Raw genomic sequence first — 41,081 nt, forward strand, 5'->3', positions numbered from 1 at the left:
GCTGCCAGGCTGTTCTGCGCTTTCGCGCTTTCCCTTTCCGGCGTTTCCGACTCTATCAGATCCTTTCGGCCCTGATTCCCCGTCAGAGGGGGTTGCCCTCGCGGCCGTTGGGCCGTTCCGACGTTTCAAACTCTAGCGGATTTCCCGGGGGGCTCATAATCGAGTCTTCGAAATGAATTTCGGCATGCCGAAATTCGTCCCGTTCCGGGGAGGCCGTGCTGAGTTTGTTGCCGCGTTCGCGGCGGGAGTGGTCGTCGCAGAACCGTTCCGGCCCGGCGACAACTCGAAGTACCTTACGGATGCGGTGAGGCCGTGTCAACCCCTCCCGGCAGCACCCGTTCCGGCCCGGCTAGTCCAGGTCCGTGAGCCGGCCGCCGGCGTCCGGCTGGGCGTGCTCCACCCGGCGCAGCAGGCGGATCAGCATCTCGCCCAGGGCCCCGCGCTCGTCGCTGGAGAGGTCCTGGAGGAGGTCTTCCTCGAAGTCCGTGGCCATGCGCATCGCCTCGAGCCACTTGGTACGGCCCTCGTCGGTCAGCTCCACGATGACCCGGACCCGGTTGCTCTCGTCCCGGTCGCGGGTGACCAGCCCTTCACCGGCCATGCGGTCGATGCGGTGCGTCATGGCGGCGGGGGTCAGGCCGAGGCGCCTGGCGAGCTCGCCCGGGCCCAGGCGGTAGGGAGCGCCGGCGAGGACGAGGGTCTTCAGGACCTCCCACTCGGCGTTGCTGATGCCGAGCTCGGCGACCTGACGGCCGTACGCCACGTTCATCCGGCGGTTCAGCCGGCCCAGGGCCGAGACCACCTTCTCGACCTGGGGATCGAGGTCGCGGAACTCTCGCTGATAGGCCGCGATCTGCTCGTCGAGGCTCGGCTCCTGCGTGTCGGACATTGCAGGAGTATCCCACGCCCCGGGTTCGCGTTGAAGTCCTTCAGTGTGTACTCTTAAGCATTGAACTTTATAGTTGAAGTCTTCAGACTTCAGTCCTACGACCTCAAAGGCAGGTGAGTGTGACCAAGGCGATGGGTGCTGCGATGCGCCGGATCCAAGCAGGGAACGTGCTGAGCGCGTTCGGTCTCGGGTTCACCGTTCCGTATCTCTATGTGTATGTGGCTCAGGTGCGGGACCTGGGCGCCAGTACGGCGGGTGTCGTGCTGGCGGTCTTCGCGATGGCGGCCCTCCTCGTCCTCCCCTTCACCGGGCGGGCCATCGACCGGCGCGGGCCGCTGCCCGTCCTGGTCGGTTCCGCGCTCCTGGCGGCCGTCGGCGCCGTGGCCATGGGAGTGGCCTCCAGCGTGCCCGCCGCCGTCCTGTCGGCTGCGCTGCTCGGCGCCGGTACGGCTGTGATGCAGCCCGCGCTGGCCACGATGATCGTGTGGTGCTCGACCACGTCCACCCGGACGCGGGCGTTCGCCACCCAGTTCTTCCTGCAGAACCTCGGGCTCGGTATCGGCGGTCTGATCGGCGGCCACATCGTGGACGCCACCCGGCCCGACAGCTTCCTGCTGCTGTTCTCGATCGAGGCGGCGATGTTCCTGGTGCTGGCCGTGATCGCCGCCACCGTCCGGATGCCCCGCACCCCGTCGATCGTGGACGCCCGGCCGGAGAACGCCGAGGCCAAGGCCAAGGGCGGGCTGCGGGCGCTGCTCGGGCACCGGGCGATGGTGCAGCTGTGCGTGCTGGGCTTCGTACTGTTCTTCGCCTGCTACGGGCAGTTCGAGTCGGGTCTGGCCGCCTACGGCACGGAGGCCGCCGGGATCGAGCCGTCGACGCTCGGGGTGGCACTGGCGGCCAACACGGCCGTCATCGTCGCCGCGCAGTTCCTCGTGCTCAGGTTCGTGGAGCGGCGCAGCCGGAGCCGGGTCATCGCGAGCGTGGGTCTGATCTGGACCGTGGCGTGGCTCTTCGCGGGGTACGCCGGGCTGGGGCACGGCAGCCAGGCGATGGCCACGGCGGCGTTCGTCATGACGTACGGGCTGTTCGGGCTGGGTGAGGCGATGCTGTCGCCGACCGTGGCGCCGCTGGTGGCCGATCTGGCCCCGGACTCGATGGTCGGGCAGTACAACTCGGCCTTCGCGCTGGTGAAGCAGTTGGCGCTGGCGGTCGGTCCGGCGGTGGGCGGGCCCATGGGGGCCGCGCTGCACGGACCGTACATCGTGACCTTCATCCTCTTCTCGCTCGGCATCACGGTGCTGGCGCTGCGGCTGGGCGGGCGCCTCACGCCGGCGCAGGACCGGCCGTACCTGGTCGCGAAGTCGCGCGTGGTGGCGCAGCACACGCCCGAGCGGCAGGTCGGGGCGTCGGCCTAGCCGGGCAGCGCGAACTCGCACCAGACCGCCTTGCCGCCTCCCGGCGTGCGGCGGCTCCCCCAGGACGAGGCGATCGTGGCGATGATCGAGATGCCACGACCCGCCTCGTCCTCCGTTTCGGCGCGGCGGCGGCGCGGCAGGTGGTCGTCCCCGTCCGTCACCTCGATGATCAGCCTGCGGTCCGTGCGGCGGAGCCGGAGGCGCATGGGCGGAGTGCCGTGCTGGAGCGAGTTGGCCACCAGCTCACTGGCCGCCAGCACCCCCAGGTCGCGCAGCTCGACCGGGAAACGCCAGCTGGAGAGCACCCCGGAGGCGAAGGCACGCGCGCGTGGCGCCGCCTCCACGCCGCCCAGCAGGTCCAGGGCGGCGTTGTGGAAGAGCTCGGCGTCCGGCCCCCTACGAGCCGGGTGCTGGAGCACCAGGACGGCGACGTCGTCGTCGTGATCGGCGGTGACGCCCAGGGCGCGCAGCAGCCGGTCGCAGACCACCTGCGGGGTGCCGGTGGCACCGGCCAGGGCGCGCTCCAGGGCGGTGACGCCCTCGTCGATGTCCTCCCGGCGCCGTTCCACCAGGCCGTCGGTGTAGAGGACGGCGGTGGAACCGGGCGGCAGGCCGATGCTGCCGGAGGTGTGCAGCCAGCCGCCGGTGCCGAGCGGGGGTCCAGTCGGTTCCTCGGCCCGCCGGACGCTGCCGTCCTCGTCCCTGACGAGGATCGGGAGGTGGCCGGCGGAGGCGTACACCAGGCGGCCCTCGTTGGGGTCGTGGATGGCGTAGACGCAGGTGGCGATCTGGCTGGCGTCGATCTCGGAGGCGAGGCCGTCCAGCAGCTGGAGCACCTCGTGCGGCGGCAGGTCGAGCCGGGCGTAGGCCCGTACGGCTGTGCGGAGCTGGCCCATGACGGCCGCCGCGCGCACGCCCCGGCCCATGACGTCCCCGATGACCAGGGCGGTGCGCCCGGCGCCGAGGGTGATCACGTCGTACCAGTCGCCGCCGACCGCGGCGTCCGTGCCGCCCGGCTGATAGGTGGCGGCCACCCGCAGGTCGTCGGGCTGCTCCAACTCCTGCGGCAGCAGGGAGCGCTGAAGGGTGACGGCGGTCTCGCGGTGGCGGCGCTCGCTGGCGCGCAGCCGTTCGGCGGCCTCGGCGTGGTCGGTGACGTCGGCGGCGTGGACGAGGACGCCACCGCCGGCCCGGCCGGGGGCGTCGACGGGCAGGCAGGTGACCGTGTACGAGCCACCGCCCCGCGTACGGCGGGACTTGACCGTGCGCGGCTTACCGCTGCGCAGTACCTGGTCCATGAGCGGGAGCAGGCCCAGCTCGCCCAACTCGGGGCAGCAGTCCGCGGTCGTGGCCCCGGCCGGGCGCGGGCCGAAGGCGTGGGCGTAGGCGTCGTTGACGTACGCCACGCGGTGCTCGGGGCCGTACACCAGGGCGACGAGGCCGGGGAGGCGGCCGAGGATCTCCCCCACCGAGAAGTCCTCCAGGGCCGGGGCCCCGTCCGGCGGGGGCCCGGGCCGCCGGTCGGGCCCGCCGCGCGCCGCGGGCACGGAGCCGTCCCCCCGCTGCGCCGGCGAGACCCCGGGGTCGGTCCCGCGCGCGGCGGCGCGGCGCTGCGTACCGGGGAGCCTGGCGCTCCAGCGCGTGAAGTTCACGGATCTTCTTGCCTCGTGGTGTCGTTGCCGGGCTGAGTCACTCTGTGCAGGTGTGAGCCCACCTATGGTCACACGTCCAGTGTGACCCACCGCACTGACAAGGGGCGTCAGTCTGACGTGGGGCCGCCGTCCTGGATGCCCCGGGGGATGTCATTCGAGCCCCTGGTGTCCCTCGGCTCCCCGGAGGCTCCGGTGTTCCCTCCCGGAGACGGGGGCCTGGGGTGTGACGGCGGTGGTCCGGCGGCGAGTTCGAACTCGGCCCGGGGATGCTCCAGCGATCCGAGGGAGACGATCTCCCGCTTGAAGAGGCCGGCCAGGGTCCACTCGGCCAGCACCCGTGCCTTGCGGTTGAACGTCGGCACCCGGCTCAGGTGGTAGGCGCGGTGCATGAACCAGGCCGGGTAACCCTTGAGTTTGCGTCCGTAGACATGGGCGACGCCCTTGTGCAGGCCGAGCGAGGCCACGGATCCGGCGTACTTGTGCGCGTACTCCTCCAGTGGCGCGCCCCGCAGGGTGGCGATGACGTTCCTGGCCAGGACCTTCGCCTGCCGCACCGCGTGCTGCGCGTTGGGCGCGCACTCCCGGCCCGGTTCCCCGGCGGTGAGGTCCGGGACCGCGGCGGCGTCACCGGCGGCCCAGGCGTGCTCCACGCCTTCGACGGTGAGGTGGGCGGTGCACCTGAGGCGCCCGCGTTCGTTGCGGGGCAGGTCGGTGGCGGCGAGGAGCGGCGCGGGTTTGACGCCCGCGGTCCACACGACGGTACGGGTCGGCAGGCGGGTGCCGTCGCTCAGGACGGCGACGCGGCCCTCGCAGGACTCCAGGCGGGTGTCGAGGCGTACGTCGATGTTGCGGGCGCGCAGCTCACGGACGGCGTACTGGCCCATCTCCTCACCGACCTCGGGGAGGATCCGGCCGGTCGCCTCGACCAGGACCCACTTCAGGTCCCCGGGCTTGACGTTGTGGTAGTACCGCGCGGTGTAGCGGGCCATGTCCTCCAGCTCGGCGAGGGCCTCCACGCCCGCGTAGCCGCCGCCGACGAAGACGAAGGTGAGGGCGGCGTCCCGGATGGCCGGGTCGCGGGTGGAGGAGGCGATGTCCATCTGCTCGATGACGTGGTTGCGCAGTCCGATGGCCTCCTCCACGGTCTTGAAGCCGATGCCGTAGTCGGCGAGGCCGGGGACCGGGAGGGTGCGGGAGATGGACCCGGGGGCGATGACCAGCTCGTCGTAGCGGAGCTGGACCGGGCCGGTGCCCTCCTCGTCGGTGGCGAGGGTGGTGATGGTCGCCGTGCGCTTGGCGTGGTCGACGGACCGGGCCTCCCCGATGACGATCCGGCACTTGTCCAGGACGCGGCGCAGGGGCACCACGACGTGGCGGGGCGAGATGTTGCCGGCCGCCGCCTCGGGCAGGAAGGGCTGGTACGTCATATAGGGGTCGGGGGTGACCACGACGATCTCGGCCTTGCCGCTTCTCAGCTCGGCCTTGAGGTGCCGCTGGAGGTACAGGGCGGTGTACATCCCGACGTAACCACCGCCGACAACGAGAACGCGCACAGGATCGGTCACCCTCCCATGACGCAACGGCGGACGGGGTTTGTCCACAGGCCCGGCCGATTGTGTGACCGGTGAAGGTGGTGGCACCCGGGTGGCGCTCGAGCCCGGATCGGGGAAAAGCTCGCAGGTCAGGCGATGTGGGCGGGGCGGCGGACCGGGGCAGAATCAGGCATCTTCCGGTCCTTGCTCCGATCGGGGGGCGCACCGGACGGAACTACCCCTTCTGAATTGACTCCGTCTCAACTATGTTCGTATGACGTCGGGGAGACGGGTCGCACGCATGACCTGAGCGTGTCGTCCGGCCCCGGTTGTCAGGGCGGGGAAGTCTCCGGGGGGAGACATCGTTACCGGGGGAACACATATGCATATGCAGGGTTCGCATTGGTCGGCCGCCGTCACTTCGCCGGACGGCGTAGGCGGCGGTGTCGGCACAGGCCTGGCCGCCGGAATGACCGCCGGCATCGGCTCCGGCGGAACAGCGGGCGGCGGCGGCAACGGACGGGCGGGGGCCGGTGTGCCCGGCCGCTCGGCGCCGCTGCGGGTGGACGCACAGCGCAATCTGGAACATGTACTGCGGGCGGCTCGCGAGGTGTTCGGCGAGCTGGGGTACGGGGCGCCGATGGAGGACGTGGCGCGCCGGGCCCGGGTCGGGGTGGGCACGGTCTACCGGCGCTTCCCCAGCAAGGACGTACTGGTGCGCCGAATAGCCGAGGAGGAGACCTCCCGGCTGACCGAGCAGGCGCGCACGGCGCTGGGGCAGGAGCACGAGCCCTGGTCGGCGCTCTCCCGCTTCCTGCGCACCTCGGTGGCCTCGGGCGCGGGCCGGCTCCTGCCGCCGCACGTGCTGCGGGTCCGGGTGGACGACGCGGCCGCGGACGCCACCGCTGACTCCGCGCCGGCGGTGGACGGGGGGCGGGTGCCGCAGCAGCGGGCCGCCACGGACCAGTCGGAGCCGCGCCCGTTCCCCGCCCGTCCGGTGCCGGTGACCGGGCCGGACGACGCCGGGGTGGCGGAGCTCCTGGACATCGTCGGCCAGCTCGTCGACCGGGCCCGGGAGGCAGGTGAGCTGCGCGCCGACGTGACGGTCGCCGACGTGCTGCTGGTCATCGCGACGGCGGCGCCCTCGCTGCCGGACGCGGCCCAGCAGAGCGCGGCTTCGGCACGGCTGCTCGACATACTGCTGGAGGGACTGCGCTCCCGGCCGTTGTGACAGCGGCCCCCGTACCCTCCGGGCGGCCCGGGCCGCCCGGAACGGCTCTCGCCGCCGCGGACTGTCGCCCCGGACGGGTGGAGTTCTGTGCGCTGTACGGGGGAATCCGCCCGGAAGAGTGATTGACGGGCACGTGGGCCTTGCCGGTCTGGGCCCTGTGTCACGCTGGCCCGATGTTCGGGACCGACCAGTCGTACGGGGGCTTCCGCGATGAGCGGTGACGGGCGCGAGGAGCCGCCGGGCGTGGGCGCCGACGGCGGCCGGGCCGGAGGCGGGGAGACGGACACCGGCCGGACGCCGTATCCGCAGGTGCCGAACCAGGGCGGCTCCGGGTCGCCGTGGGCGGCGGGCCCGTCGGTCCGGTCCCGGCCGCCCGGCCTGTCGGGTCCGTCGGGTCCGCCCGGCCCGTCGGGGTCTTCCGGGCACTCCGGGTCCTTCGGTGCCGAGGGGCTCGTGCCCGCGCAGCGCGGGGGCGGCCCGGGGGCCGGATCCGTGCCGCCGCCGGTCGAACTGCCGCCGTCGGACTCCGAGCTGGTCCGGCAGATGCGGGACGGCGACGACAGCGCGTACGGGGAGTTGTTCCGGCGCCATTCGCCGGCGGTGCGGCGGTACGCCCGTACCTGCTGCCGGGACGCGGACACCGCCGACGACCTGACGGCCGAGGTGTTCGCCCGGACGCTCCAGGCGGTGCGCGGGGGCGCCGGGCCGGACCAGGCCGTGCGGGCGTACCTGCTGACGACGGTCCGGCGGGTGGCGGCGGCCTGGGCCGGAACCGCCGGGCGGGAGCGGCTGGTCGAGGACTTCGCGGTCTTCGCCGACCAGGCGGCGCGTTCCTCCGGGGTGTCCGAGGAGGACACGGTCGACCTGCCCGCCGAGATCCGGGCGATGCACGAGGCCGAGCGGTCGCTGGCCATGCGCGCGTTCCGTTCGCTGCCGGAGCGCTGGCAGGCCGTGCTGTGGCACACCACGGTCGAGGACGAGTCGCCGAGCGAGGTGGCACCGCTGTTCGGGCTGACGCCCAACGCCACGGCGGTGCTGGCCGGCCGGGCCCGGGAGGGCCTGAAGCAGGCATACCTCCAGGCCCATGTGAACCGGGCGCTCACCTCCGGCGGCGAGTGCGCGCGCTACGCCGACCGGCTGGGCGCGTACGCCAGGGGCGGGTTGCGGACGCGGGCCGAGCGGGGGCTGCGCGAGCACCTGGCGGAGTGCGTCCAGTGCCGGCTGGCGGCGGGGGAGCTCCAGCAGGTCAACGCCGGGATTCCGGCGCTGCTGCCGGTCGCCGTCATCGGCTGGTCCGCCGCCGGGTTCTCGGTCAAGGCCGCCGGTGCCGTCGGCGGCGCGGTGACCGGCGGCGCGGCGGGTGCGGCTGGCGCGGGTGCGGCTGGCGCGGGTGCCGCCGCGGCCGGGGGCGCGGCCTCCGGGGGTGGGGGTGGCGTGTCCGGCGCGGCCACCGCCCAGGGGCTGGTCGCTCCGGTGAAGGCCGGTGCCGCGGCCGCCGCGGCCCTGGTGGCCGCCGCCGGCCTGGTGTGGGCGCTGTCGGGGCACCCGGGCACCCCGGCGGAACCGGTGGTGCGGCCGCCCGCCGCCGCGCAGCCCGTCGTACCGCCGCCACCAGTGCCGGCGTCACCGGCGTCACCGGCGTCCGTGGCTCCGCCCAGTCGCCCGCCCGCGCCCGTACCCGCGACGGAGCCCCCGCCCGCCCCCGGGTCGGCGCCGGTGGCCGCGCCGGCCGCGAGGGCCACGCCCGAGCCCCCGCCCGCGCCCGTCGCCGCCCCGGCACCCGCACCGGCGCCCACCCCGCCGCCGGCACCGCCGCGGCCGGCACCGCGCCCGGCCCCGACCGCCACCCCGGCCCGGACCCCGGCTCCTTCCCCCACCCCGCCACCGGCGCCCGGGCCCCCGCCGCCCCAGCCCCAGCCCGAGCCCGTCACCGCGTACCGGCTGAGCGCCCTCCGGTACAACCTCCACGGCGACCACACCCGGCCCGAGGTGCGTTTCGCCGAGTCGGGGTGGCTCTGGCAGCGCCGGGGAATGTCCATCGGCGGCGCCCGGTACGCGCACGGGGTCACCGTGCACGCGAGGTCGTCCGTGACGGTCGACCTCAACCGCCGGTGTTCGTCCTATGACGCGCTGGTGGGCGTGGACGACCTGGGCCTCGGCCTCGGCGCGGTGCGCTTCTCGGTGTACGGGGACGGCGAACGGCTGTGGCGGTCGCCGGTGCTGCGGGGCGGGGACGCGGCGGTACCGGTCCATGTCGGGATCGCCGGCCGGGCCTCGATCCGTCTCGTCGTGGAGCCGTACCCGGCGGCGCCGCTCAGCGCGGTGGCACCGGCCGACTGGGCGCGGTCGGAGATCACCTGCCGCTGAGCCCCCGGCCGGCGGGCCGGTGGTGCGTCGTGCCCCGCTCCTCGGCTACGACCGCAGCGTCGGTCTGGGTGGCACGCCCCCGGCGACAGCGCGCTGGCGGGGGGCCGCCGAACCGGTCCAGCAGGTGCCGCGGCGGGACAGCAGGCGGCGCAGCCACAGTTCGGTGGAGACCAGGTCGGCGAGCCCGTCCAGCGGGACGGGCTCGCCCTCGGCCGCGGCGCGCAGCGCCTTGCGGACCACCCGGGCCTCGATCAGGCCCGCGTCCGCGAGGTACGGCGCGTCGAAGAGGGCCATCAACCGCGGCAGGGCAAGGCGCAGGCCCGCGCGGGTCGCGGCGGTCGAGGGGGCGAGGGAGGTCGCGCCCCAGCCGGGCGGCAGGTCGTGGATGCCCGCGCCCGCCAGGACGGCGCGCAGGACCGTGGCGCGGGCGCCCGGCTGGACCCGCAGCGATTCCGGCAGGTCGCGGCAGGCCCGTACGACTTGGTTGTCGAGGAACGGCGAGTGGAGTCGCTGGCTGCGGATCTCCGAGGCCTGCTCCAGGACGCGCAAATCCGCGGCGTGCCGCGCCAGGGCGGCGCGCGCGCGTGTCTCGCCCGGCCGCTGGACGGAGGTGGGCCGGGTGGCCGCCTGGTTGAGGCGAACCGATACTTCGGCCAGCGCCTCGCCGGTGAGCCAGCGCGCCGCCGGCCCGGGCAGCGCCCAGGCGAGGGCCGCCAGGGACGCGGACAGCGGTCCGTTCACGGACGGGGCCGCGCGGTTGGCCTCCAGCAGCCGGCCGGCGGCCGTTTCCAGGCCGGTGCGGTAGGGCGTGCGGGCCAGCTTGCGGGCCGCGCGGTAGACGGTGAGCGGGACGAGCAGGGAGCCGGCCGACGGCCCGGTCGCCCTGGCGAGCGCGGTGACCGGCCGCAGCAGGTGCCGGCGTCTGCGGTCCATCAGCAGATCGGCCAGGCGCGCCGGGTGCGCGTCCAGCACCTGCCGCGCCCCGTGTCCGGTGAAGTGGTCGGCGCTGCCCGCCGCGAGCCGCCGCCGGTGGCGTTCGGCCTGGACCAGGGAGGGACCCGGTTCGTCGGTCAGCGGCCCCTCCAGCCCGGTGTAGGGGAGGGCCTCCTCGGCCGCGGCGACCACCACGTGGTGCAGCCGAGGGTTCTCGGCGATGGAGCGGGCCCGGTCCAGTTCGGCGTCCCGGCCGCCGGTGGCCAGGTCGTTGAAGGTGACGGCCAGCAGCCGCTCACCGGCCCCCGTGCCGTGCCCGAGGATGGTGCCGGGCACGCCGGGCAGCCCGGCGGCCAGCAGGGCGAGCGTCCCGGACGCGCTGCCGCCCGAGAGGTCGGCGCCGATCCCCGGGGCGGGCGCCCCCCGGGCCGCGCGCCGCTCGGCGGGGCCCATGCCGGGGACCGGGCCGGGGTCCGGCGGCAGCGTTCCGGGCGCGTGCCGGGGGGCGGTGAGCCGCGCCCGTACCGCCTCGACCAGGGCTTCCCGAACGCCGTCCACGGCCCGTCGCGGGTCCACCTGGGGCGCGGCGACGGCGAGCGAGGCGACCGGTTCGTACCCGGTGATCTCGCGTGAGCCCTCGCGCAGCACCAGCGCGTGTCCGGGCGGGACGCGCTTCACGCCGGCGTACGGAGTGGAGTCGCGCAGCGCCTCGGGGGTCTCCGGACAGGCGAGCAGCGCCGCCAGGTGGCCGATGTCGAGCTGCGCCTCGATCAGGTCGGCGAGCGGGAGGGCGGCGGTGGCGTAGGCCGTGCCGTTGGCCCACGGGGTGTGGAAGACCGGCCGGGCCCCGGCGAGGTCACCGGCGACGATGACGCGCCGGCCGACCTGGACGACGACGGTGTAGCTGCCCGGCCAGGCGGTGAGGTGGCGCATCGCGCCGCCGCGCGCGGCGAACAGCCCGAGCCGCAGCTGCTCGTCACTGGCGGCGCAACAGCCCAGCACGGCCAGGCGGTTGTGCGGGTCGACGGCGACGACGCGGATCTCGTCGGGGCGCCAGTCGCCGACCGCCCAGAGCGGGTCCGGGTCACCCCAGAGCAGCTGCGCGCCGACGGGGTGCACGGTCCGGCCGTCGTCGTCGCCGACGGCCCCGGCCGTACCGAAGCTCGCGGCGATACTGCTCCACCCCACCAGCCACCGCATCGCCGCCTCCACAGCCTGTGGACCACACAGAGCACATCGATGAGGACATGCTGCCACGGCGGCGGCGCGGAGGAGGGCTCCAGGAGCGCGTCCGCGAAACGGGAACGCGCCCCTGGCAAAAGCCATATGGGGCCATGTGATGACGCTTCCGGAGATGGTTGGACCGGCCGAGCCATGGGCATCATTCAGCCAATCTCCATGCTTCGCGGAACCGTCCGGATGTCCGGATACGGTCCGGGCTCGGCCCGGGAGGCGTCGCCCGCCTCCCGGACCGGTCCGCCGCCCGCGGGGAATGAGGCGACGGTATTCCCCCGGCCCGCTGGTTCCAGTCGCAGCGGGCCAACCCACGCGGAGCCATGGAAGCGCTCCCCACACCGGCCGGGGCAGAGCGCACGGGCGGGCGCACGGCCACACACCCGGAGCACGGCCACCGGGTGGCGAGCGCACGCCATCCACGCGTACGCACAACAATCTCGCCATACGGAACACCGCCCCTTAACGGTCGGGATCCGGCGAACTACGCTGGGTTTACGAATGCCGCACGCGTATGCCTGTGTGCGGCGGCCGTCTGGGTGTCGAGGGGTGGCGCATGTCCAGGGAGCAACGCGGGCCGAACGAGAAGCTCGGCACCGTTCTCGCCCTCGCGGGAATCAGCAACGCCGGCCTCGCCCGGCGGGTCAACGACCTCGGGGCGCAACGCGGGTTGACACTCCGGTACGACAAGACGTCCGTGGCCCGGTGGGTGTCCAAGGGCATGGTGCCGCAGGGCGCCGCGCCCCATCTGATCGCCGCGGCGATCGCGCAGAAGCTCGGCCGCCCGGTGCCGCTGCACGAGATCGGCCTGGCGGACGCCGATCCGGCGCCGGAGGTGGGCCTGGCCTTCCCGCGCGACGTGGGCGAGGCGGTGAAGTCGGCGACCGAGCTGTACCGGCTGGACCTGGCGGGGCGGCGGGCGGGCGGCGGCATCTGGCAGTCGCTGGCCGGCTCCTTCGCGGTGAGCGCGTACGCCACCCCCGCCTCCCGCTGGCTGATCACGCCCGCCGACGCCTCGGTGGAGCGGTCGGCCGGAGCGCCGGAGGAGAGCCCGGGGGGCGGTCCCGCGCGGGTGGGGCACAGCGATGTGGCCAAACTGCGCGAGGCGGCGGAGGACGCGCGGCGCTGGGACTCCAAGTACGGCGGCGGTGACTGGCGTTCGTCGATGGTGCCCGAGTGCCTGCGGGTGGACGCGGCGCCGCTGCTGCTGGCCTCGTACTCGGACGAGGTGGGCCGGGCGCTGTTCGGGGCCACCGCCGAACTGACCCGGCTGGCGGGCTGGATGGCCTTCGACACCGGCCAGCAGGAGGCGGCGCAGCGGTACTACATCCAGGCGCTGCGGCTCGCGAGGGCGGCGGCCGACGTGCCGCTGGGCGGCTACGTACTGGCCTCCATGTCATTGCAGGCCATCTACCGTGGCTTCGCCGACGAGGGCATCGACCTGGCGCAGGCGGCCCTGGAGCGCAACCGCGGCCTGGCCACCGCGCGGACCATGTCGTTCTTCCGGCTGGTGGAGGCCCGGGCGCACGCCAAGGCGGGCGACGCGGTGGCCGCCGGGGCCGCGCTCAAGGCGGCCGAGGGCTGGCTGGAGCGCTCCCGGGACGGCGACCCCGATCCGACGTGGCTGGGGTTCTACTCGTACGACCGGTTCGCCGCCGACGCGGCCGAGTGCTACCGGGACCTGAAGGCGCCGCGCCAGGTGCGCAGGTTCACCGAGCAGGCGCTGTCCCGGCCGACGGAGGAGTACGTGCGCTCGCACGGTTTACGCCTGGTGGTGAGCGCCGTGGCCGAGCTGGAGTCGGGGAACCTGGACGCGGCGTGCGCGGCCGGCACCCGGGCGGTAGAGGTGGCCGGGCGCATATCCTCCGCGCGGACCACCGAGTACGTCCGGGACCTGCTGCACCGCCTGGAGGCCTACGGCGACGAGCCGCGCGTCGTGGAGCTGCGGGAGCGGGCCCGGCCGCTGCTGATGGCTCCGGCGTGACACTCCTCCCACCGGGTTTAGCGGCACTGTCAGTGGGCCAGTGCACTATCTGGGGTGGGAGGTGGCACACGTGTCCGGGTACGACGGCGGGTCCGACGGCTCGAAGAGCTTCGGCCGAGGCGGCGGTTTCGACTGCGACGTGCTGGTGATCGGCGGCGGGATCATCGGTCTGTCGACGGCGTACGCCCTCACCCGCGCCGCTCCGGGCACCCGGGTGACCGTCCTGGAGAAGGAAGCCGGCCCCGCGCGCCACCAGACCGGCCGCAACAGCGGGGTGATCCACAGCGGCATCTACTACCGTCCCGGCTCGTTGAAGGCCCGGTACGCGGTGCGCGGCGCCGCCGAGATGGTGAAGTTCTGCGCCGAGTACGGCCTGCCCCACGAGGTCACCGGGAAGCTGATCGTGGCGACCGCGCGGGAGGAGCTGCCCCGGCTGCACGCGCTGGTCCAGCGCGGCCGGGAGAACGGCATTCCGGTGCGTGAGCTGGGCCCCGCCCAGATCAGCGAGTACGAATCACAGGTGCGCGGCCTGGCGGGCATCCACGTGGGGACGACCGGGGTGTGCGACTACGGGGCGGTGGCGGCGCAGCTCGCCGGGACCGCCGGCGCCTGCGGGGCGGACATCCGGTACGGCGCCGAGGTGACGGCCGTCGACCGGCGCCCCTGGGGCGTGGCGGTCCGCACGGCGGCCGGGGCGGTGGTGCGGGGCCGGGTACTGGTGAACTGCGCGGGGCTGCACTGCGACCGGGTGGCGCGGCTGGCGGGCGACGACCCCGGCGCGCGCATCGTCCCCTTCCGGGGCGAGTACTACGAGCTGACCCGCCCGGAGCTGGTGCGGGGCCTGGTCTACCCGGTGCCGGACCCGGCCTTCCCCTTCCTGGGCGTGCACCTGACCCGGGGCATCGACGGCGGCGTCCACGTCGGGCCCAACGCGGTGCCCGCGCTGGCCCGCGAGGGGTACGGCTGGGGCGTCGTCCACCCCGGGGAGCTGACCGGGACGCTCACCTGGCCCGGCTCCTGGCGGACGGCGCGGCGGCACTGGCGTTACGGCGCCGGTGAGCTGCGCCGGTCGCTGTCCAAGCGGGCCTTCACGGAGGCGGTGCGGCGCCTGCTCCCGGACGTCACGGAGGCGGACCTGCGCCCCGCCCCGGCCGGGGTACGGGCCCAGGCGGTGCTGCGGGACGGCACCCTGGTGGACGACTTCCTGATCCGCCGCGCCCCGCGCACGGTCCACGTCCTGAACGCGCCGTCCCCGGCGGCGACCGCGTCCCTGCCCATCGGCCGCGAGGTGGCCCGGCTGGCGCTGGCGCACCTGGACTAGCCGGGGGCGCGCCGGCCCCCCGGGGAGGCGCCGCCCGGGCGGTACCTGCCGTGTCCGCGCGGCCGGCACCGTCCCGCGCCGTCCGCCGGCCCCGGCCGCCCACCAGTCCGCGCCGGCCGCGTCCGCGTCCGACCGCCCGCGCCGTGCCACGCGCGCGCCGCACCGCCCCGCGTCCGGCCAGCCACCCGCCCGCGTCCGCCCACCCCGGCCGCGTCCGCGTCGGCCGCCCGCGCTGTGCCACGCGTGCCGCACCGCCCTCGCGGGACCGCCCCCGCCCGCACCGGCCGGTGGGCACCGGGGCCGCCGTAGAATCGGGGCATTGTGTCTGAGTCCCGTGAAGCCGCCGTGCACCGCCGCCCCAAGGGTGAGCCCCGTTTCCCCGAGGGGCCCTCGCCCGACCCCGCCGGGTCCCACTTCGAGCGGCGCATCCGCAGCTTCCAGCCGCGCCGCAGCCGTGTCACGCCCGGCCAGGGCGACGCGCTGCGGCGGCTGTGGCCCGTGTGGGGGCTCGACATCGACGGGCAGCGGGTCCTGGACCTGGGCGAGCTGTTCGGCGGGCTGCCGGTGGTGCTGGAGATCGGGTTCGGGATGGGCGAGGCCACCGCGCAGATGGCCGCCGACGACCCCTCGACCGGCGTCCTCGCCGTCGACGTCCACACCCCCGGCCAGGGGAACCTGCTGGCGCTCGCCGAGAAGGCCGGCCTGAGCAACGTACGGGTGGCCAACGGCGACGCGATCATCCTGCTGCGCGAGATGCTGCCGCCCGCGGCCCTCGACGGCGTCCGCGTCTACTTCCCCGACCCCTGGCCCAAGAAGCGGCACCACAAGCGCCGGCTGATCCAGCCCGAGTTCCTGGACCTGGCCGCGACCCGGATGAAGCCGGGGGCGGTACTGCACTGCGCCACGGACTGGGAACCGTACGCCGAGCAGATGCTGGAGGTGCTGACCGCGCACCCCGACTTCGTGAACACCCGGCCCGACGGCGGCTACGCGCCCCGCCCCGCCTTCCGGCCGCTCACCCGGTTCGAGGGCCAGGGGCTGGACAAGGGCCACGTCGTGCACGACCTGCTGTTCGCGCGCCGCGACCCGGACGAGCGCCGCCGGCCGGACATGTGACCGTCCCGTCGCGCCCTGTCAGTGGCCCTCGCTAGGGTCGTCGGGTGTCCGAGTCGTCCCTGCAGCACTCCGCGCCCCCCGGTCCGGCCGTACCGGCGTACGAACGCGAGCCGTCGTTCGACGCCGTGCCGGAGCGGTCCCGATGGCGTTACAAGCCCCGCCGCGCCCTCTGGCGCAGCAAGGCGGTGCGCGCCGCGGTGGTGTTCACGCTGCTCGCGCTGTGCGGTCTGGTGATCCTCGCCATGGTCCGGGAGCAGACCGGTACGCACGGCTTCCTGGTCGGCCTCGGCCTGGCGCTGCTCCCCGTGCCGCTGCTGATGGCGGCTTTCCGCTGGCTCGACCGGGTCGAGCCGGGACCCTGGTGGAACCTGCTGTTCTCGTTCGCCTGGGGAGCCTGCGCCGCCGCGCTCGTGGCGATCGTCGCCAACACCTTCGCCACCCGCTGGATAGCCACGGCCACCGCGGACCCCTCGGCCGCCGACACGCTGGGCGCGACCGTCATAGCCCCGGTCGTGGAGGAGAGCGCGAAGGCCGCCGCCGTACTGCTGGTCTTCCTCTTCCGCAGACGGGACTTCACCGGCATCGTCGACGGCGTCGTCATCGCCGGCTTCACCGCGACCGGCTTCGCCTTCACCGAGAACATCCTGTACCTGGGCAGCGCCTTCCTGGAGGACCAGGAGTTCGGGATGTCGGGCTTCGCGTCCGTCACGGCCGCGACCTTCTTCGTGCGGATCGTGATGTCGCCGTTCGCGCATCCGCTCTTCACCGTGCTGACCGGGATCGGCTTCGGCATCGCCGCCCTCACCGCGCGCCGCGAGCGGTTCCGCCGTGTCGCGCTGCCCGTGCTCGGGCTGATCCTGGCGATGGGCACGCACGCGCTGTGGAACGGCTCGGCGGCGTTCGGTCCCTGGGCGTTCTACGCCGTGTACGCGGCCTTCATGGTGCCCGCCTTCGGGCTGCTGACCTGGCTGGCGGTCTGGAGCCGCCAGCGCGAGCTGCGCACGGTCTCGGGCGAGCTGCCCGCGTACGCCGCGGCCGGCTGGCTCTCCCCCGCCGAGCCGGTCGCCCTGTCCTCGATGCGGGCGCGCGGCATGGCCCGCGACTGGGCGGCCCGCACCCACGGCAAGGCGGCGGCCCGCGCGGTCGGTGAGTACGAGGCGTTCGCGACGTCGCTGGCGTTCCTGCGCCACCGGGCCCGCCGGGGCGCGGTGGGCCCGGACTTCATGGCCCGGGAACAGGAGCTGCTGCACCACCTGTGGCAGCGCAAGGAGGTGGCCGGACCGGCGCTCACCTACGCGGCGCGGGCGACCGGCCGGGTGTGGACGCCGCCCCCGTACCGGGACTACGGCGGGTACAACCCGTACCGGTACGGGTGAGCCGGCAGCCCTGGCGTCGGGGGGTGAACCGCCGGAGCTGCCGGAGTCCCGCGGGCCGGGCTCAGACGGTGACGCCCTTGCCCCGCAGCCACGACAGCGGGTCGATCCCGGCGCCGCCCGGCGTGTGCACCTCCAGGTGCAGGTGCGGCCCGGTCACATTGCCGGTGGCGCCCACCCGGCCGATGGTCTCGCCACTGGCGACCTGCTGCCCCGCGCCGACCGTCATCGAGGAGAGGTGGCAGTACCAGACCTCCGTACCGTCCTGGAGCTCCAGGACGATGCGGTAGCCGTACGAACCGGACCAGCCGGCCGACTTGACGGTGCCGCCGTACACGGCCTTGGCGGGCGTGCCCGTGGGCGCGGCCAGGTCGAGGCCGGTGTGGTAGCCGGAGGACCACATGTTGCCGGCCTGGCCGTAGGTCGAGGTGATCGTGTACGAGGAGGTCGGCAGCGAGTAGCCGCCGGAGGGCCCGGGCTGGGCCTGCTCCTCCGCCTTGGCCTCGGCGGCGGCCGCGGCCTTCGCCTCGCTCTTGGCCTCCGCCTCGGCGGCCGCCTTGGCCCGTGCGGCGGCCAGCGCCTCGTCGGCCTTCTTCTCGGCCTCGGTCTGCTGGGCCCGGGCCTGGGCCGCGGCCTGCTCGGCGGCGGCCCTCTCGGCCGCGGCCTTGGCCTCGGTGGCGGCGGACGCCTGCTGCTGCTCGGCCTGCTGGAGGATGCGGGCGCGCAGGGCCTCTCCGGCGTCCGCCCCGGTCCCGGCGGGCTGCCCCTCGGCGCCGGTGGCGGTGAAGGCGGCGGAGGAGAGCGCGGCGGTACCGGTCCTGGGGGTGTCCGCGGCGTCGGAGCCGTCGGAGTCGTCGGAGATCAGGGAGCCGACGCCCGGCAGGGAGGCGGCGTCCGGCAGGCTGTCGGCGATCGCGCCGGGAAGGTCCGGCAGGGATATGGAGACCGGGGGCTTGTCCTTCGCGGTGGCCATGCCGCCCGCGCCGACCGCCGCGATGACACCGACGCCCAGGACGGTGGAGCTACGGGCCAGGCCGCCGCGCTGCTTGACCACACGGTGACGGCCGCGGACCGGGCGGACCGTTTCCTCGGTCGGGTTCCATTCCTCCCACTCCCCGTTTACCGGGGCGGCGTCCGGGATACCCGAAGTACCGAACGAGGCGGGAGAGGCAGCGTAAGGGGCTTCGGGGGCAGGCCTGTTGGACGCCACGGGGGCGCACTCCTTTCCTTCCTTCTCGCCTACCGGGTTAGCTGACGGGTTCGGAGCAGGAAGGTCTCCTACGGGCCGGTGCTCGGCCCGATTCACCCCAAGGTGTGGTTCCCCGGTTCCCTTGCGGAATTCGGCGCATGCGCACGGTGCCGTCTCTTGCGACGGCTGGGACGACCGCGCTGCGTTATCGAACGTTAATAGAGGTGGGGTCCGGATTCCAAGCCGTTCCTACTGATCATTAACTACTGCGGGCAGGACCTTTCGCCGCAGATGCGGGCATATGCGGGCGAGTTGACCGGCCATCAGGCCGACTTCCCGGACCCCTTCGGCGCAGGTGGAAACCCCGACACCCGCGGGATTTTCTGATCGTGAGTCAACCGTTACGCACCGGACCGCCCGGCGCTCACGCCCTGTGACGGTCCCGGCGGCCCTCCGCAGCCGGGCCCTCGCCGGGACGGCCCTCCGCAGCCGGCCCCTCACCGGGCCGGGCCACCGCCAGCAGCGCCAGGTCGTCGGTGGCGCGGCCACCGGTGTGCGACCGCACCTCGGCCACCAGCGTGTCCAGCAGTTCGTCGGGGTCCGCGAACACCCGGCCGGACAGCCGCCCGACCGGGTCGTAGAAGACACCGTCGGCGTCCCTCGCCTCGGACAGCCCGTCCGTGTACAGCAGCAGCGTCACCCCCGGCGGGTACGGCGCCTGGTACGCCCGGTCCGGCCACGTCCCCAGCTCGGCCATGCCCAGCGGCAGCGCGGACACGGCGGGCGCCAGCACCTCCAGGCTCCCGTCGGGGTGCAGCAGCAACGGCTCCGGGTGGCCCCGGTCGACCACCCGCACCACGGACTGGCCGCGCGGGATCTCGGCCAGTACGGCGGTGGTGAACCCCTCGAAGGCGTCCAGCCCGTCGCGCCGCGTCCCCTCCCGCGCCAGCGCCCGCTCCAGCCGCTGCGCCACACCCTCCAGCGAGCTCTCCTGCTCGGCCGCCTCCCGGAACGCCCCGATGACCACCGCCACCGTCTCCACCGCGCCCAGGCCCTTCCCCCGCACGTCCCCCACCACCAGCCGCACCCCGTGCGGAGTGTCCTGTACGGCGAAGAGGTCCCCGCCGATGAAGGTGTCCGCCTGCGCCGCCTCGTAGCGTGCCGCCACCCGCAGTCCGCCGATCCGGGGGCCCGGGTTGGGCAGTACGGCCCGCTGGGCGGTCTCGGCGATCACCCGCGCGGACGCCAGCCGCTCGCCGCTGCGCCGCACCACCCGGTTCACGAGCAGCGCCAGCGCGGCGACCGTCAGCACGGTGAGCAGCTCGGTCAGGGCCGGCGCGGCGAACAGCGTGCCGTTGTGCAGGTGCAGGACGAACACGGCCAGCAGCGCGAGCAGCCCGGCCAGCGACGTGGTGCGGGCGGCGAAGAACGGTGCCGCGACGAGCGGGGCGGCGGCGAACAGCGGCACGGCGGTGAACCGGGGCGGTGTGAGCAGGTCGTACACCACTCCCCCCGCGATGAGCAGGGCGGGCAGCGCCCGCACGAAGCCGAGGAACCGGCGGGCGCCCGCGCGCCCGGGCCGGCGCCGGCCCGGACCGCCGGCCCCGCCGCCGCGTCGCGCCCGCATCCCCACCACTGCTCTCCTGCCGGGTCCGCCCACGGCTGCGGACGGTACCCCGCCCCGCCCGGGCCGGCCGGAGCCGCGCCGGGTGGCGGCCCGCCACCGGCCGATCGGGTGACACCGGGCCCGCGCGGGCACACGACGAAGGCCCGGTGCGCAATGCACCGGGCCTTCGTCCATCAGTAGCGGGGACAGGATTTGAACCTGCGACCTCTGGGTTATGAGCCCAGCGAGCTACCGAGCTGCTCCACCCCGCGTCGTTGAACACAACCTTACGCCATCCGGAGCAAGATCCCTACCAGTTTCCGGCGCGGCGCCCGCCGGCCGGTCCGGCGGGGGCCCGGAACGGGGAAGCGCCCCGCCCGGAGTGCCGGACGGGGCGCCGCTTTCGGTAGGCCCTGTGGGACTCGAACCCACAACCAACGGATTAAAAGTCCGCTGCTCTGCCAATTGAGCTAAGGGCCCTCGGCGAGTCATCCCCGAGCATAGCCGGACGGCGCCCGGTATCCGATCGGGTATCGGTTATCGGGCGCCGTCGCCGTGACCAGCCTGCGCCGGTCGCCGTGACCCGCCTGTGCCGGTCGCCGTGACCCGCCTGCGCCGGGTGCTCCCCGACCGGCCGTCAGTGGATCGAGCCGTACCGCTGCCAGCCGGTGCCGATGACGACCGTGCCCCTGAACGAGCCCTTGCCGTCACCGCTGTTGCGCATCAGCTTGCCGCTGGTGTCCCGGGAGACGAGGTCGTTCCTGCCGTCCCCGTCGATGTCGCCCGCGCCCACGAAGGCGTTGCGGCCGGCCCCCCAGTCCTTGAAGACCAGCACCCGCGCCTTCAGCGTGCCGGTGCCGGTGCCGTCGTACCGCCACAGCTCGCCGCCCGCGTCCCGCGCCAGCAGGTCGCCGTGCCCGTCGCCGGTCAGGTCGCCGGCACCGACGAGGGTGAGGCCGGTGAACGAACCGGCCAGCCTCACCCCGCCCTTGAGGGCTCCGGCGCCGTTGTCCGCGTACAGGTACAGGGCGCCGGTGGAGCGCTGGCGGGCCAGCAGGTCGGCGCGGCCGTCACCGGTGAGGTCGCCGGGCGTGACCAGGGCGTCGAAGGCGTTGAAGCCGGAACCGATCCGCACCTTGGGCCCGGTCGCGGCCGGGACGCCCTGGCAGCGGCCGCTGTAGCGGTCGAGGTCACCGGCGGTGGTACGGACGACCAGGTCGTTGCAGCGGTCGCCGTCCATGTCCCCGAAGGGCAGCACCTGGTTGACGTCCGACCAGCCGCCGCGCTGCGAGAGGCTCGCGCCCGAGTCCGATGCCGCGGTCATGCCCTCGTGCGCCGAGAGCGTGGCCGCCTGCTTGGTGAACAGCTCCGCGACACCGTTGCCGCCGTAGTCGCGGAAGCCGGTGGCCCCGCCCGACACGGCGATCCTCCCGCCCTGCACCACCCGCGTGCCCTCACCGGCGTCGGCGCTCAGCGTCCAGGTGTGCGGTTCGCCGGACACGATGCGCCCGTCGTCGCCCCTGCCGTCCCAAGAGACGCTGATCCGCGCGCCCGCGCGCTCGGCGGAGGCGATGGTCCGTACGGTGCGGCCCCCCGCGTCCTTGATGGCGACGCCCCAGCGCACCGGCGGCCGGGAGAGCTGCCAGGCACCGTCCCAGGCGGGGTTGTGGTCGGCCCCGGCGCCGATGGCGATCCAGTCCTCCACCTCGGACTCGACCAGACCGACCGGGGAGCGCGGCACGGTCACCGGCCTGATGCGGATCCGCTGCTCGGCGTCCGTGTACGCGACGTGCCCGCCGAACTTGTCGACGGCCCACGGCGCGTCGCCCGGCACGTCCGCGAACGGGGTCGTCGCCGCCGCACCGGTGGCCGTGTGGAAGTCGGTGAGCAGCAGCCTCTCGCCCTCCTCACGGACCAGGAAGCCGTCCCCGAGGCGTGCCCGGCCGGCCGGGACGGGCGTGCTCGTGCGGGTCTTCTGGTCCCACACCCCCGCCTTGGCGCTCGCCCCGGAGCCACAGGTCCAGTGGACCCACCGGCCGACGGCCTGGAGCTCGTTGGGCACGCACCCCGAACCGAGCGCCAGGTCCGGCGAGGTCTTCTTCGACTTGAGGTCGTACCAGGCGACAGTGCCCGCGCTCCGGCCCGGCGTCCACAACGTCGTGCCCCAGACGGTGGCGGCGGACGAGGGCCGGGTGAGGGCGACATGGCCGTTGCGCGGGCTGCCCAGGTCGCCGATGTACTGGGTACCGCCCGGAGCGTCGATCACCGAGTAGCGGCCGGTGGCGTCCACGATCCGGGAGTCGGCCGGTACGTCGATCACCTCCAGGCTCGTGTCGTCGATCGGCACCTGCACCGCGCCGTGGGGCGAGGCGTAGGCGGTGCGGCCGTTGCCCGGCGCGGACAGCTCGGTGGGCACGCCCGAGGCCAGCCGGAACCGCAGCGCGCGCTCGCCCGGGACGGGCGTGCCGGTGACGGCCACGTCGTGGTCGTACAGGGAGACGAATTCGCCGCCGTCCGCGTCACTCACGTAGCTGAGCTTGCCGCCGCCCAGCGCCAGCGCATGAATCCTGGCGGTGACCGGAGCCACCTCGAGGACCGTGGACAGCACCGGCGCGCCGTCCGGACCCGCCGTGACGCGGCGTACCGCCCAGTCCTTCGCGCCGCTGCCGCCGGTGACCAGGACGCTGCCGTCGGGGGCGGTCGCGAAGTGCTCGTCGGAGTAGCGCAGCAGCTCGCGGGGCTCGCCGCCGGTGACCGGCATGGCCTGGAGCCGCCCGCCGGGCGTGTGCTGCTTGGCGTACGGGTCCAGCAGCCGGCTGAAGACGATCCAGTCGCCCACCACCGCGAACCGCGCGAACGTCCGCTCCGGGCCGGCCGGCGCCGGCATGGTCAGGGTGACCGGAGCCGCCCGCGGGTCGTTCCGGTCCAGGGTGGTGACGGTCGCGTTCTCGTACGGCCAGGTCAGCAGGTGCCGTTCACCGAGTGCGACGTAGCCGCCCGGGGCGAAGTCCTTGGGCAGCGCGGTCAGCCGCGCGGTGGCGTAGTCGAGCAGGTGGAGGGCGGCGGCGCGGTCGGGCGCGGTGAGCACCAGTACGGCGCCCCGGCCGTCCTGCTGCTGGGCGTGCGTCCGGATGGCCTTCACACCGGCCGGTACGCCCTCGACGGGGCTCACCCGGGTGGCGCCGTCGACGGTGCGCAGCACGCTCAGCTCGCCGATCAGACCGTCCACCAGCCGGTAGGCGGTGACGGAGTCCGCGGTGTACGCGCCGGACCAGATGTAGCCGGCGGGCATCGTCACGGTGGTGACCTCGCCGGTCGCCAGGTCGGTGACGGCGACCGGCCTGGTGCCGTCGGGCGCGGTCTGGCCGAGTGCCGCCCGCATCCCGGAGTGCCCGGTGGCGACGGCGGGCGTGATGCCACGGGTGCGGCCGGTGGCGTAGTCGGTCCACAGCCTGCCCGTGCTGCCCTCCTGCTGGTGCAGGAACCCGGTGGCACCGGCTTCCACGAGCGTCTCGTCCCTGGGCAGGAACCGCGCGCCGGCGGGGAGTACGGCCTCCTGCGCCACGGGCGGGTCGGCGGCGTACGCCAGGGGGGACGCCAGCGGGCCGAGACCGGCGCCGACCGATATGACGACGGCCGTGGCGGCCGTGCGCCGGAACAGGGAACCTCTGTGCACGAGATGTCCTCCAGGGGGACGTGGATCGGCCCGCGGGACGCCCGCGCGGCACGGCGATCCGTGCCGCGTACGCGATCGATGAAGGGAGACCCCCCGGCCCCGGGCGAAGCGGATCGTAACAGGACAGGGCCCGTACCTCACTTGGAGGTACGGGCCCTGTCCCGATTCGTCCGCGCGGTCACGCGGTCACGCGTCAGCCGTTGCGCTTCCAGCGCGGCTTGTCGTCACGACGTCCGAAGGAGGAACCGGAGGCCGAGCCACCCCGGTGGTCGTCCCGGCGGCCCTGCGGCCGGTCGTGGCCACCGGTGCGGAAGCCGCCGCCCGCCGGGCGGTCGTCGCGACGGTCGCGGTTGAACGGACGGTCGGTGCCGCCACGGTGGTCACGGCGCTCGAAGGGGCGGCCACCGCGGTCGTCGCGGTTGAAGCCACCGCGGTCGCCGTCGCGGCGGTCGTCACGGCGGAAGCCACCGGTGGGACGGTCGTCGCGGCGGTCGTCACGGCGGAAGCCACCGGTCGGACGGTCGTTGTCGCGGCGGAAGCCACCGGAGGGACGGTCGTCCCGGCGGAAGCCACCGGTCGGACGGTCGTCGCGGCGGTCGTCACGGCGGAAGCCACCGGTCGGACGGTCGTTGTCGCGGCGGAAGCCACCGGTGGGACGGTCGTTGTCGCGGCGGAACCCACCACGGTCACCGTCCCGCCGGTCGTCGCGGCGGTCGTCACGGCGGAACCCGCCGGAGGGACGGTCGTTGTCGCGGCGGAACCCACCACGGTCACCGTCCCGGCGGTCGTTGCCCCGGCGCTCGAAGTTGCCCCGCTCGTCACGGCGCTCCCGGCGCTCGTAGGCCGGACGCTCGTCACGCGACTCGCGCGGCTCGCGGACCTCACGGGTCTGCTCCGGTACGGAGGCCGACACCGCGGCCTCGACCTCGGCCTCGGCGGCCTGGGTCACCTCGGCGACCGCGGCCTGCGGGTCCTCGCCGCGCTCACGGGCGGCACGCGCCACCAGGCGGTCGGCCTCCTCGCGCAGCTCGACGGCCCGGCGCTGGAGCCGCTCCAGCTCCTTGGTCAGGTCGGCGACCTCGCGCTCGGCCTGCTTGGCGGCGTTGTTCGCGGAGTCGGCCTGCACCTCGGTCAGCGACCGGGCGCCGGTGATCTCGGCGACCTCCGGGTCGAACGCCCCGGCGCCGCCCACGATGTGGCGCGAGGCGTCCACGCCCGCGTCCTCCATCAGGCGGAAGATCTGGCGGCGCTGGTGCGGCAGGGCCAGCGAGACGACCGTGCCGGACTTGCCGGCGCGGGCGGTGCGGCCCGAACGGTGCAGGTAGTCCTTGTGGTCCCCGGCCGGGTCCACGTTCAGCACGAGGTCGATGCCGTCGACGTGGATGCCGCGGGCGGCGACGTCGGTGGCGACCAGGGCGTTGACGTAGCCCTTCTTGAAGTCCTCCAGGACGCGCGTACGGGCACCCTGCGTCATACCGCCGTGCAGGGCGTCGGCCTTGACGCCGGTGTCCTGGAGCTGCTCGGCGATACGGTCGGCGCCGAGCTGGGTGCGGACGAAGATGATCGTGCGGCCCTTGCGGGCGGCGATCGCCGCGGTGACCGGCGCCTTGTCCTTCGGCTTCACGACCAGGACGTGGTGGGTCATGGTGGTGACGTTGCCCTGGGCGCTGTCGACCTCGTGGATGACCGGGTTGGACAGGTAGCGCTTGACCAGCGTGCTGATCTCGTTCTCCATGGTGGCGGAGAAGAGCATCCGCTGGCCGCCGGCCGGGACCTGGTCGAGCAGCTCGGTGACCTCGGGCAGGAAGCCCAGGTCGGCCATCTGGTCGGCCTCGTCGAGCACCGCGACCTGGACGTTCTCCAGGGAGCAGGCGCCGCGGTTGATGACGTCGCGCAGCCGGCCCGGGGTGGCGACGAGGATGTCGACACCGCGCTCCAGCGCGTAGATCTGGTTGCCCATCGACGTACCGCCGCAGACGACCTTCATCTTGAGGCCGAGCACGTCGCCGTACGGCTGGAGGGCGTCCGCGACCTGCATCGCGAGCTCACGGGTCGGGGTGAGGATGACGCCGCGGGGCTTCTTCTTCTCGGTGTGGCCGCCGGCCAGGGTGCCCAGCAGCGGCAGGCCGAAGGAGAGCGTCTTGCCGGAGCCGGTACGGCCGCGGCCGAGGATGTCCTTGCCGGCCAGGGCGTCCGGGATGGTCGCGGCCTGGATCGGGAAGGGCGTGGTCACACCGTTCTGGGCGAGCTTGCGCACGACGCCCTCGGGCAGGCCCAGGTCCGCGAAGGTGATCTCGGGAACCTCGGGCGCCTGGGGAGCCTCGGCGACGTCCTCGGCGGTCTCGCCGGCCGGCTGGTCGACGGCGGCGGCCTGGTCGACGATCTCGTCGTTCTCGGGCAGGACGGCGTGGTCAGGGGTGAAAATGGACATGCGAAATGCGAAACCTTCCGGAGTCTCGGCACGCGCCCGTCAACTCCGTGTTTCGCAATTCGACCGCCTCGATGCGGTCAGCCACGGCAAGGGAGAGTACGCGCCACACGCGGCGCTCTGACTGTTCGGCGCCGGGCAAATGGGAAATGGGATCAAACGATCTACCACCATACGCACCCTCCCCCACTCGACGCAAACCGGGTCTTGTCAGGCCGGTGCGACCTGCGGTGATGCCATCGGCTCCGCCCACAGACCCACCTCCTGACGGCCGGGCATCGCCTGGGTGCGGCTGTCCGCGCCCGGCGAGGCGGTCGGCTGCTCCGTCGGGTCGGGGGTGGGCTCGGTGGAGGGCGTGGGGGTGGGCGTCGGCTCGGGTGGCGGGGTGGGCTCCGGTGCCTCCGGGGAGGGGGTCGGGGTGGGCCCGCCGCCACCCGTACCCCCGCTGCCGGTGTGCCCGGTCGGAGTGGGCGCCGGCGGGCGTCCCGGCCGGGCCCCGGGCTCGGCCGCCCCGCCCGCCGGCGGCCCGGCGGACGGGGCCGCCGAGGCGCTCGGCTTGCGCGGGACCGTGCCGGGCACCTTGCCGCCCGGCTTTCCGGCCGGGTCGTGCACGGTGCGGGTGTCGTGCCGGGCACCGCCCGGCGCCGCCGCCGCGCCGCCGTCCGGGCCGTCGCCGGCGTCGGCCGACGGGTCGGTGGACGTGCTGGGCGCGGGCCGGGCGGTGTCGTCGGTGACGCTCATGCAACCGCTGAGGGAGCCGGCGGAGGCCGCGACCGCCACTGCGGTGACGGCCCATCGGACGGGGGCGGGCAGCTGGCGCACAGGGCTCCTCCACGGGCATGGGGCAGGGGTCACCCTGTCCAACTCCCGTTCCCCCGTAAGGGACACGCCCGGACGTGTGGTGTTGTCAGCCGTACCCCAGCTCGTGCGGCCGCTCGTCGTCGATCCCGAAGCGATGGGCGATCTCGTGCACGCGGGAACACCCGCCGGACAACTCGGGGCCGATGGTGAACCCGGCCGCGCGGATCGCGGTCTTCGTCGCCTCCATGGCTGCTCTGCCCGCTCCGGGATCTGAGCCGGTCTCGTCGTCGTCCGGGACGTGGTGGACGTGGTCCACGCCGAGCGCTTCGGCGAAGGCCACGTAGGGGACGCTCCGCTGGATGCACGCGTGCCGGAACAGGTCCACCCGAAGGAACGGGGGAGCGGCTCGGCGAGCGTCGAGGCCGCCAGGAAGGCCGCCATCCGGCTCACGCCCCGCTCACCCTGGTCGTCGGACAGCTCCGGCCAGGTCTTGCGCACGTCCCGGGCGCAGACGGATCGGGAGGACATGACATCGACGCTGGTGCGGGGGGTGTCACCTCCGCTGCTACGAGCGCCACGCCGGTCACCGGGGAGACGTTCTCCGGGGTCTGGCTCAGCCGATACGAGTTCCACTCGTCCAGCCGGGACGCCGCGTACGACGGCAAGCACTACCTGGTGATCGTCCAGCACGGGAACCGGCTGACCGCTCAGAGCCTGCCGGGCGCGTCCAGCAACCCGGACAGCCCGCTCACCCTGGATCTCACCGTTGATCGCAACGTGGTGACCGGCTCGTGGGTGGAGCGGACAGCCGCTGACGGCTACTACCAGGGCGCCCGGTACCACGGTGCGAGTCAACTGCTGGTCGAGCCGACGGGCCGCCGGACGGCCGGAAGGTGGGTCGGCTTCGGCAAGGACTTCGACGTGAACACCGGGCCGTGGGAGCTGCGGCTTGTCGACCGGTCCACGAGCAAGGCAGCGCTGGAGCGGCCGAGCGCCGGAGTGACCGGCCGGAGGCTTCTCGCGCCTCTCCTCCATGGAAGTGATGTCCCTCACGGAGAATGGCGGTGTGCTGGAGATGACGCGAGAAGCCTTCGAAGAGCTGGTGGCCGATGCCCTGGACACGATTCCGCCTGAGCTGACGCGGATCATGGACAACGTGGCGGTCTTCGTGGAGGACGAGCCCCCGGCGGAGACGGATGATCCGGAGCTCCTGGGGCTGTACGAGGGGACTCCGCTCACGGAACGGGGCGAGTGGTACGCCGGGGTCCTGCCGGACCGCATCACGATCTACATGGGGCCCACGCTGCGCTTCTGCGAGACCGCCGAAGACGTGGTGGACGAAGTTGCCGTGACCGTGGTCCATGAGATCGCGCACCACTTCGGCATCGACGACGAGCGGCTTCACGAACTGGGCTGGGGCTGATCCCGGGCGGTCCCGGTCAGCCTGTGATCAGGCCGCGAGAGTCACCTGAACAGGGGATTCCTCACCCGAAGAGGTGTGCGGCGGGATATCGTGCACCACCGTCACCTCGGTCTCGGCGACCACGTCCTCGCGCGAGTCGCACATGCGCAGCGTGGGCCCCCGGTAGACGGTGATCCGGTCCGGCAGCACACCCGCGTACCACTGGCGCCGCTCGGTCAGCGGAGTCCCCTCGTACAGACCCAGCAGGCCTGCCCGGATCGTCCGGCGAAGGCTCGTCCTGCACGAACACCGCGACGTTGCCCCTCAGCCGTGTCAGCTCGGGCGGGATCCTGTCCAGCGGCTCGGCGACCAGTGCCTCGAACTCCTCGCGTGTCATCTCCAGCACCCCGCCATTGCCGGGGACGCACGGGCATGAGCGCCCCCTCACATGGGCATACGCCGCCCATGCCACGAGCCGTCGTCCGCGCCGTCCGCCACCGGGTACTGCGCCACTACCGCTCCCGGCGCACCTGCCCCACCAACACCCTCGTCCACGAGCCGCACCCCTACGCCCGCGCGCTCGGCCTGTTCGCCGTCGTGCTGACGGGCGCCTGGCTGGGGCTCCTGATCGTCGGCAGCGTCCGGACCCCGGTCGGGCCGATGGACACCAGCATGACCCTGCGCCCCTCCCTCACCGGCGGCACGAAGATCAACGTGTCGCCGCTGGGCGCCCTCGAACTGGATTCGCACACCGCCCCCGTCCGGCTGGACGTGGACGTGGACCAGCTCGACCCGGTCCGCGCCCAGGCCCTGGTCAAACACCCCGAACGGCTCGCCGGCCTCCAGGACGAGATCACCCAGGACGTGGCCGACGGCACTCGCGAACTGGCCCTGCGCTCCTGCGTCGCCGTCGTCTCCGGTGCCGCCGCGCTCGGCCTGGCGGTCTACCGCCGCCCGCGCCGCGCCCTGGCCTCCGGCGGCCTGGCCCTGGTCCTGCTGGCCGCGTCGGGCGCCTCCGCGTACGCCACCTGGAACCCGAAGTCGGTACTGGAACCGAGGTTCTCCGGGCTGCTGAGCAGCGCGCCCTCGGTGGTCGGCAACGCGCGCTCGATCGTCAGCGAGTTCGATGTGTACCAGAAGGAACTCGCCCTTCTCGTCACCAATGTCACCAAACTGTACGAAGCGACCTCCACGCTCCCGACGTACCAGCCCGACCCGGCCACCATGAGGGTCCTGCACGTCTCGGACATCCACCTCAACCCGGCCGCCTGGCAGATCATCCGCTCGCTGGTCGAGCAGTACCGGATCGACGTGATCATCGACTCCGGCGACACGATGGACCACGGAACCGCCGCCGAGAACGGCTTCCTCGACCCGATCGCCGACCTGGGCGCGCCCTACGTCTGGGTGCGCGGCAACCACGACTCCAAGGTCACCCAGCGGTACCTGGAACGCCTGCGGAACGTCCACGTCCTCGACGGCGGCCGGGCCGTCACGGTCGGCGGCCTGCGGGTGGCCGGGACCGGCGATCCGCAGTTCACGCCCGACCGCTCGGTCGTGACCCAGGGCGACGACGCCGAGCGCGCCGCCGGCCTGCGCCTGTCCGCCGCCCTGCACGCCCAGCGGCGCGCGGGCACCCCGGTCGACATCGCGGTGGCCCACAACCCGGTGGCGGCCCGTGAGACCGACGGCCGGGTGCCCCTCGTGCTGGCCGGGCACGTCCACCACCGCAAGACCGAGGTCCTGCCCCGGGGCACCCGCCTCAAGATCGAGGGCTCCACGGGCGGCGGCGGCCTGCGCGCCGTCCAGAACGACGAGCCGGAGAAGGTCCGCGCCTCCGTCCTCTACCTGGACCGCGACACCCGCCACCTCCAGGCCTGGGACGAGATCACGCTGGGCGGCCTGGGCCTGACGACCGCCGAGGTCAGCCGTCACATCCCGGACGAGAACCGCCCGGGCGCCCCGTCCCCCGCACCATCGCCCACCCCCTCCCGGTGAAGCGTTTTGGCGATCGGTCCCGACATCCCATATGCTTCTCACGTCCCCGACGCGCTGCGAAGTGTTTAGGCGGGCCCTTAGCCCTCATCGTCTAGTGGCCCAGGACGCCGCCCTTTCAAGGCGGTAGCACGGGTTCGAATCCCGTTGGGGGCACGCATTACCGTGTGCGAGACTTGTCTCGCGCAATGTTTGGTCCTGTGGAGCAGTTTGGAGTGCTCGCCACCCTGTCAAGGTGGAGGCCGCGGGTTCAAATCCCGTCAGGACCGCTGAGGTTTCACGTGAAACCTCGTGGCTGGGTAGCTCAGTTGGTACGAGCGTCCGCCTGAAAAGCGGAAGGTCGCCGGTTCGACCCCGGCCCCAGCCACCAGCCGAAAGGCCCCGATCCCCACCAGGATCGGGGCCTTCGTCGTATGCCGGGTCGTATGCCGGCCCACACCCCGGCGGAACCGGACCGGCGCAGGGTGCCGGACCGCAGAGGCCACCGGCGGTGGGGACGGGCGCGGAACGGCAAGGGGCGGGGATCGCACCCGGCCCGACCGCCGCCCCCGCCCCACCCGCCTCAGGCGCGTTCGCGGCGGCGCCGGCCCCGGACCGCCAGGGTCACCGCCACGACCGCCACCACGGCCGGCAGCAGCACCCAGTCCGGGACCGCCCGGCCGATGCCCGACGCCCACTCCTCCATCGCGTACGAGTCGTCCACGCCGAGCAGGCCCGGCAGGGCGGTCGTGCCGTCGAAGACCAGGAAGAGGGTGCCGAGCACCACGAAGAAGAGCCCCGACAGCAGTGAGGTGCTGTGCAGCGCCAAGGGCCCCAGCCGCAGCGGGCGCCCCCGCAGCCACCGGCGGTGCCCCAGGTCGTAGCGCTCCCACAGCAGCGCGAGCAGGAACAGCGGGACCGCCATGCCCAGGGCGTACACCGCCAGCAGCAGGCCCCCGTACATCGGGCTGCCGCTGAGCGCCGCCACGGTCAGGACACTGCCCAGGATGGGCCCCGCGCAGAAACCGGCCAGGCCGTAGACCAGCCCCAGGGCGTAGACCGAGACGGCGGTCGTCGGGCGGATCCGGCCGCCCGCGTCGGCCAGCCGGCGGGAGGCGAAGCCCATACCCAGCGTCTGCGCCACGCCCAGCACGATGATCAGCCAGCCGCCGGCCGTGACCAGCAGGTCCCGGTGACCGTAGAAGAGCCGGCCGGCGAAGGACCCGGCCGCCCCCAGGGGGACCAGCGTGGTGGCGAGCCCGGCGTAGAAGACACCGGTGCGGCCGAGCAGCCGGGCCCGGCTGTCGATCGAGTACGCGAAGAACGCCGGGAGCAGCAGGGCGCTGCACGGGCTGAGCAGGGCGAGCAGTCCCCCGAGGAAGGCGGCCAGATAGCCGATGTCCGTCACTTGGCCGCCTCCCGCTTCGCGGCCTCGATCGCGTCCGTGAACGTCCCCATCGGCTGCGCGCCCGCGATCGGCCGGCCGTTGACCAGGAACGACGGGGTGGAGGTGGCGCCCAGCGAGTACCCCTGCTCCTGGTCCCGGGCGACGGCCTGCCGGGCTGCGGCGCTGTTCAGGTCGCGGCTGAAACGGGCCAGGTCGGGAACGCCGGCCTCCCGGGCCAGCTCGGTCAGCCGGTCCGCGCCGAAGCCCTTCTCCTTCGCTCCCTCGGCGTAGGCGGCCTTGTGGAACTGCCAGAACCGGCCCTGCCGCCCGGCCGCCCAGGAGGCCCGCGCCGCGCCTTCGGACTCCTCGCCGAAGATCGGGAAGTTGCGCCACTCGATCCGCAGGGTGCCCTCGTCGACGTACTTCCTCACCAGCGCGGGCTCGGTGTCACGGGCGAACTTCCCGCAGTAGCCGCACATGAAGTCGGCGTACTCGATGAGCACCACGGGGGCGTCGGCGCGCCCCACCGCGAGCGGGTCCCCGGCGTCGCGCCTGGCGTACTTCTCCAGCTCGGGGTAGACACCGGCCCGCGGGGCGGCGGACGAGTCGGCCACCGCGGACGAGCCGGTCCCGGCGGGTTCCGCCGGTTCGGTGGGCTTGGTGGCGGTGTACGAGACGACACCGAGCAGCACGGCGGCGGCGACGACACCGGCGCCGATGGCGTACGGCTTCCTGGACGAGGACGACGAGGGGGTGGTCTGGGACATGACGGAGCTCCTGAGGGCATGCGGAAGAAACCGGCGGTACGCGGGGTGGTGAACGGCGCCGGGCTATACGCGCAGGACCGACAGGCCGACCGGGGACGGCGGCACGAGGTTCGGTGGCGCCCGCTCGGGCCGGACGTCCAGGATGGTGCCGTCCGGGCCCCACTCACCGGCCGCCACGCGCGAGTCGTACAGCGCGGGCAGTAGTTCGGCCGGCGAGTACCCGCGCGGTGGGGCGGCCGGGCGCAGGCCCCCCCGGTCGGACGGCGAGCCCTTGCCGCAGCCGGGCGGCTCGCCGTGGCCGGCGGCCATGACCACGGCGTCGTGCGGGCCGTCGGCGCGCGGCCCCTCGCCGCCGGTCCCCGGGCCGCCCCCGAGGCATACCAGGACACCCAGCAGCACCCCGGCCGCCACCAGCGCGGCAGCCGCGGCGCGGCACCACCGGCTGCTGGTACGGGGCATGGGAACGGCGCCTTCCAGGGTCACTCGGCCTTCCGCGGGCCCCGCCGGTCGTGCACGGGCTGCCGGCGGGCGACCGCTGATCGGCCTTCGGTCGGCCTTCGATGGGCCTTCGATGGGCCTTCGGTCGGCCTCTGATCGGCCTTTGGTCGTCTTCTGGTCGTCTTCTGGGCTCGTACAGGTCGGCCGACGACGATCGCCCGTCCCCGGCACGCCGGAAATGGTACGGGGAAATCGGTTCGCCACTCCCGAGCCGCGAGTGAGATCCTGGGTCAGGTATGTCTACTTCCTTCGCCGACCTCCAGACCCTGCTGACCGAGGTCTCGCTGCGCGAGGCGCACCGGCTCGGCCGCCGTCTCGAAGGCGCCCGCCGCATCCGCAAGCCCCAGGCCCAGCAGGCAGTGCTGGACGAGATCGCCGCCGAGGCGGCGAAGGCCGCAGCCCGGACCGCCGAGCGCGCGGCCCGGGTGCCGGAGATCACGTATCCGGAACAGCTCCCGGTCAGCCAGAAGAAGGACGTGATCCTGGAGGCGATACGCGACCACCAGGTCGTGATCGTCGCCGGTGAGACCGGCTCGGGCAAGACCACCCAGATCCCCAAGATCTGCATGGAGCTCGGCCGCGGTGTGCGCGGCATGATCGGGCACACCCAGCCGCGGCGGATCGCCGCCCGCACGGTGGCCGAGCGCGTGGCCGACGAGCTGCGGACCCCCCTCGGCGAGGCGGTCGGCTGGAAGGTGCGGTTCACCGACCAGGTGAACCAGGACGCGACCTTCGTCAAGCTGATGACGGACGGCATCCTGCTCGCCGAGATCCAGACGGACCGCGAGCTGCGCGCCTACGACACGATCATCATCGACGAGGCCCACGAGCGGTCCCTCAACATCGACTTCCTGCTGGGGTACCTCGCCCAGTTGCTGCCCAAGCGCCCCGACCTCAAGGTCGTGATCACCTCCGCGACCATCGACCCGGAACGCTTCTCGCGCCACTTCGGCGACGCCCCGATCGTGGAGGTCTCCGGCCGTACCTACCCGGTCGAGGTCCGCTACCGCCCGCTCCTGGAGGAGGATTCCGAGGACTCCGACCGCGACCAGATCACCGCGATCTGCGACGCCGTCGACGAGCTCCAGGGCGAAGGCCCCGGCGACATCCTGGTCTTCCTCTCCGGCGAGCGGGAGATCCGCGACACGGCGGACGCGCTCAACAAGAAGAAGCTCCGCAACACCGAAGTGCTCCCCCTCTACGCCCGGCTCTCGCACGCCGAGCAGCACCGGGTCTTCCAGTCCCACGCCGGCCGCCGCATCGTCCTGGCGACGAACGTGGCCGAGACCTCCCTCACCGTCCCCGGCATCAAGTACGTCATCGACCCCGGCTTCGCCCGTATCTCCCGCTACAGCCACCGCACCAAGGTCCAGCGGCTGCCGATCGAGCCGATCAGCCAGGCCAGCGCCAACCAGCGCAAGGGCCGCTGCGGCCGCACCTCGGACGGCATCTGCGTCCGCCTGTACTCCGAGGACGACTTCCTCGCCCGCCCGGAGTTCACGGACGCCGAGATCCTGCGGACGAACCTGGCCTCGGTCATCCTCCAGATGACCGCGGCGGGCCTCGGCGAGATCGAGAAGTTCCCGTTCATCGACCCGCCGGACCACCGCAACATCCGCGACGGCGTGCAGCTCCTCCAGGAGCTCGGCGCGATCGACACGGGCCAGACGTCCTTCCCGGAGGGGAGGAAGGGGCAGCGCCTCACCCCGCAGGGCCGGAAACTGGCCCAGCTCCCGGTCGACCCGAGGCTGGCCCGGATGGTCCTGGAGGCGGACAGCAACGGCTGCGTGCGGGAGGTCATGGTCATCGCTGCCGCGCTGTCCATCCAGGACCCGCGCGAACGCCCCGCCGAGAAGCAGGCGCAGGCCGACCAACTGCACGCCCGTTTCAAGGACGAGACCTCCGACTTCCTCGCCTACCTCAACCTCTGGCGCTACGTCCGCGAGCAGCAGAAGGAACTGTCCTCCTCGGCCTTCCGCCGGATGTGCAAGTCGGAGTACCTGAACTACCTGCGCATTCGCGAATGGCAGGACATCTACACGCAGCTTCGTACGGTCGCGAAGTCGATGGGCATCCACCTGAACGAGGAGGACGCCCCCGAGCAGCGCGTCCATGTCTCGCTCCTGGCGGGGCTGCTCTCCCACATCGGCATGAAGGACGTCAAGAACGCCGGTGGGGAAGGCGGGAAGAGCGCCGGGAAGAACGAGTACCTGGGCGCCCGCAACGCCAAGTTCGCGATCTTCCCCGGCTCGGCGCTCTTCAAGAAGCCGCCCCGCTTCATCATGTCCGCCGAGCTCGTCGAAACGTCACGCCTCTGGGCCCGGGTCAACGCGAAGATCGAGCCCGAGTGGATCGAACCGCTGGCCCAGCACCTGCTCAAGCGCACGTACTCGGAACCGCACTGGGAGAAGGACCAGGCGGCGGTGATGGCGTACGAGAAGGTCACGCTGTACGGCGTACCGATCGTGGCCCAGCGCAAGGTGAACTACGGCCGGATCGACCCGGAGGTCTCGCGCGAGCTGTTCATCCGGAACGCGCTGGTCGAGGGCGACTGGCGCACGCACCACAAGTTCTTCGCCGACAACCGCAAGCTCCTCACCGAGGTCGAGGAGCTGGAGCACCGGGCCCGCCGGCGCGACATCCTGGTGGACGACGAGACGCTCTTCGACTTCTACGACCAGCGGGTGCCCGAACACGTCGTCTCGGGCGCGCACTTCGACTCCTGGTGGAAGCACAAGCGCCGGGACGAGCCGGAGCTGCTCGACTTCGAGCGCGAGATGCTCATCAACGAGAAGGCCGGCACGGTCACCAAGGACGACTACCCGGACTCCTGGCGCCAGGGACCGCTCAAGTTCCGCGTCACCTACCAGTTCGAGCCGGGCGCGGACGCGGACGGCGTCACCGTCCACATTCCGCTCCAGGTGCTGAACCAGGTCACGGACGAGGGCTTCGACTGGCAGATCCCCGGCCTGCGCGAAGAGGTCGTCACCGAGCTGATCCGCTCCCTGCCCAAACCGGTCCGCCGCCACTACGTCCCGGCACCGAACTACGCGCGGGCGTTCCTGGAGCGGGCGTCGGGCGGCGACGCGGCGGCACGGCGGGAGCCGCTGCCCGTCGCGCTCGCCCGCGAACTGCAGCGCATGGTCGGCGTTCCGGTCACACCGGACGACTTCGACCTCGGCAAGGTCCCCGATCACCTGAAGATCACCTTCCGGATCGTCGACGAGCGGCGGCGCAAGCTGGCCGAGGACAAGGACCTGGAGGCGCTGAAGCTCCAGCTGAAGCCGAAGGCCCGCCAGGCCCTGTCCAAGGCCGCGGCGGCCTCCACCGGCCCCTCGGGGCAGTCCCTGGAGCGCGCCGGCCTGACGGACTGGACGATCGGCACCCTCAGCCGCGTCTTCGAGACCCGGCGCGCGGGCCAGCCGGTCAAGGCCTACCCGGCCCTGGTCGACGAGGGCGACACCGTCGCCGTACGCCTCTTCGACACCGAGGCCGAGCAGGAGCGGGCGATGCGCCTGGGCACCCGCCGGCTCATCATGCTCAACATCCCGGTGAACCCGGCCAAGTTCGCCTCGGACCGGCTGACCAACCAGCAGAAGCTCGCCCTCTCCCGCAATCCGCACGGTTCCGTCCAGGCGCTCTTCGAGGACTGCGCGACCGCCGCGGCCGACCGGCTGATCGCCGACCACGGCGGCCCGGCGTGGGACGAGGAGTCCTTCCGCAAGCTGTACGACAAGGTCCGCGCCGACCTGGTCGACGTGACGGTCCGCACGGTGGACCAGGTCCAGCAGATCCTGGCCGCCTGGCAGGCCTGTGAGCGCCGTCTCAAGGCCACCAACAGCCTGGTGCTGGTCCGCAACGTCCAGGACGTGCGCGAGCAGCTCGCGGCCCTCGTGCCGCCGGGCTTCGTGACCAGGACCGGCCTGCGCCGGCTGCCGGACCTGATGCGCTATCTGGTGGCCGCCGACCGCCGCCTCCAGCAGATGCCGACGTCCGTGCAGCGCGACACCACGCGCATGGAGAAGGTGCACGAGATGCGGGACGAGTACGCCTGGCTGCTGGAACAGCTCCCCAAGGGCCGGCCGGTCCCGCAGGAGGTCCTGGACATCCGCTGGATGATCGAGGAGCTGCGGGTCAGCTACTTCGCGCACGCGCTGGGCACCGCCCACCCGGTGTCCGACAAGCGCATCCTGAAGGCCATCGACGCGGCGGCCCCGTGACGGGGCGGTGGGCCCGGTGACGGGGGCGGGGCGGGGCCGTGACGGGGCCGGGCGGAGTGGTGACGGCACGGTCGCCCGGAGTGAGTTCGACCTGACCCTCTGACCTGCTGTAGAGTCTCACTCGCAGCCAAGCGCACAACACGAAGGGCTGCGAAACCTGGTCCTGTGGAGCAGTTTGGAGTGCTCGCCACCCTGTCAAGGTGGAGGCCGCGGGTTCAAATCCCGTCAGGACCGCAGTAGTCAGCGAGGCCCGCATCCTTCGAGGATGCGGGCCTCGCTGCTTTTCCGGGCCGATGCGCCGGCCCGCCGGCCACGGTCGCACCGCGCCGCGCCCGCCGCCGGGCCACACCAGCACCCCCACCCGCCCGGCGAACCGGAGGGCGCAGCTCCGCAACAGCCGGGGCCGCCCGCCGTATTGACCGCGCCGCCCGCCACCGGTACCCAGGCAATTGGGAAGCGGCGGCCCCCGCCGGAGGTGGCACATGACGGCATCCACAGTCAGGCACGAGACCCGCGCGCTGCTGCGCGCGCATCTGGCGGCCGCGTCCGGCTACCGCCACCTCACCCGGCACTGCCCGGTCTGCCACCGGCTCCTGCGGCTCGCCATGGAGCTGCCCGAGGAAGCCGCGGGGACCCGGCGAGGCGGCGTCACCGAAGGCGTCTGCGGCTCGCCCGAACCGGGTGGTACCGAGCGCGGAGTGACGGAAGAAGCCCCGGTGACGGGTGACGGACGCCCTGATTCAGTGTGACGCGAGTCACTTGGGGAGTTTTGGAAACCGCTTAACTTACACCCTTCCTACAACCGACCAATTTAATATGTGCAATTGCACCTCACCCCGGAACCATCGGCACACTCCCGGGCGAGCGGGCCTCCGGGGACAAAAAGATCGCGCTGGACCCGGCGGAGTCCAGCGCGATCAGTTGACGAACCCTGTTGGGGCAGGCGCCCGTCGATGGAGCTATGGGTGGGCTGTCCGGGTTGGGGGGCCCGGAAAAGCCCGGTTCATCAGGGTGTTCAGGCCTCGCTGCGCTGCTGCGGGATGCCCGCCAGCAGTGCGCGGACCTCCGCCTCGCGGTACCGGCGGTGTCCACCCAGCGTGCGGATGGACGTGAGCTTGCCCGCCTTCGCCCAACGGGTGACCGTCTTCGGGTCCACGCGGAACATCGTGGCAACCTCAGCGGGGGTCAGCAGCGGCTCGGCATCAGGGGTGCGAGCGGTCATGAGCGGCCTCCTCGGGAGAACCGAACCTTCTCGGTTCTTTCCTCTAAATTCTGCACCTTGACCCGCGTTGCCCGAAATGGCGGACGCGAGCCGAGTCGGTTATAGGACGAACGGCTTGTCCTCGGCACTACAACTACACCATCTGTCCAGCCACGTTCGGCCAAACCGATGGAATTGCCCTCTCAGGTGTTCATCAGCGGCGGAAGCCGATGGACCATGCCATAGCGGACAGTCACGTCACAGTGACGATCAGTCACAGAGCGATCAGGAGCCACCAGACCCCCCATAGCGTGCAATGCTGAGCCTTCCGCCCATAGTTGGACGGAAGGAGCCCTCCCCGGACTCCTTGTCCTATTTTGGCATGAGGTCGGGCGATGGGCGCAAGAGCCCCGTTAGTGCTATCCATCACGCTTGAGGCAAAGGCCCGGATCGGGACCTAGGGCCCGCGTCGGCGCTTCCGCAGGTCCCACGGGATCGACGCGACCCGGAGATCGACGCGACCCGGAGGAACCCTCGGCCCCACCGGTCGCCTCAGCTCCCGGTCGCCTCGGCCCCCGGTCCCACAGGTCGCCCCGGTACCGCCGGTCGCCGTGGCCCCGGTCACCTCAGAGGACACAGTCGGTCAAGGGTGCCCTCCCGGTCAAGATCACGTCAGTTGGCGAGCTGCCGGTTCCGCACCTCGCGCCACCGGATCGCCAGCCGCTCGTACGCCGCTCCCGCGCGCTCACCGTCGCCGGCCCGCAGGGCCGCGATGCCCTCCGCCACGTCCGCCGCCGACCGGTCGGCGGCCAGCAGGTCCCCGGACAGCACGTGCACCAGGCCGCCGTAGTCGAGCTCGACCATCGAACGGGGGTGGAACTCCTCCAGCCACCGCCCGACGTCCACCAGCCCCTCGGTCAGCGGCCCCTCGTCGGTCGACTCGCGCAGCGTCCTCAGCACCCGCGCCACCCGCCGCCTGGCCTGCACCATGGGCGTCCGGTAGCGCAGCACGGGTGCCTTGCCGGGGCCGCCGGGGGCCACGTACTCCCGCTCCTCGTCGGTGAAGAGCGCGAACCAGCGCACCGGCACCTGCCAGAGCGAGGCCCGGATCCACGGCCGGGCGTCCGGGTTGTCCTGCCGCCACCGTTCGAAGTCCGCCGCTGCCTGCGCGCGCACCACCGGCGGCAGCGCCGCGTCGAGCACCGGCGGGGGCAGCAGCTCCGGCAGCTCCGCCAGGGCCAGCCAGCCGCGCAGCCGGGTCCGCCACGGGCAGACGCACACGACCCCGTCCACCTCGGCCACGAACGCGTCGGCGCTCTCGTGCACCGGCACCGGCATCGGCGGGGTGGGCAGCAGGTCGGCCAGCGACCGGCGCAGCTCGTCCTGGGCGGTGGGGGTGTCGGCGCGCCGCGCGTAACGCGTCCAGTGGTCGCGCTCCGGCTCGGGAAAGGCCGCCAGCGGTTCGTACACCCGCAGGTACGACGTGTACGGGACGAGGAGCGAGGAGACCGCAGGCATGCGCGAATCCTTCCACGCCGGTACTCCTGGAGGGGGTGATCCTCCACACTGCGACCGACCTACGCCCAGGTAGGACTTACCCTCGTGCCCAACAGGTCCTCCTCTACCCTCTGGAGGGCTTCAAATCGCCGCTTCGTACTTGGGAGTCACCACCGTGACCGATGTGACCGACGGCGTCCTGCACACCCTGTTCCACTCGGAGCAGGGGGGCCACGAGCAAGTGGTGCTGTGCCAGGACCGAGCCTCCGGCCTCAAGGCCGTCATCGCCATCCACTCCACCGCCCTGGGCCCGGCCCTCGGCGGCACCCGCTTCTACCCGTACGCCTCCGTGGAGGACGCCGTCGCCGACGTGCTGAACCTCTCGCGCGGGATGTCGTACAAGAACGCCATGGCCGGTCTGGAGCACGGTGGCGGCAAGGCCGTGATCATCGGTGACCCCGAGAAGATCAAGACCGAGGAGCTGCTGCTCGCCTACGGGCGGTTCGTGGCCTCCCTCGGCGGCCGGTACGTCACGGCCTGCGACGTCGGTACCTACGTCGCCGACATGGACGTCGTCGCCCGCGAGTGCCGCTGGGCCACCGGCCGCTCGCCCGAGAACGGCGGCGCCGGCGACTCCTCGGTCCTCACCGCCTTCGGTGTCTTCCAGGGCATGCGCGCCTCCGCCCAGCACCTGTGGGGCGACCCCACACTGCAGGGGCGCAAGGTCGGCGTGGCGGGTGTCGGCAAGGTCGGCCACTACCTGGTGGAGCACCTGGTCGCGGACGGCGCCGAGGTCGTCATCACGGATGTGCGCGAGGAGTCGGTCCGCCGGATCACCGACAAGTACCCGCAGGTCACCGTGGTCGCGGACACCGACGCCCTGATCCGCACCGAGGGCTTGGACGTGTACGCGCCCTGTGCGCTCGGCGGGGCGCTGAACGACGACACCGTCCCGGTGCTGACGGCGAAGGTGGTGTGCGGTGGCGCCAACAATCAGCTGGCGCACCCGGGAGTGGAGAAGGACCTCGCCGACCGCGGGATCCTCTACGCGCCCGACTACGTCGTCAACGCCGGTGGTGTCATCCAGGTCGCCGACGAGCTGCACGGCTTCGACTTCGACCGGTGCAAGGCCAAGGCCACCAAGATCTTCGACACCACGCTGGCGATATTCGCACGTGCGAAGAGCGATGGTATTCCGCCGGCTGCCGCGGCCGACCGGATCGCCGAGCAGCGGATGGCCGAGGCCCGTTCGGGCGCGGCGGGCTGACCCCCGGCCCGGCCGGTCCGCCGCTTCCGGTCCACCGGCGGGACGGGCCGCCCGTGGGCCCGGAGGGGGCGCGCCGCCGCGGGCCCCCCGGGCGGGGGGGGGGGGCCGGGGTCGGGAGC

General features: G+C 73.2%; 27 protein-coding genes, 6 tRNA genes, 2 pseudogenes and 1 riboswitch. Of the genes and pseudogenes, 17 read left to right on the forward strand and 18 right to left on the reverse strand.

Going from position 1 to position 41,081, the window contains the following annotated elements; translation table 11 throughout:
* Window positions 1-349 precede the first annotated feature (349 nt).
* Window positions 350-889: a MarR family transcriptional regulator gene (locus tag AB0H53_RS26950; protein WP_362118560.1), complete on the reverse strand. Its 540-nt coding sequence runs from the start codon at window positions 887-889 to the stop codon at window positions 350-352.
* Between the two features lie 119 nt (window positions 890-1,008).
* Between AB0H53_RS26950 and AB0H53_RS26955 the strand changes: the two genes are divergently transcribed.
* Window positions 1,009-2,307, forward strand: a complete 1,299-nt coding sequence (locus AB0H53_RS26955; RefSeq protein ID WP_362118563.1) for an MFS transporter — start codon at window positions 1,009-1,011, stop codon at window positions 2,305-2,307.
* Here the strand turns inward: AB0H53_RS26955 and AB0H53_RS26960 are convergent.
* Together AB0H53_RS26960 and AB0H53_RS26965 are read right to left on the reverse strand one after the other, a co-directional pair.
* Window positions 2,304-3,959, reverse strand: coding sequence for a SpoIIE family protein phosphatase (locus tag AB0H53_RS26960; protein WP_362118566.1), 1,656 nt, complete (start codon window positions 3,957-3,959; stop codon window positions 2,304-2,306). The genes AB0H53_RS26955 and AB0H53_RS26960 overlap by 4 nt on opposite strands.
* A gap of 107 nt (window positions 3,960-4,066) precedes the next feature.
* Window positions 4,067-5,512: an FAD-dependent oxidoreductase gene (locus AB0H53_RS26965; protein WP_362118569.1), complete on the reverse strand. Its 1,446-nt coding sequence runs from the start codon at window positions 5,510-5,512 to the stop codon at window positions 4,067-4,069.
* A gap of 361 nt (window positions 5,513-5,873) precedes the next feature.
* Between AB0H53_RS26965 and AB0H53_RS26970 the strand changes: the two genes are divergently transcribed.
* Window positions 5,874-6,722: a helix-turn-helix domain-containing protein gene (locus AB0H53_RS26970; protein WP_362118572.1), complete on the forward strand. Its 849-nt coding sequence runs from the start codon at window positions 5,874-5,876 to the stop codon at window positions 6,720-6,722.
* Between the two features lie 210 nt (window positions 6,723-6,932).
* Complete coding sequence (locus AB0H53_RS26975; RefSeq protein WP_362118575.1) at window positions 6,933-9,089, forward strand: sigma-70 family RNA polymerase sigma factor; 2,157 nt, start codon at window positions 6,933-6,935, stop codon at window positions 9,087-9,089.
* Window positions 9,090-9,134: 45 nt separating this feature from the next.
* Here AB0H53_RS26975 and AB0H53_RS26980 read toward each other — a convergent pair whose 3' ends face one another.
* Window positions 9,135-11,222, reverse strand: a complete 2,088-nt coding sequence (locus tag AB0H53_RS26980; protein ID WP_362118578.1) for an asparagine synthase-related protein — start codon at window positions 11,220-11,222, stop codon at window positions 9,135-9,137.
* Window positions 11,223-11,811: 589 nt separating this feature from the next.
* Here AB0H53_RS26980 and AB0H53_RS26985 point away from each other — a divergent pair.
* The 4 genes from AB0H53_RS26985 to AB0H53_RS27000 all read left to right on the forward strand — a co-directional run bounded on the left by AB0H53_RS26985 (window position 11,812) and on the right by AB0H53_RS27000 (window position 17,052).
* On the forward strand, window positions 11,812-13,239 hold the full coding sequence (locus AB0H53_RS26985; RefSeq protein WP_362118581.1) for an MFS transporter: 1,428 nt from the start codon (window positions 11,812-11,814) through the stop codon (window positions 13,237-13,239).
* A gap of 70 nt (window positions 13,240-13,309) precedes the next feature.
* Window positions 13,310-14,560, forward strand: coding sequence for an L-2-hydroxyglutarate oxidase (gene lhgO, locus AB0H53_RS26990; protein ID WP_362118584.1), 1,251 nt, complete (start codon window positions 13,310-13,312; stop codon window positions 14,558-14,560).
* Window positions 14,561-14,881: 321 nt separating this feature from the next.
* Window positions 14,882-15,676: a tRNA (guanosine(46)-N7)-methyltransferase TrmB gene (gene trmB / locus AB0H53_RS26995; protein ID WP_362118587.1), complete on the forward strand. Its 795-nt coding sequence runs from the start codon at window positions 14,882-14,884 to the stop codon at window positions 15,674-15,676.
* A gap of 44 nt (window positions 15,677-15,720) precedes the next feature.
* Window positions 15,721-17,052 carry a PrsW family intramembrane metalloprotease gene (locus tag AB0H53_RS27000; protein WP_362118590.1) on the forward strand — a complete coding sequence of 444 codons (1,332 nt, stop codon included), beginning with the start codon at window positions 15,721-15,723 and terminating at the stop codon, window positions 17,050-17,052.
* A 61-nt stretch (window positions 17,053-17,113) separates the two neighbouring features.
* Here the strand turns inward: AB0H53_RS27000 and AB0H53_RS27005 are convergent, their stop codons facing one another.
* The 8 genes from AB0H53_RS27005 to AB0H53_RS27040 form a co-directional block, all read right to left on the reverse strand.
* Window positions 17,114-18,259: a M23 family metallopeptidase gene (locus AB0H53_RS27005; RefSeq protein ID WP_362118593.1), complete on the reverse strand. Its 1,146-nt coding sequence runs from the start codon at window positions 18,257-18,259 to the stop codon at window positions 17,114-17,116.
* Window positions 18,260-18,270: 11 nt separating this feature from the next.
* A riboswitch (cyclic di-AMP (ydaO/yuaA leader) is annotated at window positions 18,271-18,405 on the reverse strand.
* 257 nt (window positions 18,406-18,662) lie between these two features.
* Window positions 18,663-19,865, reverse strand: coding sequence for a PP2C family protein-serine/threonine phosphatase (locus tag AB0H53_RS27010; protein ID WP_362118596.1), 1,203 nt, complete (start codon window positions 19,863-19,865; stop codon window positions 18,663-18,665).
* Window positions 19,866-20,042: 177 nt separating this feature from the next.
* Window positions 20,043-20,116 (reverse strand) — tRNA-Met (locus AB0H53_RS27015).
* A 135-nt stretch (window positions 20,117-20,251) separates the two neighbouring features.
* Window positions 20,252-20,324, reverse strand: a tRNA-Lys gene (locus AB0H53_RS27020).
* 157 nt (window positions 20,325-20,481) lie between these two features.
* Entirely contained in the window at window positions 20,482-23,520 is a 3,039-nt protein-coding gene (locus tag AB0H53_RS27025; RefSeq protein WP_362118600.1) for an FG-GAP-like repeat-containing protein, read from the reverse strand.
* A 193-nt stretch (window positions 23,521-23,713) separates the two neighbouring features.
* Window positions 23,714-25,951, reverse strand: coding sequence for a DEAD/DEAH box helicase (locus AB0H53_RS27030; protein WP_362118603.1), 2,238 nt, complete (start codon window positions 25,949-25,951; stop codon window positions 23,714-23,716).
* 207 nt (window positions 25,952-26,158) lie between these two features.
* A complete protein-coding gene (locus AB0H53_RS27035) occupies window positions 26,159-26,770 on the reverse strand; it encodes a hypothetical protein (protein WP_362118606.1) in 612 nt (203 codons plus the stop codon).
* 85 nt (window positions 26,771-26,855) lie between these two features.
* Entirely contained in the window at window positions 26,856-27,089 is a 234-nt protein-coding gene (locus tag AB0H53_RS27040; RefSeq protein ID WP_362118609.1) for a hypothetical protein, read from the reverse strand.
* Between AB0H53_RS27040 and AB0H53_RS27045 the strand changes: the two are divergent.
* Window positions 27,020-27,736 (forward strand): annotated as a pseudogene (locus tag AB0H53_RS27045) (XRE family transcriptional regulator); the annotation flags it as partial. The gene AB0H53_RS27040 and the pseudogene AB0H53_RS27045 overlap by 70 nt on opposite strands.
* 79 nt (window positions 27,737-27,815) lie before the next feature.
* Window positions 27,816-28,172 carry a metallopeptidase family protein gene (locus AB0H53_RS27050; RefSeq protein ID WP_362118636.1) on the forward strand — a complete coding sequence of 119 codons (357 nt, stop codon included), beginning with the start codon at window positions 27,816-27,818 and terminating at the stop codon, window positions 28,170-28,172.
* Between the two features lie 27 nt (window positions 28,173-28,199).
* On the opposite strand, the pseudogene AB0H53_RS27055 reads toward AB0H53_RS27050, so the two are convergent.
* Window positions 28,200-28,557, reverse strand: a pseudogene (locus tag AB0H53_RS27055) (metallopeptidase family protein).
* Between the two features lie 59 nt (window positions 28,558-28,616).
* Between AB0H53_RS27055 and AB0H53_RS27060 the strand changes: the two are divergent.
* The 4 genes from AB0H53_RS27060 to AB0H53_RS27075 all read left to right on the forward strand — a co-directional run bounded on the left by AB0H53_RS27060 (window position 28,617) and on the right by AB0H53_RS27075 (window position 30,516).
* A complete protein-coding gene (locus tag AB0H53_RS27060) occupies window positions 28,617-30,149 on the forward strand; it encodes a metallophosphoesterase (RefSeq protein ID WP_362118612.1) in 1,533 nt (510 codons plus the stop codon).
* A gap of 80 nt (window positions 30,150-30,229) precedes the next feature.
* Window positions 30,230-30,302, forward strand: a tRNA-Glu gene (locus AB0H53_RS27065).
* 38 nt (window positions 30,303-30,340) lie between these two features.
* Window positions 30,341-30,415: transfer RNA gene (locus AB0H53_RS27070), tRNA-Asp, on the forward strand.
* Between the two features lie 24 nt (window positions 30,416-30,439).
* Window positions 30,440-30,516 (forward strand) — tRNA-Phe (locus AB0H53_RS27075).
* A 192-nt stretch (window positions 30,517-30,708) separates the two neighbouring features.
* Here the strand turns inward: AB0H53_RS27075 and AB0H53_RS27080 are convergent.
* From AB0H53_RS27080 to AB0H53_RS27090, 3 genes are all read right to left on the reverse strand, one after another.
* The gene (locus AB0H53_RS27080) at window positions 30,709-31,533 is read right to left on the reverse strand and encodes a cytochrome c biogenesis CcdA family protein (protein ID WP_362118615.1); all 825 of its coding nucleotides are present in this window, start codon (window positions 31,531-31,533) and stop codon (window positions 30,709-30,711) included.
* Entirely contained in the window at window positions 31,530-32,279 is a 750-nt protein-coding gene (locus tag AB0H53_RS27085) for a thioredoxin domain-containing protein (RefSeq protein ID WP_362118618.1), read from the reverse strand. The genes AB0H53_RS27080 and AB0H53_RS27085 overlap by 4 nt, the downstream gene beginning before the upstream one ends.
* Before the next feature lie 63 nt (window positions 32,280-32,342).
* A complete protein-coding gene (locus tag AB0H53_RS27090; protein WP_362118621.1) occupies window positions 32,343-32,738 on the reverse strand; it encodes a hypothetical protein in 396 nt (131 codons plus the stop codon).
* A 275-nt stretch (window positions 32,739-33,013) separates the two neighbouring features.
* On the opposite strand from AB0H53_RS27090, the gene hrpA reads away from it, so the two are divergent.
* From hrpA to AB0H53_RS27105, 3 genes are all read left to right on the forward strand, one after another.
* Window positions 33,014-36,997, forward strand: a complete 3,984-nt coding sequence (hrpA, locus tag AB0H53_RS27095) for an ATP-dependent RNA helicase HrpA (protein WP_362118624.1) — start codon at window positions 33,014-33,016, stop codon at window positions 36,995-36,997.
* Window positions 36,998-37,156: 159 nt separating this feature from the next.
* Window positions 37,157-37,231: transfer RNA gene (locus tag AB0H53_RS27100), tRNA-Asp, on the forward strand.
* Window positions 37,232-37,479: 248 nt separating this feature from the next.
* Complete coding sequence (locus tag AB0H53_RS27105) at window positions 37,480-37,746, forward strand: DUF6274 family protein (protein WP_362118627.1); 267 nt, start codon at window positions 37,480-37,482, stop codon at window positions 37,744-37,746.
* Between the two features lie 266 nt (window positions 37,747-38,012).
* On the opposite strand, the gene bldC is transcribed toward AB0H53_RS27105, so the two are convergent.
* Window positions 38,013-38,219, reverse strand: a complete 207-nt coding sequence (gene bldC, locus AB0H53_RS27110) for a developmental transcriptional regulator BldC (RefSeq protein ID WP_003949541.1) — start codon at window positions 38,217-38,219, stop codon at window positions 38,013-38,015.
* 651 nt (window positions 38,220-38,870) lie between these two features.
* Window positions 38,871-39,716 carry a hypothetical protein gene (locus AB0H53_RS27115; protein ID WP_362118630.1) on the reverse strand — a complete coding sequence of 282 codons (846 nt, stop codon included), beginning with the start codon at window positions 39,714-39,716 and terminating at the stop codon, window positions 38,871-38,873.
* 154 nt (window positions 39,717-39,870) lie between these two features.
* Between AB0H53_RS27115 and AB0H53_RS27120 the strand changes: the two genes are divergently transcribed.
* Complete coding sequence (locus AB0H53_RS27120) at window positions 39,871-40,962, forward strand: Glu/Leu/Phe/Val dehydrogenase dimerization domain-containing protein (RefSeq protein ID WP_362118633.1); 1,092 nt, start codon at window positions 39,871-39,873, stop codon at window positions 40,960-40,962.
* Window positions 40,963-41,081: the final 119 nt, after the last annotated feature.

Origin of the sequence: Streptomyces sp. NPDC050856, assembly GCF_040653855.1 — a bacterium.
Classification (GTDB): domain Bacteria; phylum Actinomycetota; class Actinomycetes; order Streptomycetales; family Streptomycetaceae; genus Streptomyces.

Coding starts and splice junctions, on each gene's coding strand:
- AB0H53_RS26985 (WP_362118581.1), top strand. CDS start 11,812: ATGTCCAGGGAGCAACGCGGGCCGAACGAGAAGCTCGGCACCGTTCTC.
- AB0H53_RS27085 (WP_362118618.1), bottom strand. CDS start 32,279: ATGTCCCAGACCACCCCCTCGTCGTCCTCGTCCAGGAAGCCGTACGCC.
- AB0H53_RS27010 (WP_362118596.1), bottom strand. CDS start 19,865: ATGCGGGCGCGACGCGGCGGCGGGGCCGGCGGTCCGGGCCGGCGCCGG.
- AB0H53_RS27115 (WP_362118630.1), bottom strand. CDS start 39,716: ATGCCTGCGGTCTCCTCGCTCCTCGTCCCGTACACGTCGTACCTGCGG.
- bldC (WP_003949541.1), bottom strand. CDS start 38,219: ATGACCGCTCGCACCCCTGATGCCGAGCCGCTGCTGACCCCCGCTGAG.
- AB0H53_RS27090 (WP_362118621.1), bottom strand. CDS start 32,738: ATGCCCCGTACCAGCAGCCGGTGGTGCCGCGCCGCGGCTGCCGCGCTG.
- AB0H53_RS27060 (WP_362118612.1), top strand. CDS start 28,617: ATGCCACGAGCCGTCGTCCGCGCCGTCCGCCACCGGGTACTGCGCCAC.
- AB0H53_RS26980 (WP_362118578.1), bottom strand. CDS start 11,222: ATGCGGTGGCTGGTGGGGTGGAGCAGTATCGCCGCGAGCTTCGGTACG.
- AB0H53_RS26970 (WP_362118572.1), top strand. CDS start 5,874: ATGCATATGCAGGGTTCGCATTGGTCGGCCGCCGTCACTTCGCCGGAC.
- AB0H53_RS27105 (WP_362118627.1), top strand. CDS start 37,480: ATGACGGCATCCACAGTCAGGCACGAGACCCGCGCGCTGCTGCGCGCG.
- hrpA (WP_362118624.1), top strand. CDS start 33,014: ATGTCTACTTCCTTCGCCGACCTCCAGACCCTGCTGACCGAGGTCTCG.
- AB0H53_RS27030 (WP_362118603.1), bottom strand. CDS start 25,951: ATGTCCATTTTCACCCCTGACCACGCCGTCCTGCCCGAGAACGACGAG.
- AB0H53_RS26950 (WP_362118560.1), bottom strand. CDS start 889: ATGTCCGACACGCAGGAGCCGAGCCTCGACGAGCAGATCGCGGCCTAT.
- AB0H53_RS26975 (WP_362118575.1), top strand. CDS start 6,933: ATGAGCGGTGACGGGCGCGAGGAGCCGCCGGGCGTGGGCGCCGACGGC.